This window comes from Idiomarina xiamenensis 10-D-4 (genome assembly GCF_000299895.1).
Classification (GTDB): domain Bacteria; phylum Pseudomonadota; class Gammaproteobacteria; order Enterobacterales; family Alteromonadaceae; genus Idiomarina; species Idiomarina xiamenensis.
Genome location: NZ_AMRG01000008.1, coordinates 56,092 through 113,762 on the forward strand (window position 1 = coordinate 56,092; position 57,671 = coordinate 113,762).

Genomic DNA, 57,671 nt, shown 5'->3' on the forward strand with positions numbered 1-57,671 from the left:
AACAACGGTTAAAGAGCTGTTGATTTGTAACAAAAAAAGAAAATCTAACACTGCCCTTGTTAAACATTAACGATCAATCGGAGCAATTGATGACAAAAAATAATTTCATCACGCTTACCGTTATGCTGCTTGTCACCATAGTGGCATCACCGCTAGTCGGCATGGCAACGCCCAATCCACCAGCGACGTTATTTTGTGCTAGCGCCAGCTCCCAATACCACGCTATCAAAGCCGCTACATCGACCAAACTAATGAGTCATTTACGAAAAAAAATTTACCCGAATATGGCTTCTTTTGACGGGACACCCACCGAGTTTTTCAACGGGTTTGACTTTGACGAGTTAAACTTTAACTTACAAGAGGTTGGATTCGACCCCACGTTAAGCTGGCGTCATCTGCATTCGGTAAAAAACCTAACGCTCAGCTTTTCATTACCCGAACGCTTAGCTATCACAAACAACAAGGTCATTTCAGAAGTTACTTTCACTCTAATACCAACACCATCTCACATTGATATAACACTCAATCACAGTCTCACTCATATTGGTGGAAAATATTGGTCGATATTAATGAACCCGGCAATTAGCGTAGTAGAACTTTCGCCCTGTGCTGCAGTAGCATTAACCGAAGCATTTGGTAAACCGCAAAGTTACCCAGCAGGCCAATCGTTGAAAAGCACTTATATCGCATTACCAGACAGTGGCTACGATGCCACAAGCTTAAAAGAGAGTAACAGTAACGATTATCAGCTCTGTGAGAAACACTATTAAGACCGCAACGGTGAGCCATTGATTACAATCAAGGTGCGCTGCTAAAGAAGCTTGGTGCCGAGGGGGGGACTTGAACCCCCACGCTGTTACCAGCGGCGGATTTTGAATCCGCTGCGTCTACCAATTCCGCCACCTCGGCATGTGTGGGAAGTGCGTTAAAGCGAGTCGCATTATACTCAGCCCATGAGTGCGATCAATAGCTGAAAGACAAATTTCTGCAAAAAAAGGTGCGTTTGCTGCTTATTTCAACAATTTGTTACGGATTAACCCTGCAGTTCCCCCCAATGAGCATAGCCAGCACATAAAAATGCCGCTATGCTGATTATCTATTCTGTAAAAACTGATAATAAAATAAGGATATAGCTATGCGTCGATCACTCATTACTCTGTCGTTACTGGCTGCATTAGCCGCTTGTTCTGAGCCCGCGAACGATACCAACAACACTCAGGCCAATAGCGATAAAGCCCCTGCTTCGGTGAACGAACAGAACACCCAAACCGATAAAGCAGAAAGCGAGTCGGAACGCCTGAATCAGTGGTTCGCTGAAAAGTACGAAGAGCAGCTGCAGCAAAGTCCATTGCAAATGACGTTCTTAGGTCGCAAAGATCGTTACGGCGAAATCGACGATATGTCGGAACAAGCGCAACAAGAGCAGTTACAATGGATGGATGCCACTACTAAAGAACTGCAATCGCAATTCGATTACGATAAGTTAAACGACACTGCAAAAACATCTTATGATATTTGGGTTTACAGCAACAAAATCCAACAAGAGGGTAAGCAGTTCTGGCACGACAATTACATCTTTAATCAGATGCATGGCGCACATTCATTCTTACCACAAGTGCTGATCAGCTTTCATAAAGTCGATACCGTTAGCGATATGGAAGCCTTTAATCAACGTGTTAGCGAAACCGGTCGGGCGATGAATCAGCTACTTGAGCGAGCCCAGCAATACGCCGAGCAAGGTACCCGCCCACCACGCTTCGCCTACGAAAAAGTCATCGACGAAATTAATAACTTGCTGAGCGGGCAGCCGTTTGACGACAGCGAGGATGATTCACCCGTATGGGCTGCAGCGAAGAGCAAGACTGATGCCTTAGTTGAAGCCGGTGAAGCCACCGCAGAACAAGCTCAAAAGCTAAAAGATAGCGCTAAACAAGCGTTGCTAAACGAGTTTAAACCGGCATACGTCGCTGTTCGCGACTGGCTGCAATCAGATATCGACAATACGTTAGTCAACCCGGCCGGTGTTGGGACTACCCTAGAAGACGGCAAGGCTTACTATGCTCATCAGTTAAAAGCCTCGACCACCACCGACTTGACTGCCGATGAGATCCATCAAATCGGTTTAGACGAGGTTGCCCGTCTAACGAAAGAAATGGAAGCCATAAAAGACCAAGTCGGCTTTGACGGCGACTTACAGGAATTTTTCAAATTCATTCGTACCGACCAACAGTTTTTCTATCCAAACACCGATGAAGGCCGTGAAGCCTATTTGACTGACGCACGCGATTACCTAGGCTTTATCCACGATCAGTTGCCTGATTACTTTGGCGTGTTACCAAAAGCTGACCTTGTCGTAAAACGTGTCGAACCCTTCCGCGAACAAGACGGTGCCGCACAACATTACTTCCCGGGTACGCCTGATGGCTCACGTCCAGGTGTTTATTATGCGCACTTATCGGATATGACATCGATGCCCAAAAATGAAATGGAAGCCATCGCTTATCATGAGGGTAATCCGGGTCACCATATGCAGATCTCGATTGCGCAAGAGCTAGAATCCGTTCCAGAATTCCGTAAACAGTCTCGCTTTACCGCCTATGTCGAGGGCTGGGCCTTATATTCAGAACTACTGGCTAAAGAAATGGGTGCTTATGAAAATCCTTATTCAGACTTTGGACGTCTGATCACCGAAATGTGGCGCGCAGTGCGCTTAGTGGTGGACACCGGCATGCACGCGAAAGGCTGGACCGAAGAGCAAGCGGTTAAATACTTTAAGGATCATACGCCGGTTGCCGAGGGTGCGGTTAAGTCGGAAATCCAACGTTATTTAGTGATGCCAGGACAAGCAACATCATACAAAATCGGTATGCTGAAGATCATCGAACTGCGTAAAAAAGCCGAAGCGGCATTGGGCGATAAGTTCGATATCCGTGGCTTCCACGATACCGTGTTAGGCGGTGGTGCGTTGCCATTAAACCTACTCGAACGCCGTATCGACCAATGGATCGCTGAACAGCAGTAAGTGCTTTATACCCAGCCTGTATACATTGATGCAGGCTGGGTTTTCTGTTTCACCGTGCTATACTCGTGGCGTTTTCAGCGGTCGAGATAATACAGTGACTACCACCAGCCATAGCTCAGATTCTGTTACCCCTACTCTCCACTTACACGCCAGTTTTCCTAGCGCCAGCTTATTACGCCGTGCCGCGGCATGGCTTTATGACGCACTGGTCGCTATCGCGATTGTTATGGTAGCCGCCGGGGTCGCCTTGGGCGCGACTGCAGTAGCCACAAAATTTGGCTGGTTAACGCTGGCTAGCGGACAAGATCACGCGCAGTGGTTAGATGACAGCTATTGGTATCCGCTTTATTTAGTAACGGTATTAGCCATTTTCTTTGGATGGTTTTGGCACCGCAGCGGGCAAACGTTGGGCATGCGCGCTTGGCGCTTAAAAGTACAACAGCGAGATGGCAGCTTGCTGACTAAAAAACAAACGTTGATCCGCTTATTAACTTGCGCCTTCGGATTAGGCTCGCTGTGGCTCTTGGTCGATCGTAAACATCGCCGCGCTTGGCAAGACTATGCTGCTGGCACCGAGCTAGTTACCTTATCCAAAGAAGCCAATCAATATTACTATTGGCGCGAGTTGTAGGCTCAGCCTTTACGCTGCATAAAGTAGATAGCCAAAGTCGCGAATACCACGCTAGGTAATAACGCGCCTAATATCGGCGGTAATGCGTAGACTTGCGCTAACGGCCCAAAAATTTCGTTACTGACGTGAAAACCAAAACCGGTGATCACCCCGAGTAAAATACGGGCACCCATGGTGGTCGAACGGAGCGGACCAAAAATAAACGATAACGCCACCAGCAACATCACCGCCACCGTGACCGGCGCTAATAATTTCCGCCATAATGCTAATTCATAGCGTTGCGCAGCCTGCTGGTTGACATTCAAATAGTCTAAATAGCCCAATAGGCCACGAATCGACAACGACTCCGGTTTAACCGTCACCACGCCCAGTTTATCGGGCGTCAAGGTCGACTGCCAGCGATAGTCATCAAGCTGCTGCTCGTCAATTTCGGTGGCACCAATAGTGACCTCGCGCACCTGTTGCAATTGCCAGCTATCGTCTTGATACACACCCCGCTGAGCCAGTAGTACCGATTCCAGTTCACGTTGCTGATTAAATCGATAAATCGTCAAGTCGTTAATACGGCCGGTATCTTCAACCTCACCAATATTAACGAAGTTCATACCGTCTTTTGCCCACACCCCTTGCTGCGCCGAAATCAGGCTACCACCTGAAATCTCCTGAGCTCGCAGCTCGCGTCCTTGGGCTTCTAACGTTGGTGCCAACCACTCGCCAATAGCCATGACCGCTAACATCATGACCACCGCCGCCTTCATCACCGACTGTATGATGTTCAAGCGTGACCGACCAGCAGCCATCATCACCACCAGCTCAGAGTTACTGGCCAACATACCCATGCCGATCAAACCACCGAGCAATGCCGCCATCGGAAAAAACACTTCAATATCGCGAGGCATGCTGTAGAGCACAAAAATGCCGGCGTCGACCACTCCATAGCTGCCGCGACCAACCGATTTTAATTGTTCTACAAAGCGAATGAGTGCCGACAAACCACTCAATACCGCCAGCGCCAGCAAGGACGTTTTTAGCACCGTGCGCCCAATATAGGCATCTAAAATCGAGATCACTGATTGCTCCCCCGCTGCCGACGGCTCATACGCGCCAAGACGCGTAGCCCTAACGGACGCCCCTTACCTAATAACGCCATGCCAAACACCAACAATAAAATATGAATCCACCAAAGACCGATTTGTTTGGGTAATACGCCGTCGTTTAACGCTGACTTAGCGGCCATTAGCAGCAAGAAATAGCCCAAGTAGATCAGTAGCGCCGGTGCCATTCGCGCGAATTTACCCTGGCGTGGGTTAACCCGGCTTAACGGCACAGCAATTAAGGTTAATAATGGCATCGCTAACGGAATAGCCAAGCGCCATTGCAACTCAGCTTGTGCGGCGGTACTGGTTTCATGCCACAGTTCCAGCGTCGAATAGGCTTCCAACTTACGCAACTGCTCTTCGGCTTCTTGCTCTTTGATCAGTAATTCGTAGCTATCAAAACTCATCACCTGATAGTCGTCGCTGGGCTCACCCGCCGCATATCGACGACCATTTTCTAACACCAACGTTTGCGCACCGCTCTCACTGGCAATCACTCGACCCAAATCAGCCATTACCACACTGCCGCCACGCTCACCCGCTTCGTTACTGTATTCTTGCGCAACAAAAACTTCGTCCAACTCACCATTGTCGGTCTGGCCCTGCACAAATATCACCGCTTTGCGGTTGCTGGCCTGCTGAAAGCGGCCCGGCATGATCACGCTTAAACCGGTTTCGGAACGAGCGCGGTCTTCTACGCGTTGTTCCTGCTCTAGCGACCAAGGCACCAACCACAGCGTTAAAGTTGCGGTGAGTAAGGCCAACACCACCGCCAAAATCAATGTCACCCGGGTAACGTACCACTCGCTCACACCGCAAGCATGCAACACCGTCATTTCGTTGTCGGCGTATATCCGGCCATGGGCGAGCAGAATGCCTAAAAATAAGCTCAACGGCAGAATCAATGCGGATAGCGCAGGCAGATTTAAAGATAAGAGTTGAATAACAACGCTGCTAGGAATATCGCCATCTGATGCGTCAGCCAATACCCGAACAAACTTCTGGCTGACAAATATGGTCATCAACACCGCGAATACCGCGAGTTGCGACTTAAAAGTTTCCCTGGTCAGATATCGGAAAATAAGCACAAGTGACCACTCTTAACGTTGCTTTTTGCTGGAATAACTGCGATTTTTCAGTAAACTTGCTATTTTAACAAGAATTATCTGAAAAGCTTTACCGCTGCAGCACAGTATACATGGGATTGCGTGGCTAGCCCAAGTTTGATTATTGCCTCGCGCTCCAATTCAACGGCAGCGGTTACAACAGCGAGGAGAACTTATGGAGTTCAGCGTCAAAAGCGGTAGCCCCGAAAAACAACGTTCAGCATGTATTGTTGTCGGTATTTTCGAACCTCGCCGGCTGTCCGGCGTGGCCGAGCAATTAGACCGTGTCAGCGATGGCTACATCAGTAACTTGCTGCGTCGCGGCGACCTCGAGGGTAAAGCCGGGCAAGTACTATTGTTGCATCATGTACCCAATATTTTAGCCGAGCGCGTGCTTCTCGTCGGCTGTGGCAAAGAACGTGAATTAGACGAGCGCCAATACCGTCAAATCATCACCAAAACCATCAGTACGCTTAACGAAACCGGTTCCATGGAAGCCGTCTGCTTTTTGAGCGAGCTACATGTAAAAGGTCGCGACACCTACTGGAAAGTACGTCAGGCAGTCGAAGCCGGTGAAGCTGGCTTATATAGCTTCAACCAGCTTAAAACGAAAAAAGAAGAACCCCGCCGACCGCTGCGTAAACTAGTCTTTAACGTGCCAACCCGGCGCGAATTACCGGTGGGCGAGCGCGCTATCCAACATGCTTTAGCCGTCGCCAAGGGTATGAATGTTTGTCGCGATGTGGCTAATATGCCGCCGAATATTTGTACCCCCCGCTATTTGGCCGAACAAGCTCAGCAATTGGCCGCCAACTATGACAACGTCAGCGTCGAATTAGTCGACGAGAAGCAAATGGCGGAATTGGGTATGAACGCCTATCTCGCGGTTGGCCGTGGCTCAGAAAATGAATCGGTGTTAAGTCTGATCCATTACCGTGGTGCCAGCGACGAACAGGCACCGTTGGTGCTAGTTGGTAAAGGCTTAACCTTCGACAGCGGCGGCATTTCGATTAAGCCGTCAGCGAATATGGACGAAATGAAATACGATATGGGCGGCGCCGCCGGTGTTCTAGGCGCCATGCAAGCGCTGGCTGAGCTGCAATTACCCATTAACGTGATTGGTGCTGTTGCCGGTTGTGAAAACATGCCCGACGGCAAAGCCTATCGTCCCGGTGATATTCTGACCACCATGAGTGGACAGACCGTTGAGGTGTTAAACACCGATGCCGAAGGACGTTTAGTGCTATGTGATACGCTCACTTATGTCGAGCGCTTTGAACCAGAACTGGTCATCGATATGGCAACTCTAACTGGCGCTTGCGTTATCGCCTTAGGTGCCCACGCAAGCGGTTTAATGAGCGCACATAACCCGTTAGCTCATGAAATTCTAAATGCTTCAGAACAAAGCGGCGACCGCGCTTGGCGTTTGCCACTGTGGGACGAGTACCAAGAACAGTTGGAAAGTCCATTTGCTGACATGGCTAATATTGGTGGTCGTGAAGCTGGCACCATCACCGCCGCGTGTTTCTTGTCACGGTTTACCCGTAAGTACACGTGGGCGCATTTAGATATCGCAGGAACCGCTTGGCGTGGCGGTAAAAATAAAGGCTCAACCGGACGTCCGGTGCCGTTATTGACGCAATTTTTGTTAAACCGCGCCAACGCCGAGCAAAGCGAGTAATATGGCCAACGCGACCTTTTACTTGCTGCAAGGCTTACTCGGCGATAAACAGGACGGCGCCAGTGCCGACGATAGCGGATTAGCCGCTAAAGCACAGCGCTTTTACTGTGAGCAAATTGCTGAGTTGTATCGACAGTATCGGCAAATTAACGTCTGGACCGCTTCACAACAAGCGGCCGAGGCGCTAGACGAGGCGCTGTGGAAATTGCCAGTAGATGCTTTCATCCCGCATAATTTACAGGGTGAGGGTCCGGCCAACGGCGCCCCCGTTGAGATCCAGTGGCCACAAAGCGATAATAGGTCACCGCGCCGTAGCCGTGTGTTGGTTAACCTTAGTGAACAGGTGCCACCACACGCACAGCAAACACAAGTTATCGTAGACTTTGTACCGCTTGCCGACAGCGGCAAACAACAAGCACGTGAACGCTATAAACAATACCGAGCCTGGGGCATGCAAATGCAATCGACCCCAGCCTCACTGATCGAGAATTGAAGGCTGCTATGGACAAGACGTACTCGCCCGACGCGATTGAGCAACAACTATATCAAGACTGGGAAAAAGCCGGTTATTTTAAACCCAGCGGTAAGGGTGATGCCTATGCCATCATGATCCCGCCTCCCAACGTGACCGGTAGCTTGCACATGGGCCACGCGTTCCAACACACGATTATGGATACGCTGACCCGCTACAAACGCATGGACGGTTACAACACGCTTTGGCAGGTCGGCAGCGACCACGCCGGTATCGCGACACAAATGGTAGTCGAGCGCCAATTAGCCCAAGCCGGTAGTAGCCGCACCGAATTAGGCCGCGATGCCTTTATTGACAAAATCTGGCAATGGAAAGCGCAGTCGGGTGGCACCATTACCCAGCAAATGCGTCGCTTAGGTGATTCTGTCGACTGGGATCGCGAACGTTTCACCATGGATGAAGGGCTTTCTAACGCGGTCAAAGAAGTATTTGTGCAATTGCATGAAGAAGGCTTAATTTATCGTGGTAAGCGTTTGGTCAATTGGGACCCGAAGCTACAAACCGCGATTTCTGACTTGGAAGTCGAGAATAAAGAGCAAAACGGCCATATCTGGCACCTGCGCTACCCGCTTGCCGACGGCGCCAAAACCGCCGCTGGTGACGATTATTTAGTGGTCGCTACCACCCGTCCTGAGACTATGCTAGGCGATGTCTGCGTAGCGGTTCATCCTGACGACGAGCGCTATCAAGATTTAATCGGTAAATACATCGATTTACCGCTGGTTCAACGGCGTATTCCAATCATTGCCGACGACTACGTTGACCGTGAGTTCGGTACCGGTTGTGTAAAAATCACTCCAGCTCATGACTTTAACGATTATGAGATTGGCAAACGTCATCAAATGGCAATGATCGCGGTGTTAAGCGATACCGCACACGTGCTCGAGCAAGCCGGCTTATACACCGCTACCGGCGAAGCCTTAACCGATATTGATGGCTTTGACGGGCAACTGCCCGCCGCCTATCACGGCTTAGAGCGCTTCGCCGCGCGTAAAGCGATTATTGCCGATTTTGATGCGGCGGGTTTACTCGATAAAGTCGAAGCCCATGTCAACAAGGTCCCTTATGGCGACCGTGGTGGCGTTCCTATCGAACCGCACCTAACCGATCAATGGTATGTACGCGTAGCTCCATTGGCCGAGGTGGCAACCCAAGCGGTCGAAGATGGCGAGATTGAGTTCGTTCCGAAACAGTACGAAAACATGTACTTTAGCTGGATGCGCGATATTCAGGACTGGTGTATTTCGCGTCAATTATGGTGGGGGCACCGTATTCCCGCTTGGTACGATAATCAGGGCAATGTCTACGTCGGTCGCGACGAAGACGAAGTGCGCCAGCGTCATCAGTTAGCCGCTGATGTTGAATTGAAGCAAGATGAAGACGTACTCGATACGTGGTTCTCATCGGCCTTATGGACCTTCTCAACACTGGGCTGGCCAGAGCCCACCGACGACTTAAAAACCTTTCATCCGACCGATGTATTGGTGACTGGTTTTGACATCATTTTCTTTTGGGTAGCGCGTATGATCATGATGACCATGCACTTCCTGAAAGATAAAAACGGCAAGCCACAAGTGCCGTTCAAAACCGTTTATGTTACCGGTTTGATCCGCGACGAAGAAGGCAACAAGATGTCTAAGTCGAAGGGTAACGTGCTCGATCCGTTGGACATGATCGACGGTATCGATATCGATACGCTGGTCGACAAGCGCACCGCTAATATGATGCAACCGCAGTTGGCGGAAAAAATTGCTAAGCGCACCCGTAAGCAATTCCCGGAGGGTATTACCGCACATGGCACTGATGCCTTACGCTTTACCCTAACCGCACTGGCTTCAACCGGTCGCGATATCAACTGGGATATGAAACGCTTAGAAGGCTATCGTAACTTCTGTAATAAGCTTTGGAACGCCAGCCGTTATGTGTTGATGAATACCGAAACGCATGACTGTGGGCAAGAGGATGGCGAACTGAGCCTAAGCCTGGCCGATCAATGGATCATCGAGCGCTTTAACGACACCGTTAAACAGTTCCGTCAAGCTCTAGACAACTATCGCTTTGACCAAGCTGCCGCAATCGCCTACGAGTTTACTTGGAATCAGTTCTGTGACTGGTATCTGGAGTTAACCAAGCCGGTGTTATTTAACGGCAACGAAGCGCAATTACGCGGAACACGGCATACATTGGTCACAATTTTGGAGCAATTGCTGCGCTTATTGCATCCAATCACGCCATTTATTACCGAAGCCATCTGGCAACGCGTCGCCCCGCTGGTCGGTAACAACGGCGAGACCATCATGCTGCAACCCTATCCGCAAGTCGCCGCCGTGGAGTATGGCAATGCGTTGGCCGACATGGAGTGGCTGAAGCAAGTTATCGTCGGTATTCGTAACATTCGCGGTGAGATGGATCTATCGCCGAGTAAGCCGTTACCATTACTGGTCGTCAACGCCGACGATACCGCGAAACAACGCCTGCAAGATAATCAGAACTTCCTCAGCGCGCTGGCCAAGCTGGAGTCGATTGACTTTTTAGCGGACTCCGCCGATGCACCAGCCAGTGCGACCGCCCTAGTTGGCCGTATGGAATTGCATATTCCGATGGCGGGTTTAATCGATACTGCTGCCGAGCTGGCACGTTTAGATAAAGCCATCGACAAAGCCAGCAAAGAACAACAGCGCGTGGCAGGCAAACTGAGTAACGATAACTTTGTCAGTAAAGCGCCAGCGGCGGTTATTGATAAAGAAAAGGCGAAGTTGGCTGAAGCTGAAGAAACCTTGGCGCAGTTACAAGCGCAACGAGCCAAAATCGCAGCGCTGTAACGAGCAGCCGCTAACCACAAAAGGCCCCAGCGCGGCTCTCGCGCTGGGGCTTTTTTTGCCCTAAAAACTGGAGCCAGGTTGTGCTAAAAAGCGCTCTTCAGCCGCCGTTGACGTTCGCCCTAACAACGCATTGCGGTGAGGATAACGACCAAAGCGGTCGATAATGTCTTTATGTTTAAGTTCGAATGCGTAGTTATTTTCTAACCCCGGCTGTGCGAATAACGCTAACGCTTGCTGGTGTATAACAGCCGACTCGCTGTGCATGTAGGGCATATATAAAAAAGCACGTTGCTCTGGTGGTAATAACTTATCTTGCTGTAAAGCGACCGCCTCTTGCGCTAGCACTAATGCCATCGCATCCTGAGCAAAAGCTTGCGCGCTATCGCGATAGATATTACGCGAGAACTGATCGAGTACGATGATTTCCGCTAGCCGTCCCGGCGCCGACTGCCGCCACTGCCAACATTCACCCTGACTCACCTGCGTTAATAACGTGCTAAAGCGCGATTGGATCTGTTGATCCAGTTCAGTATCTTTGGCAAACCATTGTTTTGCCGTCAGCTCGGTAAACCAAAAATCGATGACTTGCTGCGCCGCTGCTGTCGTTACCGCTTGTATCATGCTTGCACCCTCTGTCTATATTTATGATGACTTATTGAGCCCGCTGTTAGCGCGCACTGAAGCCGGGCGAGCCATCGAGCAGTTTGATCAACCAGTCACTCAATTGCCGTAAACGACTGGATAAGTGTCGACGATGTGGATAAATCAAATACATCGGCATCGGTGGCGGCGGATATTGCGCTAACACGGCAACTAACTCGCCACTGTCTATAAATTGTTGTACACCCAACTTGGCGGTCTGAATTAAACCTAAACCCTGTAAGCATGCGGCGGTATAAGCATCGCTATTATTCACGGTCACGCGACTCGGCATCGCCACTTCGTGCACTTCGCCTGCGCTAACATAATCGAAACCGCAGGCTTGACCGAACGCTGCAACGTAGGCAACCAACTGATGATCAGCGAGTTGGTCTAACTGTGTCGGTTCACCGTAACGCTCAATATAACTCGGCGCAACTAGATTAATCTGCTGCATATCGCCTAAGTGCCTTGCCACCACCCCCTCTTGCTGCAAACTGCCAACACGTAGCACCGCATCAAAGCCTTCAGCGACGACATCCACTTTGCGGTCAGTACTGCTTATCTCTAATTGTAATTCTGGGTGTTCATCCAGTAACGGCTGTAACGCCGGTAACAACGCTAAACGGGCGAAGCCGAGTGGCATATCAATACGCAAACGCCCCGTCAAACTCTGTTGGCGCTGGGCAAAACTCTCGCTCAAATCGTCGTAGTCCGCTAATAAGGTAAGCGCTCGCTGATAACAAGCCTGCCCATCTATGGTTAAGCTAACGCTGCGTGTGGTGCGGTGTAATAAGCGACAACCAAACTCGCGCTCTAGCTGCTGCACCATGGTCGATACCTGAGTTCGAGCAATGCCTAAGCTCGCTGCCGCTTGGGTAAAACTTTTTAGTTCGGCTACGCGCACAAAAGTCCGTAAGGTCTGCAAGCTATCGTGCATCAATTGTCCTTATTTAAGGAATTATCTATTCCCAATAACCCTGTTTATACATAAATATTAAAACAATAGACTGATCCTCCCTGCTACTGCAAGTCGATGTTTAACGACCAGCAGAGCATTATCACCACCAAGGAGCTAATGATGAGTCAACCAATAACCCTGATCACCGGCGGTAGCCGCGCTGCATCTTGCCGCTAGCGGTCATGATCTGATCATCACTTATCAACGTCAGGCTGAAGCTGCACAAGCGGTAGTGGAGGCGGTTCAAGAACAAGGTCGACAAGCCATTGCTTTACCCTTAGATGTTGGCGATAGCGAAGGTTTTGCCGAGTTTGCTAGCCACCTCAAACAGCAGTTAAACAACCATTGGCCGGGTCAAATGCTGACGCATTTAGTCAATAATGCGGGTATGGCTGCCGATGCTCAGCTCAGTGAGTGCGACGCAGCAACGCTAGATAGCCTCTACAGCGTGCACTTAAAAGGCAGCATTTTGCTGACACAGCAATTATTACCGTTACTGCAAGATGGTGGCTCGATACTGAACGTCTCCAGCGGTTTAGCACGCTTTTCGTTGCCCGGTTATGGTCCCTACGCGGCCATGAAAGGTGCGGTGGAAACGGTCACCAAATATTGGGCAAAAGAACTGGGTGAACGCGGTATTCGCGTTAATGTGCTAGCGCCGGGCGCTATCGAAACCGATTTTGGCGGAGGCCGGGTACGTGACAACGCCGAACTGAATAAAATCATTGCCTCACAAACCGCTCTGGGTCGAGTAGGTTTACCCGAAGATATCGGCGCGGTGGTTAGCTTGCTGTTATCACCAGCGGCGCATTGGATAACGGGCCAGCGCATTGAGGCCTCGGGCGGCATGTTTTTGTAATAGCGACAGCAACAACGCCGAGCGAACAAAAAGGGCTGCATGTGCAGCCCTTTTTTTAATTATTCATCTTCGTCGTCGTCATCGTCGCCAAAGTCGGTACCCCAACCGTCGTATTCGACGTCACATTGCTCCGCAATGTCGGCAACTTCACGAGTTTGCTGCGCCAACACTTGTTCATTTAACGTCGCTTCGGTGATTGCCGCGAAGCAGAACCAGCGCGAGCCATCTTCTAAATCAAATTCATCAGCCTCATCAACATGATAGCCTAGTTTAACTAACTCAACGGCAGCTTTTTCTAATTTAGAAAAATCTGGTGAAGCAAGGTGGTGCTCAATCGCTAGCTCCATATCAGTATCAATACCATCGGCTAGCATCGCCTTGACGGTGTCATGGCTTTGTTGCAATAACTCGCCTAATTCAAATGCACTCATACCTCGTCCTTATCTCCACTCACCACATCATCGGCCGTCAACTGACGCCCTTCGCGCTGCGCAACCTCTTCGTTTAGATGGCTGATTTTAGCATGCATCAACTCATGACAGCGAGCCATTAACTCGCGAATATTCTCGCGACGGTAATTTTGAATCGGTATCGGTTTAAGCATTTCAATAATGACGACACCGTTATTCCAACGGTTCAGCTTAATTTTATCATGCAGGTTCGATACACAAACGGGAACAATATCGACACCGGCGCGCATTGCGGTATGAAAGGCACCTTTTTTAAACGGTAATAAGCCACGGCCATAACTGCGCGTCCCCTCGGGGAATAGCCAAATAGAAATATCTCGCTGCTTGATAGCGGTCGATGCTTGAGTAATGGTGCCGTGCGCGCGACCTTTGTTCTTACGATCGATAAGAATGTTACCGGCTAACCAATAAAGTTGACCAAAGAAGGGAATAAACACCAAACTTTTCTTACCGATGGTCACGGTATTTTTAGGTAGTGCCCCACTTAAGGTAAAAATATCCCAGCTGTTTTGGTGATTACAGGCATAAACAAAAGGTCCACCATCACGCACTTGTTGCGGCACTCGGATCTCAAGGCGTAAACCCAAAATACGGTGCATATAGCCAAAAATATGAGCGAACAAGCGGGTATTATCTCGGTGGAATGGGCGCATTAAACAAAACAGGCACCCGATGATCCCCATCACCACAATAAATACGCCCAGTGCGAGGATTCGAACAACAGCTAACATGACATCTCCTTTTCTGCGGCGCCCAGTATACTCGCTTTCAACAAGCAATTGCTCCGATCAGTCCGTATTTATAATGGTTACTCACTGGCAAGTATAAAACACAAAAGGCAAAGCGACGCTTGTCACCAAGGCGTCGCTTTGCGGGTAACTCATGAGCAAATCGCTAAGCCGGACTATTCGTCAGCTGCGTCTTTAGCCACATCGATAGCAGTGTCGGCAATAGCGCTGTTATCAGCGATGAGCGCATCAACTCGCTGCAAGCCGCGTGGTAATTTATTCCCCCGACGTCCACGCTCACCACGATAATGCGCTAAATCATCGGGTTTTAAGGTCAGTTTGCGCTTACCTGCATGGACCGTCAACGCGGCATTTTCTTGCACTGTGGTCATTGCGGTGACATATTCTTCGCGACTTTGCGCGCGTAAAGTCGGAATGCTGATCATTTTGTTACCTTTGCCTTTACTCAATTGCGGCAAATCAGCAGCAGGGAACACCAGCATACGCCCTTCATTAGACACCACCACCACCAAATCTTGGTTGGCATTATCAACACTCACCGGCGGTAAAATACGTGCGCCTGTGGGCAAATTCAAAATGGCCTTACCATTTTTGTTGCGGCTGATTAAGTCATCAAACTGACAAATGAAACCATAGCCCGCGTCCGAGGCTAACAGTAACTTTTTATCACCGTTAGCCATCAGTACATGCTCCATGTTCTCGCCAGCCACCAAACTAAAGCGACCACTCAGCGGCTCACCCTGGGTACGAGCTGACGGCAGACTATGCGCCTCGCACGAGAAGCTACGTCCGGAACTGTCAATAAACACCACCGGCTGATTGCTTTTACCCTGCGCTGAGGCTAAATACTGGTCGCCGGCCTTATAGCTCAAACCCGGCCCATCAATATCATGCCCTTTGGCACAACGCGCCCAACCCTTTTCCGATAACACCACGGTTACCGCTTCGGCTGGGGTCAGGTCGCGCTCGCTTAACGCACGGGCTTCTTGACGTTCGACCAAAGGCGCACGTCTATCGTCACCATACTTTTCCGCATCGGCCAGTAGTTCTTTTTTGACTAGGGTTTTTAAGCGTCGCTCGGAGCCTAAAACTAACTCTAATTTGTCGCGCTCTTTATTCAACTCGTCTTGCTCGGCTCTAAGCTTAACTTCTTCGAGTTTTGCTAAGTGCCGTAACTTTAATTCTAAAATGGCTTCAGCTTGAGTATCACTCAAAGCAAAGCGCTTCATCAATTCCTGTTTAGGCTCATCTTCATAACGAATGATCTCGATCACTTCGTCAATGTTCAGATAAGCAATCAACAACCCTTCTAAGATATGTAGCCTTGCCAGCACTTTATCTAAGCGGAACTGCAAGCGACGGGTGACCGTTTGTAAACGGAACTGCAACCATTCCGATAGAATAGTCACCATCGGCTTAACCTGCGGGCGACCATCTAGGCCCAACATATTGAGGTTAACCCGATACTGTTTTTCTAGGTCGGTAGTGGCAAACAGGTGTTGCATCAATTGTTCGATATCGACTCGATTCGAGCGCGGCACAATGACTAATCGAGTTGGATTTTCGTGATCCGATTCATCACGTAAATCCGTCACCATCGGTAGCTTTTTAGCCTGCATTTGTTGTGCTATCTGCTCTAGAATGCGAGCCCCAGAAGCTTGATGCGGCAGCGACATGATCACCACTTCACCATCTTCCATATGGTACTTCGCACGCATCTTGATACTGCCGCGACCACTTTCGTACAACTTGCGAATATCGCTCTGCGGGGTGATGATTTCAGCGTCAGTAGGATAGTCAGGACCACGTAAGTGAGCCATGACGTCATCAAGATCGGCACTCGGTTTATCCAGCAACAACGCACAGGCATTGGCGACTTCACGGACATTGTGCGGCGGAATATCGGTCGCCATGCCCACCGCAATACCGGTCACGCCATTGAGTAGAATATGCGGCAGCCGCGCCGGTAACATGCGCGGCTCCTTCATCGTACCATCGAAGTTTGGTGCCCAATCAACCGTACCCTGGCCTAATTCGCTAAGCAGTACTTCCGCAAACTTAGACAAGCGAGCTTCGGTATAACGCATGGCAGCGAACGACTTAGGATCATCCGCCGAGCCCCAGTTACCTTGCCCATCGACCAACGGATAACGATAGGAGAAAGGCTGCGCCATCAACACCATCGCTTCGTAACAGGCACTATCGCCGTGGGGGTGGAATTTACCCAACACGTCACCCACCGTCCGTGCCGATTTTTTATGCTTAGACAGAGACGATAAGCCCAGCTCTGACATGGCATAAATAATACGACGCTGCACCGGTTTTAAGCCATCACCGATATGCGGTAATGCCCGGTCCATGATGACGTACATGGAATAGTTTAAATAGGCATCTTCGGTAAAGCGCCCTATGGGTAATTGTTCCACCACATCCATCGACATGTGAGTGTTACTCCGCTCCGTTATAGCTCACGCGATAAACCACGCCAGCATAATCATCTGATATTAATAAACTGCCGTCTGCTAGCTCTAGTAACGCCACAGGACGACCCCAAACCTCTTCACCGGGTTGTAACCAGCCTTCAATAAAAGGTTTGTAAGCGGTCACTTTGCCATCTTCAACTTGAGCCATCTTGACGCGATAACCGATCTTCTCAGAACGGTTCCATGAGCCATGCTCGGCGATAAAGGCACCACGATATTGCTCTGGGAAGCTATCCCCGTCATAAAAATGCATACCTAAAGGCGCCACATGCGGGCCTAACTTCGCCACCGGCGGCTCATAATCGCTCGCTTGTTTGCCTTTACCGAACTCAGGATCGGCAACGTCACCCTCGTGAAAATAAGGGTAACCAAAGTGCATACCCTCTTCAGGCGCGCGGTTTAGTTCGCAATAAGGTGTATTATCACCCATCATATCGCGACCGTTGTCGGTGAAGTAAAACACCCCGGTTTGCGGGTGCCAATCAAAACCAACGCTATTACGTACACCTTTAGCGTAGACTTCATAGCCGCTGCCATCTTTTGCCACTTTCAAAATGCTGGCGTAGGGTTCATCTTCGTCACAAATATTACAAGGCGCGCCTACCGGTACGTAAAGGTGCCCGTCTGGACCGAAATCAATGTACTTCCAACCGTGATGGCGATCATCCGGAAGCTGGTCGAAGAAAATGCTGTAAGCCAACTCGTCGCCGCCTTGCAGTTGCTGCTCGATGTTTTCATAGCGGCGAATTTGATTGACCTCAGCCACATACAAATCGCCGTCATGGTAAGTCAATCCCGATGGCATATATAGTTCACTGCCGATCACGCGTTTACGATCAGGCTTGCCATCGCCATCAGTATCTAATACCGCGTACACATCGCCTTTATCGCGAGTACCAATAAACAAGGTACCGTTATTACCCAACGCCATTTGCCGCGCATTCTCGACATCGTCGACATAAACTTCGATGGCAAAGCCATCAGGCAGGGTTAACTTGTCTAGCGGCAACTCGCTCGTTTGCGCCTGAGCCGTCGCTGAAGTCAGCGCCGTAAAGGCCATCAATGGTAAGCAACGCATGTTATATCTCCTCAATTGATTTATCTTGAATACGTCATTGGTAACACTTAACTAAGGTAACCAACGTAGCGAGCTTGTCTAAAGATCAGCCAAATCAACCAAGTTACCCTTGCTTTCTAACCAGTCTTTACGATCCGACGAACGCTTTTTCGCTAACAACATATCAAGTAACTCATCGGCCACCGCCGGATCGTCCAGGGTCAACTGGACTAACCGTCGGGTGTTTGGATCCATGGTCGTTTCACGCAATTGAATGGGGTTCATTTCACCCAGACCTTTAAAGCGTTGTACGCTAACTTTACCTTTGCGCTTCTCGGCCTGAATACGGTCTAAAATACCGTTTTTCTCGGCTTCGTCGAGGGCATAAAACACTTCTTTGCCGACATCGACCCGGTACAGCGGTGGCATCGCCACATACACATGCCCCCCCTCAACCAGCGAACGGAAGTGACGCATAAACAAGGCGCACAATAAGGTCGCAATGTGCAAACCATCGGAATCGGCATCGGCCAAGATACAAATTTTGTGATAACGCAGTTTTTCCAGATCCATCGAACTGGGATCAACGCCAATGGCTACCGAAATGTCATGAATTTCTTGTGAACTAAAAATCTGATCGGTATCCACTTCCCAAGTATTGAGAATTTTACCTCGTAACGGCATCACCGCCTGATAATCTCGATCACGTGCTTGTTTGGCTGAGCCGCCAGCCGAGTCCCCCTCAACCAAGAACAATTCGCCACGCTCCGGTTCTTGGCTGGCACAATCGGCCAATTTACCGGGTAGTGCCGGCCCCTGCGTGACCTTCTTACGCACTACCTTTTTACTCGCACGTAAGCGCCGTTGGGCGTTGGAAATACACAGTTCCGCCAATTGCTCAGCCAGATCGGTATGCTCGTTTAACCACAGACTGAAGGCGTCTTTTACCACACCGGACACGAACGCCGAGCATTGCCGCGATGACAAGCGCTCTTTGGTTTGTCCAGCGAACTGTGGATCTTGCATTTTTACCGAGAGAATATAGTTACAGCGTTCCCAAATATCCTCGGGAGTTAGGCGCACACCGCGCGGCAGCAAATTACGAAATTCACAAAAATCACGCATGGCTTCCAACAAGCCTTGGCGTAATCCATTGACGTGGGTACCACCCTGTGCGGTCGGAATCAGGTTAACGTAGCTTTCCGCAATACCGTCCCCACCTTCGGGCAGCCAAGTTAGCGCCCACTCCGCCGCTTCATCTTTACCGCTCAACTGTCCGATAAACGGATTTTCCGGCAAGGTGGTATAGCCATCAACCGCCTCTAATAGATAATCTTTGAGGCCATCTTGGTAGCACCAAAGTTGCTGCTCTTGGTCAACACGGTTATCAAACTCGATTTTCAGTCCGGGGCATAATACCGCTTTGGCGCGCAGTAGGTGGGTGAGTTTTAAAACTGAAAATTTACCTGAATCAAAAAAGCTCACGTCAGGCCAAAAATGTACGCGGGTACCAGTATTACGTTTACCACAGCTACCCGTGACCGTTAGTTCGGAGACTTTGTCGCCGTTCTCAAACGCCATCTCGTAGACTTGTCCGTCACGCCGCACCGTCAACTCGACCCGTTTTGACAGCGCATTCACCACCGAAATACCCACCCCGTGCAAACCACCAGAGAACTGATAATTCTTATTAGAGAACTTACCACCGGCATGCAGCTTGGTCATGATCAGCTCCACACCTGGAATGCCCTCTTCGGGATGCACATCAACCGGCATACCGCGCCCATCATCGATGACCTCCAGCGATTGGTCGGCGTGTAAAATCACTTGGATTTGCCGCGCATGACCCGCCATCGCCTCATCGACGCTGTTATCAATGACTTCTTGCCCCAAATGGTTTGGTCGGGTGGTATCCGTATACATGCCGGGACGACGCCGCACCGGCTCTAGCCCGTTAAGAACTTCTATCGCATCCGCTTTATAATCTGTCATCGTTGTTCTTATGGTTGTGGTTGTCGTTGCCAGTGAATTTGCAACGGCTAGCTAACGAATTCAGCGCCGCACAAAGCAAGCGCTGGAAATTACTGCCAATGTACAATTAAGTGCTGCCGTTTTGAAGTCGTATCGGGTGACTTTTTGTCACCTTTAGGGAGCACTGAAAAAACGCTGTAGCGCCGGTAAATAACGAGAGAACCCAGCAAACCGGTGATTGCCGCCGGCTTCGATAGTCAATCGCTGGTGCCGGTAAAAACTGGCAGCCAGTCGATAATCTAGGGTTTCGTCGCCGCGCTGCAATAGCACCCATAATTCAGCGTCATCACGTAATTCTGTCTGCATCTGCCGTAAGCCGTCAAGGTCGGCTTGTTGCAAATGATAACGTTCACCACTATACGGATGAATACGCTCGCCCGCATAGTGTTGCAATAGTTGTGCGGGATACACGGCGGGATTGATCAAAAGTGCTCGACAAGCCAGTTGCGATGCTAGCCAGTGCGCCCAAAAGCCGCCCAGCGAACTCCCCACAATACCGCTAATCGGTGTTTGTCGGTGTTGTTCAACCAATCCCATAAGTAATTCGCGAGTCGCCGTGACCGTAGCGGGTATTGCGGGTACTTGATAACAGCGCGCCAGACTTTGCTCACTCGTCAGTTGTTGACGCAGAAAGTCACCAACCAACACGGCCTTTTCTGACGCCGGTGAACTCTCAAAACCGTGTAAATATAACCACATATTAATTAAAGGCGAGTGCCACGTTACTGCGTCCCATACGCTGGCAAAGCGTCAGCCAGTCGCGCAAAAAGCGATTAACCTGATGTTTCTCGTCGGCTTGGTGCATGGCCGGATTGGGTTGTTGGTATCTCGCTTGTAAGCGCCGAATTCCTTGATTACCAATTACTTCAGCCATGCGCACATCATGATATAAGCGCACCTCGATAGTGGCCGACAGCCAACCCGCTTCTGGCTTCACCTGACGTATTTTGACATCGGTAGTGAAACGCGCGCTATCGGTCACCTGCAATTGATAACTTAACTGCTCACCGACATGAATTTGTTGGCCATCACCGACATTTAAGGTAGCCGGCAACAAACCCAGCATCGCTGCGTAATTACGCTCGGCGAGCTGCTGTAAGGCAGATAAATCGACGCTATACGACTTGCGCAAATCAATTCTCCTCGTTACCTTTTGCTTCAGGTTTCACTCAGGACGCTCAGTTGCTGGCGGTGTAATTGCAACCATTGTAGCGCAATCACACTGGCAGCGTTGTCTATTTTCCCATCAGCCAGCAAAGATTCAACCTCACGGCGCGCTAGCACATGCACGCGAATATCCTCGTTTTCATCGTCCAGACCGGCAAAATCAGCAGCTTGCGAGGTGTCGACAATACCGACATAGACATGCACGCGCTCGCTCATTCCGCCTGGACTGGATAGATAACTCAACGCCGGCACTAATCGCTGCGCGGTCAAACCGGCCTCCTCATGCAGTTCACGATGGGCAACCGCCTCGATGCTGTCATCTTTATCCTCAACCATGCCCGCCACAAACTCTAATAGCCAAGGGGTATCGCTGGTACGCAAAGCACCGACACGGAACTGTTCCAACAGCACAATTTCATCGCGCTTAGGATCATACGGCAATACCACCACAGCATTACCGCGCTCCATCAATTCACGGTCAATCGGCTGAGTCCAGCCGCCGGCAAACAGCCGGTGCCGTAAACGATAGCTATATGTCGACAAGAATCCTTGGTAGCGTGGCGTAACGGCTTCGATATCGACGTCTTTTTTTGTAAATTTTTGCACCTAATTCCTCACTTTGTCGTAGAGTAGGCGTTAACTGACGCATTAACGTTTACCCAGCGGCTGTCAGCAACATATATTCTGTTACACTCTGGTGTAAATTCTTACTAACTTTACCTTACGACATGACGTCTAAATAGGTAAACTCAAGGTTAAGCTGGTAATCATTCAGCCGTGTATGTAAAATACAGGCTCAGATTTTGAACAGTCCACGATTCGAATATTGCAATAAAAGGGATACGGTTGACGATGAAAAAGCATTTCTTATCCGTAGTAATTGGCCTCGCGGTCAGCGCAGGAAGCTTCAGCGCAAGCGCGGACAACTTAGCAGACATTTATCAATTAGCACTTAAACACGATCCCCAGTTGTTGCAAGCTGAAGCCCAGCGTCGCGCAGCTCAGAAGAACGTGGACATCGCCAACGCGAGTTTCTGGCCACAAATTCAGGGTCAAGCCGGTTACGCGCGCAGCAAGCAAGAAAGTGCTCAGGCTAACGATCAAGGTAACCTGTTCGTGTTTGAACGCGAAAGTGACGGCTGGGACGCGCAGATTCAATTAAGCCAAACCTTATTTAATATGGGTGTTTGGGAGCAGTCTGACATCGCTGAAAAACAAGCCTATCAAGCCGAAGTCAGTTACTACAATGCTAAGCAACAGCTGATGTTACGTGTGGTAAATGCTTACTTTACCGTACTACAACGTAAAGATGACTTGTCTTTCGCCACCGCCGAAAAACGTGCCATCGAACGTCAGTTAGAACAAACCAAGCAACGTTTCTCGGTCGGCTTGACCGCTATCACCGATGTGCATGAAGCGCAGGCACAGTTCGATAGCGCAGTCGCTGCCGAAATTCAGGCGCAGAACGCCGTCGAAGTTGCACGTGAGAGCCTACGCGAGATCACCGGTCAATATCACCGTTCGTTGGCATCACTAGACACCGATAAGTTCTCTCCGGTATCGCCAAGCCCGGCAACCGTTGACTCTTGGATCAAGTTAGCCGAAGAAAAAAGCTTAACCTTGATGGTCGAGCGCGTCACCCTAGATATCGCTGAGCAGCAAATCGATTTAGCTAAGTCAGGCCATTACCCAACGGTCAGCTTGGACGCCAGTTATGGCACATCGGATATGACCAGCACCATCAGTTCTGAGGGTGTGGAGAACGAGACTAACTTGCCACGTTTGGATTCTCAGTCGATTGGTATCAACTTAAACGTGCCAATTTTCAGTGGTTTCCGTACCACCGCAGAAACCGAACAAGCACGTGAAAATTACGTCGCCGCTAGCGAAGAACTCGAGCGTGTGCGTCGTAGCGTTGAGCGTGAAGTCCGTACCGCGTTTTATGATGTGGTCGCGTCGATGTCGAGCATCAAAGCACTGGAACAAGCTGTGGTCTCGGCTGAAAGCGCGTTAAAAGCTACACAAGCCGGTTTCGAAGTCGGTACACGTACCATTGTCGACGTGTTACAAAGCACTCGTAACTTGTTTAACGCACGTCGTAATTTATCCGAAGCGCGTTATGGCTACATTCGTCAAATCCTGACGCTGAAACAGCAATCAGGCAACATTGAAGAACGTGACTTAATTGCCATTAGTCAAAGCTTAAGCGAAAACGCCCAAGGCACAGCGGCTGAATAAGCTTAGATATGCTTAACAAGGCGCCTATCGGCGCCTTTTTTAATACTGCCATCACCGATAGCAACTGGAGCCTAGGGCCTGGATCGGCTACCATACAGGCAGTTAACAAGATGTAGGTTATCCGCTGTGATCAATAAACCACGCTTCAGCATCAACTTATTAGCGCCCAAATACTGGCTGACTTGGCTTGGCGTTATTATTCTATATGTCATTTCATGGCTACCCTACCGCTTACAAATCGGCTTAGGCAAAGGTTTAGGTTTGCTGTTTTATAAACTGGTACCCAAACGTGCCGACATAGCTCGCCGTAACCTTAGCCTGTCATTTCCCGACAAGTCTCACAGCGACATCGAGACCATGACCCGCGAGAACATGATCAATACCGGTATCGCCTTTTTTGAGACCGGTATGGCGTGGTGGTGGCCGACTTGGCGCGTAAAGCGCAAAATGCATGTGCACAACTTGCATTATGTCGAGCAAGCCCAAGCTGAAGGCAAAGGCATTTTAATGCTGTTATTCCACTTCCTCAGCTTAGAAATGCAAGCGCGTATTCAAGGTTACATTTGCCCCGGTGTCGGTTTATACCGGCCACACAACAATGCCGTTATGGAATTTCTACAAACCCGTGGCCGCGCTCGCGCCAACAAATATATGGTGAAACGCACCGATGTTCGTGGCATGCTAAAAGCCTTACGCGGTGGTGATATTTGCGGTTACTTACCCGATCAGGATTATGGTCGTAAGCGCTCGGTGTTTGTGCCCTTTTTCGCTGTCCCCGACGCTAGCACCACTACCGGTACAGCGATGTTTGCGGGCGCCGCCAATTGCGCCGTGATACCGACCTCGTGTAAACGACGCGAAGACTACAGCGGCTACGATCTGGTTTATTATCCACCGTTAAGCGAGTTTCCAAGCGGTGATGATGAGCTCGATGCGCGACAGGTCAATCAAGCGGTAGAGACCGCGATCATGCACGCGCCAACGCAGTATTTATGGGTACACCGACGTTTTAAAACACGGCCGCAAGAAGATATGGACGATTATTACCGCTGATAAAGCGTTGTAGATGGGTAATAATTCTGCAAAGTACTTTGTTCAGGAGTTAGCCCAATGCCACGGTCACGTTCGACTAAACGACAGCAGCCGCCTAAGAAAGCGCTCAACGGCACACACTGGTTTTTAATACTATTTATCGTGCTGATAGGCGGCTTATTATTGTTCTTCCGTGAGCAGTTGTTCACCGGTTACAACACCGGCAATACCGTCACTGGCTCCGGCTTTGCCAAACGCAGCGCCTTTCAGCAAACCTCCATCGATAACATGCAAAATAATATCTCACGGTTTTTTGCAGGTATCACCAGTAGCCTATTTCCCGGTGACCACGAAGATAGTATTTACGTAATTGAATTGACCCGCTCAAACAAGTCTCTCGGCCAAGTCTTGGCTAACCTCACCAGTGATAACCCATTAGTCGGCGACTGGCGTGGTGAGCGCGACCAATTTTGGTTTATGGAAAATGATACCGTCAAGCAACGCTTAGAGAGCATCGCGCGTCAACGCGACATTAACTTCATTTGGTGGTTGGACAGAGATTACGTGGTGAAATCGGCGTTCCAAATCGACGACACCTTTACCGGTGCCATCGACCGCGTGGCGCGTACCGTCAATCATGATTTTATGGATAACATCAACGCCTATTTATGTTCTACACAGCGGGCGCTAGTGATCAGCGACGAACAAGCTGCCGAGCAATTACCCAGCAACTGTTATGCCGTAGGTCAAGCAGCCAACGCCAACACAGACACCGACGTCGATGAGCAAACCGATGAACAACCATTGCCAAACCTACGACAACAGCAATGACTGCCAAATACGCTCTACCGCACGCCGTTCGGCGTTAAAGTCGTTAGTGGTTAACGCCGGCTGTTCTTGCAACGCCAACTGATGGGCTTCAGCACGTAAACTCTGGTAGGCGGTGATCAAGTCCTGCGCTTGTTGTAGCGTTAATAATCCCACTTCTTGTGCCGCAGTCAGTACCCGAATATTATCGGTGTAAGTGGTTAACGACGGCTGCTCGTGGCTATGCGCCAACACCAAGTATTGGGCAATAAATTCAATATCGGTAATGCCACCCGCGTCTTGTTTTAGATCAAACTGTTCGGTCGCGGTCTGGCCGTGAGTTGCCAGCGGTCGCCGCTGCTGGTTAGGCCGTAAGTGTTCGCGCATTTTCTCGCGCATGTCGAGGATCTCTTGCCGCAACACCTTGAGTTGTCGCGGTTGTTGTAGCATCGCCGCACGAATGACTTTAAGCCGCTCGGCTAATTGTCGGCAACCAAATACCGTACGTACCCGTACCAGTGCTTGCTGCTCCCAAGTCCAGGCGTCCTCTTTCAAATAGCGGGCATAACTGTCTAGCTGGGTTACCAATAAACCGGCTTGTCCCGATGGCCGTAACCGTAAATCAACCTCGTACAGTACGCCACTCATGGTACGAGTGGTGAATAAGTGCAGAATGCGTTGTGCTAAGCGCAAATAAAACTGTTGTACTTCCAGCGGTCGCGCGCCGTCGGTTTGCTGCTGATAATCGGCGTCACACACAAAAACCAGATCCAAATCCGAACCATAACCAAGCTCAATACCACCTAGTTTGCCGTATGCCAGCACCGCGAAACCGGTGTCTTCAAGGTTACGTCCCGGCGGCACGCCGTGCTTTTGCTGTAACTGCTGCCATGCTAGCTGCACAACCAGGGCGATGACAGCCTCGGCAAGCGCACTTAAGTGATCGCTAACCTTCATTAACGGCACCGCACCACTGATGTCAGCCGCCGCAATTTTTAGCTGTAACGCCTGCTTAGCTTGACGCAGTACATCCATTTGCACTTCTAAATCTTGCTCAGGAATACGCACTAAATAATCGTTCAACAGGCGCTCGTAATCATCTAATGCGGGCAACTGATACAGGTGCTGCGGGTCGATTAACTCGTCCAACAGGATCGGAAAATGTGCTAATTGATGAGCAATCCATGAGCTAGCGGCACAGAGTTTAACCAGTTGTTCACGGGCGCCGGGATTTTCCACCAAGAGTTCTACATATGCGGTACGGCTCATGATCGCCTTGAGTACGGCAAATACTCGTTGTAACAACTCCGGCGCCTGCTGTTGTAGTAAAATTCGGTCCAGCAGTAACGGCACTAAAGTGGCCATAGCTTTGCGTCCGCGCGGACCTGAGCCACGTCGACGTGCCTCTTCACGGAGCACACTGACCTGCTTCCAAATGGCTTCGCCATCCTGCACGCCCTGACCGCTCAAGATGTCTAGTGCCGCTTCCTCTTCCAGCATGTCTTGCCAAAGCACTTGCCATTGGCTGTCTTGTTCTTCGCTGGTATCGGGAGCGTCGCCAATCACCTGTTGAAAAGTGCCATGTACACGCGCCATGTGCGCGTCGATACAGCTCATTAACTGTGACCATTGCGAGCACTGATAAAGCACTAATAAGCGCTGCCGGTTGTCATCGTCTGCCGGTAGTGTCTGCGTCTGCTGATCATCGATTTGCTGCAAATGATGCTCTAATTTACGCAAAAATTCATAACTTTCACGTAAATTAGCAACAGTTTCAGGCTCTAGTAAATTCAGTTCAGCGATTTCAGTTAACGCTTGATAAAGCGAGCGTGTTTGTAATCGTCGCTCACGGCCACCTCGGATCAGCTGAAATGATTGGGCGATAAATTCAATTTCGCGGATCCCACCTTGACCGAGCTTTATGTTGTCGCGTAAACCCTGCCGGCGCGCTTCTTGACTGATCAATACCTTCATTTTGCGCAGCGCTTCAATCGCACTGAAATCGATGTAGCGTCGATAAACGAAGGGACGAAGCAAGTCATCAAGCTGCTGCTGATAATCACCACAGGGATTAATTAGCCGCGCTTTGACCATCGCATAACGCTCCCAATCGCGGCCCTGCTCTTGATAATAGTGTTCAATGGCAGCCATGCTTGCCACCAGCGGACCTGACTGGCCAAACGGCCGCAAACGCATATCAACGCGAAACACTTGACCGTCGCCGGTTTGCTGATCTAGCGCGGCTATCAACGCTTGCGCCAAGCGCGTAAAAAATACGCTGTGCTCGGTGCGCTTACCGCGTTCGCTGGTGACTTCACCCTGCTCTGGATAGACAAAGATAAGGTCAATATCGGATGAGAAGTTAAGTTCGCGCCCACCCAGTTTGCCCATGCCGAGTACCAACAGCGGCTGCGCCTCGCCGGTACTCAAACTAGGGCTGCCGTAGCGTTGGCAAAAACGGCGATAGTGCCAGTCTAAGGCTTGTTGGATCATGGCATCGGCTATCGCGGTATAATGTGCCAATGAGTCAGCTAAGGCTAATTCCCCCGCCATGTCGAGAGCGGCCAAATAGCCCATCCAGCGCTGGCGATACTGACGTAATAGGCGCTGTAGGCTCTTCTCGTCGTGACACTCTGCCAGTTCGCGCTGTAAAGTCGTTGCATAGCGGTCAGGCGAGTTCAGCTGCGGCCAGCATTGTTCGACTAATTCAGCAAAAGGCTGCGCCTGTTGCTCGGTCACTCGCGCCAAAAAGGGACTGAGGGATAACAGTTGTTGCCACTGCTGCTGGCGTGCCTGTGGCCAGCTTGCCACAGTATCCGCTTGCTCGCACCAGCGTTGCCAAGCAAGTTGCGCAGCTTGCTGCTGATGTTCTGACATGGGTGATGGTGCTGCCGTTACCATAATATTAATTAAACCAGTACGCTTCACGCTTTAACGCCGCTCGCCGCGAGCGCTCCAACGCGTACATCAGCGACTCCAGTTGCTCTTCTTGCCAGTTCAGTAGCTTATCGATTTGCTCACTGTCGTTTTGATGGTGTTCAGCCTGCGCTTTAATCTCATCTCGAAGTATATTTAACGCGCTGATTTCGCGGATACCTCGCACCATATCCAACCAAGGGGCGCGAAACTCATCGCGTAGCTCGCTATCGAACAACTGGCCAAAGCACACGCCCAGTTGCAAGCTGTGCTGTAACGTCGGCAGGAGTTTCAAATAATGCTCGGCACGCAATTCTTCATCACGTTCGACCAACGTTAGTACGCGCTGCCAGTCGTCGCGCAGTAAATTAGTCGCCCAGCCGCTAAGAGCTTCTTGCATAGCCTCTGTTTGCGGCTGTTGCTGCAGTAACCAGGCCAAATTTAATAACACCAATTGATAGTCGGCCTGACGTCGTACTTGATTGACCTGAGTCAGTTGTAACTCATGTTGCTGCGCTTGTTGTAAACTTTCAAATAACTCGCTTTGTCGCTTTAACGAGCGGTGATAGGCGCCATCTTCGGCAATTAACTCAGCTAAACCGTCGTATCGCTTTAACCAGCTAAAATGATTCTGAACCCGCTCCAGTTTTAAAAGCAGATCGCTAACGTCAATGTCTAAATTGGCTAACTGTTGCAGCACCACTTTGCATAGCCGCATGCCATCAGCAACGCCACTGGCGGCGCGCACCGTACTGTGCTCTTGTAAACAAGCATCGTTGTGTTGCCAATGCTTCAGTGCATACTCAAGCGCACGGTACAAGCCGCTGGCAACGTTGTCGTCAGTTTTTACAGCAACAAAATGCGCTTGCGTGAACGGCTCTAAAATTGACTTTTGTGCCAACAAATAGCCACGCGCCGCTTTCGACAACACGCCAATACGCGCCCCCACCTTTTTGATCAGTTGACGCGCTAGTTGAAACGCCTGTTCGAGTGAGCCACCTTGCAGTTCCAATTCGATTTCGCACAACGGCTGACGCTGCTCACCGGCAATGACCTCACCCTCATCGAATACTAATTCGATTTGCCCGTCAGCGCTGGGCAGCTGCCAACAATGACGCGTAAAATCCGTGGTGAAAATGGCGTTGAGTTGGCGCTGTACGTCGAATAACGGGAAGTCTGGTGGCCAAATATCTTCTTTGAATAGCGTTAAATCGGGCTTATTTTCAACCATCGGCAGGTTGTACTCAGGTCGGCTGTGCATACCACCGATGACACGCCCAGCAAGTTTAACCGTTTGTTCCAACTGATCGTTATCGCGCCGAATACGTAACCCTATATCGAACTGTCTTAAACGCAGATCGTCGGTGTCGTAATAAGTATTAGCCAATTGGCTGACTACAGGGATTCGACCCGATGCAATAGTTTGGCATAGCTGTAACGCAGCTTCACGTTGTTGAGGCTCGATCAGTAACTTCAACTCAAGCTCTTGAGACATGGTCTGAATCCCTGGCGCAAAGCGCCGACATATGGCCTGAAAATCGGCCCAAAAAGATGATTTGCAGATAAGGTACTGACTCGTTTACCGCGGGTCAACAGACGGTTGTCGGAAAGCGTATTGACACCGTCGCACAAAAAATGCACCGTGGGCGCGTTGATAGGCTTCACAAGGGAAAAAATAAGTCTATACTGGCGCCCGATCTATCATCGGGAAATACTTACCAGATTCGGTAGGGCCTTACAGGAGATGCTATGTTTAAAGCAAGTGAGGTACTGACCCAATCACATCAAGGTTCCGATTTAGAGCTCTTACAAAAAGCCATTACCGATAATTACATTGTCGATGAAAATGCTTATATGGAAGAGCTCATGTCGTTGGTGCCAGATGATGATGATACCGTCAGTGCAGTAACCGAGCGGGCAACAAAACTGGTTGAGCAAGTTCGTGGGTCGACAGACGACAATATGGTCGACGCCTTCTTGCAGGAGTACAGCCTAGATACCAAGGAAGGCATTATGTTGATGTGCCTTGCCGAGGCTTTGCTGCGCATTCCTGATGCAACCACCGCAGATGCTCTGATTCAGGACCGTCTGTCGGCAGGCGACTGGCAAAAACACATGGGCAAAAGTGCCTCATGGCTAGTCAATTCCGGCACTTGGGCGTTGGCATTGACCAACAATGTCATCAACCCCACCGGCACTGCGATGGAAACACCACGTAACAGTTTCCGTCGTATGCTGCGCCGCTTAGGCAGCCCCATTGTGCGCAAAGCAACTTATACCGCCATGCGTATTATGGGTAAGCAATTCGTGCTGGGTCGAAACATTCACGAAGCGCTAAAAGAGAGCCGCGATAACCGCGATAAGGGCTATACCCACGCCTACGATATGCTCGGTGAAGCCGCCCTAACCATGCGCGACGCCGACCGTTATTTTGACGATTACGTCAATTCGATTAAAACCGTCGCCAAAGAAGATTTTAACAATCCAGACGCACCGCGCCCGACGATTTCGATCAAGTTGTCGGCATTGCATCCGCGTTACGACGCCGCCAATCATGAGCGTGTGCTGACCGAATTAGCCAGCCGCTTAACCGAATTAGTGAAGTTGGCGAAAGAGGCCGATGTGGGCGTGACTATTGATGCCGAAGAGGCCGATCGTCATGAACTGTCGATGGAGCTGTTCGAGAAGGTTTATCGTAGCGGCGTCTGTAAGGGCTGGCCACGTTTTGGTTTGGTGGTACAGGCTTATTCTAAACGAGCACTGCCGACACTGTGCTGGATAACCGCATTAGCACGCGAGTGTGGCGATGAAATTCCTGTACGCTTGGTAAAAGGCGCCTACTGGGATACCGAAATTAAGTTGTGCCAACAAAACGGCCTCAGCGGTTACCCCGTATTTACTCGCAAAGCGGGCACCGATGTGTCTTATCTGGCTTGTGCACGCTACTTGCTAAGCGATGATACCGATGGCGCTATTTATCCGCAGTTTGCGACTCATAACGCGCAAACCGTGGTGTCGATTCAACACATGAATCAGGTGCATAAACGTCGTATTGAGTTTCAACGCTTACACGGTATGGGTCAGGCTCTCTATGACACGCTATTAGAGCAGCAAAGCGATCTGACCGTGCGTATTTACGCACCGGTCGGTCAGCATAAAGACCTATTGCCCTACTTGGTTCGTCGTTTATTAGAAAACGGTGCGAACTCGTCATTTGTACACAAGTTGCTGGATCCGCAAACGCCGGTGAAAGAGCTGGTAGTCCACCCAATGACGACTCTCGCACAACGTCCTTCGTTAGCGAACCACAAAATTCCGCTGCCAGCCGACATTTACGGCGAGCGCAAAAACTCGGCAGGATTGAATATGAACATTCACTCACAAGCAGATGACTTTTTGGCCGCGGTACAGCAGTACCGTGATAAGCAATGGCAAGCCGGTCCTATCGTGAACGGCGAAACCGTGGACACCGAACACAGTGTCTCGATCACTAGCCCACAGAACTTGCAACAGCAAGTCGGTCGAATTTATTGGGGCGATAAAAAGCTTTCTGAAAAAGCTTTAACGGCCGCTAACAAAGCTTATAAACGCTGGCGTGACACTAGCGCAGACGAGCGCGCTACGGCTCTCGAAAAGTGGGCCGACTTATTAGAGGCGAACTTTAACGAACTGATCGCACTATGTAGTTTAGAAGCCGGCAAAGGCTTGCAAGACGGTATTGATGAAGTACGTGAGGCGGTCGACTTCTGTCGTTATTATGCCACACAAGCGCGTGAGCTGATGGGTGGCCCCATCAAATTGCCGGGGCCAACCGGTGAAACCAACGAACTGATGGTTGAGGGTCGTGGTACGTTCATTTGTATTAGCCCTTGGAACTTCCCGCTGGCTATCTTTACCGGCCAAGTCGCCGCCGCTTTAGTGACCGGTAACTGCGTTATCGCTAAGCCCGCCGAACAAACCGGCTTAATCGCCTACCGTGCGGTGCAATTAGCGCTAGAAGCCGGGATCCCGGGTGATGTATTACACTATATGCCGGGCAGCGGCGCCGAAGTCGGTTCTTACCTGACCAGTCAAGAAGAAATCGGCGGTGTTTGCTTTACCGGTTCGACCTATACCGCGCAAGCCATCAACCGTGCGCTAGCGGCGCGTACCGGCGCTATCGTACCGTTAATTGCCGAAACCGGCGGTCAGAACTGCATGATGGTCGATTCTACCGCACTACCTGAGCAGGTTGTTACCGATGTCGTTGGCAGTGCCTTTAAGAGTGCCGGTCAACGTTGTTCGGCGCTACGCGTACTGTATGTACAGGACGATATTGCCGACCGCGTGATTGATCTGTTGAAAGGCGCCATGGCTGAACTAAAAGTGGGCGACCCAATGCTGCACGAAACCGATGTTGGCCCTGTTATCGACGGTGTGGCCAAGTCGAACCTAGAACAGCATATATCGGACATTCAACAAGCAGGCCGCTTGATTGCGCGTGCGCCGATGCCAGATGAAACCCAACAGGGAACTTATGTGGCACCTACCGCCATCGAAATCGACAGCATCAGCCAACTGGTAAAAGAGAATTTTGGTCCGATCCTGCACGTTATCCGCTATAAAACCTCAGAGTTGGATAAAGTGGTGGACAGCATCAACGGTACTGGTTTTGGCTTAACCTTTGGTATCCACAGCCGTAACGAAACCTTCTCATACGACATCGCGAGTCGTATCGATGTCGGTAACGTCTATATCAACCGTAACCAAATTGGTGCAGTTGTTGGTGTGCAGCCGTTCGGTGGCCGTGGCATGTCGGGTACGGGTCCGAAAGCCGGTGGTCCACACTACTTACACCGCTTTATTACCGAAAAAACTCGTACCGACAACATTACCGCGGTTGGCGGCAACGCAACGCTGTTGTCATTGGGCGACTAAGCATCGGTTTTAGCTGAAAATAACAAGCGGCTCTGCGGAGCCGCTTTTTTTTGCTTTATCAAATAAAGCTCGTTTACAGTAAGGCATTATTGATAACTATAACGAGTGATAATGAAACGGACCTCTATCACGCTATTACTATTAATACAGCCATTGTTATTGATCGCGTTGGCTGTTTCCGACAACTGGTTTTATGCTTGGCACTTCAGCGACAACCATTTCGTTTACGATGCCCTTATCAGTAGTGCGAGCTTTCTGCTTTTTTGCATAGGGTTTGCTAGATGGGTGCAACGGCAGTCGGTACGCGAAGCGTTATTGGTGCTATTTTTGGTTTTTTTTGTTGGCTATCGTTTGCTGGCTTGGGGCGTTGCTCAGCCTCGCCCGAGTTTGACACAACGGACGCTGACGAATGGCTATCAATTGCAGTTGGTGAATTTTGATCCCGGTGCTATGGGCACGGCTCACGTCGAACTTTGGCTGGTCAGATCTTACCTAGGGTTACGCAAACGAGTGGCGAAACTTGCTGACTATAACAATATTCGCACCGCAGAAATTAGCTTAAGTGGCGCTGAGATACGTCTTGAAATGCTAGATTTTAGCGGTCAAAGTCGCGTTGAACGCGTTGCTTTATCCGCAGATTTACCTCCCCTTTTAAACCGATAAATGCGATGTAGTCAAAAATTTAAAGCGAGAAAGATATGGACTTCTTTGACCCTAAAATCATTTTAACGGCGGTATCAATTATCTTCATTAGCGTACCAACCGTCATCTATCAATATCTCAGCCATTACTCTCGGCTTAATCGTAACCGCCTCAGCCTGCTTTCTCGCGCGGCACAAAATACCGAATTATCAGAACAATGGCGTTTACATTTCCGTGATCAAGTATTGGATGAAGCGTTTTTTCAAGCGCACCGAGTACGCGCCAATAATGGCAAAAAGCATTATCTGCTAACACTGTATAGCTACGTGCAACAACGCTGCTCATTTCGGCAGCTTATCCTAACTTTTGACCGTATTAAATTTATTAATGGTCGTTATCGATTCAACATCGATATATTTGCCGCACTCTGGTTCAGTTATTCACTGATTGTCACCATCGCAAACTTTGCCATGGCTTTACTACTCATTGTACTGCTTATAGGCACACTTCAATCTCAGCAGGACTTACCATGGCAATGGGGCTTTTTAACTATTCCGCTGTTCGCAGTTTTAGCGCTCTACTCGTTGCGGGAATCTATGAAGTTTATCCTCGCCTGTCACATCAGAAGGATACTCAAACAACTTCCTGCCGATGCCCGCGCCGAGTTGGGCGTCTAGCTGCATATGTAATAGCGGATAAGGCATGCCCTCAGCATCCATTGACGAACGGCCGTGTACACGGTTGTAAGTCATCTTCCTTTAAAAAGTCGTGGGTCGCTCTGACTGACGCTTCCCAGATTTCTATAAGACTCATGTAATCCGTGTTATTCGCCACTCTCAAAAACATGCTAAGCTTCCTAAAATCGATTAAAACAATGCGCTGAACAAACTACGCGCCCCCAGTCCGATACTGAGCAATAAAACCGCCCCACCCAACAGGTTTTGCCAGCGTGAATTGACGTGTTCACCAAGCCGCGGATGATTCACCGCGCGTAGCAAAAATGCGCAAATAACCGGTAGTAATAAACCGTTGGCGACTTGCGCAAACAGGATCAAACTCACCGGCTCTAAGCCCAACGAAGCAACCAGCATGCCGACCGCCAGAATCACCATCCAAGTGGCTTTAAAAGCCGGATGGCGTAAGTCGGCAGGATAGCCCAAAATACCGCTTAAGGCGTAAGCAGAGGCTAACGGTGCGGTTAACGCTGAGGTAATACCCGCCGCAAATAGTCCTAACGACATCATCAGCGTCGCGGTATCGCCAAACAACGGTTGTAGCGACAAGGCCAAATCGGCGGCGCCATGAATGCTAGCAGCATGACCAAAATAGGCGGATGCGGCCGTGGCCAATACCGCCATCGAAATCAGTCCACCCAAAGGAATACTGATATATAAGTCGCGCCGCGCTTGCGCTAACTGTGCAGGTCGGCGCCACTTGGTGGCGGCCGTCGAGGCATGTAAAAACAAATTGTAAGGCACCACCGTGGTGCCGATTAGCGCGACCACCGTTAACGCCGCACCAGTCGGTATTGTCGGTAGCGACAAACCGGTTAATAACGCCTGCCAATCCGGTTCGGTCAAAACAAAGGTGACGATAAAAGCCGCGCTCATCGCTACCACCAAGACGATTAACACCCGCTCAACCACGCGATAGCTACCGCTGACTAGCAGCAAAAACGCAATACCGCCAATCACCAAAGCCAACGGATTCGAAAGCGTGTCATTAGGCGCCAACCACGGCCAGTGTTGAGTCCAGTAAGCGGCACCTAAGCTGGCGCCGGTTAAATTACCGCCCTGATAAGCGCCGTTACCGACCACCACCGCAGCCAACACCAAACTTAAGCAGCCGAACCGCAACCAACGGTTGCTCACCATACTGCGGATATTCTCGCCCAGCCCTTGTTGCGTGACGACTCCTAAACGGGCGGCCATTTCTTGCAAAATGAGGGTTGCCAGCAACGAAAATAGCAATGCCCAAAGTAACGCATAACCATAGTTAGCCCCCGCTAACGAGGCGGTGACGACCGTTCCCGGGCCGATGAAAGCCGCCGCCACTAAGGCACCGGGGCCGATGTTATTCGCCAACCGACTTAGGCGGCCACGGATGTGTAAGCCGTCATCTGACTCAGCCATCATCGACTCTCCTTTATTGTTGTTATTACTGAACCATAGCGACGCTTAACATGCCACGGACATGGACATAAGTCACGGTTGGCTTTTGTCGGCATTTATTCTACTATGCCCGACAGAAGAGGTGCGATGCACAGGTAACTAACGCTAGGTAGCCGTTCTACCGCTAAGCGTTAACTAGGGGTGCATCGCCGAGATAATCAACTGGTACGGCGAGCTGATTATCGGCTAGGCAGGCTGAATCCTGTCGGCTGTCATCCAAACTTTGGGTGGAGCGCTTCAAGCTAACGGATATGCTCAATGGATATCAGGCCTGGCAGTTCTCTCCCTTAATATGTTGTCGAATATCATGGAGAACTCATGGCATCTACTCGCGCCCAGTTACACACCCAGACCGCAGCGGATCACTCCTCAGCAGCTCATTATGTGCTGAAATTTGGTGGTAGTAGTTTGGCCGACCCGGTCGCCATGCAACGCTGTATTGTTATTATTCAACAAACGCCCGCCGCACGCTGGGTGGTCGTCAGCGCCCCAGCTGGTGTCACCAATGCTTTACTGGCTATTGCCGATAGCGGTAAAGATGGAGCCGTTGACGAACAGCTATTGCTACGGCAGCGTGAACAAATACAGCAACGTCTAACGGCGTTTGCTGATTGGCTTAAACTGGAGCCAACACAACCCGATTGGCAGAGTATCCAACAGCAACTCAGCAGTGCTACAGCGTGTCAGGGCGCCAGCCGAGATCAGTTGCTGAGCTTGGGTGAACGTTGCTCGGCCTTGCTGCTAACCTTAGCACTGCAACAGCAAGGGATTGCCGCACAACACGTGCCTGCGCAGCATTGGTTACGCACTGACAGTTGCTATGGTGATGCCGAGGCCGACCCGCAAGCGAGTCGGCAACAACTCGCAGCACTCGACGTTAGTCATGGCATCCAGATTACCGAAGGTTTTACCGGCGCCGACCAACATGGCAACACCACCACCTTGGGTCGCGGCGGTTCCGATTATTCCGCGGCATTGTTAGCCGAAGCTAGCGCTGCCCGACAATTACAAATCTGGACCGACGTTGCCGGGCTCTATAGCTGTGACCCAAGACTGGTGCCTGAGGCTCACCCTATTGCTGAGCTAGCCTTTGCAGAAGCGGCTGAACTGGCGACCTTTGGCGCCAACGTACTGCACCCGAAAACGCTATGGCCAGCCATGCGCGCTGACATTCCGGTGTTTATTGGCTCCACCCTAAACATCGAACAAGATAAGCTATCCCGTGGCACCTTGATCCGACGCCAGGTATCACAGCAAAGCGAATTCACAGCACTGGCTTTACGCCGGCGGCAAACGCTACTCAAAATCAGCAGCCCGGATATGCTTTACCGCTATGGCTTTCTAGCCAAAGTGTTCGCCATCTTGGCCGACCAGCAGGTATCGGTCGATTTGGTCACCACCTCAGAAATCAGCGTTGCCTTAACACTGGATGAACGAGGTTCACGGCAGGCATTATCCACACAGGCGCTGCAAGCATTGCAGCAACTAGGACAAGTGAGCGTTGAGCATGATCTGGCGCTAGTGGCGGTGGTCGGCAGTAATTTGAGTCAAGCACCGCAACTCGCGGCACGCTTATTTACCGCATTGGCAGGTATCAATGTGCGTTTGATTAACCATGGCGCGAGCCGCCATAACTTGTGTTTACTGGTGGCTGAGGCCGATGCCGAGGCCAGTGTCAGACAATTACATCAAGCCCTGTTAAGCAAAAATGCGACCAGATAGCAGCGCTACCTAACTTTGAATACGGCGGATAACCACTTTGCCCTGCTGCTCTGCAGGCAATAAGTTATCGGTAAATACCACCACCGTCTGCCGCTGCTGGTCGCCGTCGGGATATTGCAACAGCCACTCACCATCACCGTAATACACCACTTGCGGCGGTTCGTTAAGCGCAGTCACGCGCTTCGGTAGCCAAAAACGTTGCTCGGTAAGTTGACCGTTGTGCAACCAGGCGATGGCCTGTAATGGGCGAAACTTAAGAATATAGACGGTGACCACCAACATGGTCAGCAAGGCGCCGCTGACCACGATCCATAATGGCAGCGCTTGGCCAATATAAATCGCCATCCATAGCGCCAGCAAAAAGCCGCCCCAACCCTGCGGGCGACGGCTGTCACGATAAAAAATCAACGCCCCCTCAGGTGCTGCAGGCACCTGACGTTGGGGCGTCGGCAATGCTTTAGAACTCGTCGTACTCATAGGCAAATAAGGCTTCGCTGCCAGCTTGAATGGCCGGTATTAAAGCATGAATACGCGGCAAAATGCGAGCAAAGTAAAAGCGTGCGGTTTTCACTTTCGCGTGCGTTAACGCGGTTTGCTCGCTTTGCTGCTCGGCCACCGTAGCCATGCGTAGCCACAAATAGGCGTAGCACACATAGCCCAGCAGGTGCAGGTACTCGACCGCAACACTGTTGACCACGTTCGCATCAGATTCAGCGGCAGCGATGATCGCTTCGCTAACGCCAGCGAGACTATTGAGCGCATTTTCTAGCACCAAGTATTGCGTTTGCCAGCCGCTGACCGGGGCCGCGATAAACTCACGGATATCATCGAACAACGGTCGTAACAGTTCGCCACCCGAGCCAACCACTTTGCGACCTAGCAAATCTAACGCTTGAATGCCGTTAGTGCCCTCATAGATTTGCGCGATACGGGTATCGCGTACTAATTGCTCTTGGCCCCACTCGCGAACATAGCCGTGACCGCCAAAGAGCTGCTGACCATGGATGGTTGCCTCTAGCCCGGTGTCGGTTAAAAATGCTTTAGCGACCGGCGTCAGTAGCGCCACTAATTGTTCAGCACGTTCGCGTTGAGCTTGGTCTGCCGCATATTTCGCGCGGTCAAGCTGCTGCCCAACATAGGTCGAAAACGCGCGCCCACCCTCGATGAGCGATTTCATGGTGAGCAACATGCGGCGCACGTCGCCGTGCACCAGCAGCGGATCGGCGGCGTTCTCGGTACGCTGCTGTGGTGTACCCGCGCGCCCTTGCAAACGTTCTCGGGCATACGCTAAGGCATTTTGATAGGACCGTTCAGCGGCGCCTAAACCTTGAATACCGACGCCCAAACGTTCATAGTTCATCATCGTGAACATCGCCGCTAAGCCACGGTGTGGTTCACCTAATAACCAACCTTTCGCGCCATCAAAGTTAAGCACGCAAGTGGCCGAGCCGTGGATACCCATTTTGTGTTCAATCGAGCCACAACTAACGGCATTGCGTTCGGCTAAGCTACCATCGTCGTTAACCAAAAACTTCGGCACGACAAACAGCGAGATGCCTTTGGTACCGGCAGGCGCATCGGGTAATTTGGCCAACACTAAATGAACAATGTTCTCGGCCAAATCGTGTTCGCCGCCGGTGATAAAGATTTTACTGCCGTGTAAGGCAAAACTACCATCACTAGCCGGTTCGGCTTTTGTACGAATAATACCTAAATCGGTACCCGCATGAGCTTCGGTTAGGCACATGGTACCGGTCCAACGGCCTTCGATGAGCGCTGGCAAGAAGGTGTTTTTTAAGCTTTCACTGCCGTGCAAGTCGAGCGTCATGATAGCGCCAGCAGTCAAACCGGGGTATAGCGAAAAGGCGATATCGGCTGAGCAAAGCATTTCTTCGTATTGTGCCGATAGCACTTTCGGCAAACCCATACCGCCGAATTCAGGGTTAGCGGTGACACCGACCCAACCGCCTTCAGCGAGTTGTTGAAAAGCCTCTTTATAACCCGCAGGTGTGGTGACCACACCGTTGTCAAAACTGACACCTTGTTCATCCGCGGCGCGCGACATCGGCGCAATTAACCCCTCGGCTAACTTGCCCGCTTCGTCTAACACCGCCGCGGCGGTGTCGGCGTCCATCATATCAACCAACTGCGGCATCTGTTGCCAGTCGGCAGGCACTTGAAAAACGTCGTTTAAAAGAAACCGCATGTCTTCGCGTGGTACTCGATAATCCGCCATGTTATTCACCCTATAGCTAACAGCGATGACAACGCGCGCGTCGCAAGCCAACAACGCACGACAATCAAGCTGTCGTTTCAACAGAATCAAACTCTAGTTTCAAACAGGTGTTTTAATAGCAGAAAAGGACCCACTTTGGCAAGCTCGGCGAATGCCTTACTGCGGCAGCTATTATTGCCAGTCGGTTAATGCCTCAACGCTAAACAGCTCGCCATTTAAATCAAGTACGGTGCGTTGTGGCTCGATCGACACGACCTCAATGCCTTGCCAACGGTCGCCCTCGCGCAACACGCGATCGTTCAGTTTTATCCAACGCTGCTGACCTAACGAGGAATACATATGTGAGTTATAAGCAAATTTAGGCACACGCTGCTGAAATGACGCCGACAACTCCGTTAAGTTCGGGATCACGCTATCAGGCTGACGTCGGTTATCCGCGCTCGTAGTAGCGGCAACCGCTTGCTCAAAACGCGCTAATAACTCCGGGGAGACGGCATCGCGGTTGAGCGTCTGCAATGCGGGTTGTGACGATGCTGAGGGCGCTGAAGACGGCTCAGTCTGCGCTGGCTCAACGCTAACGGTATCAACATTGCGCCAATTCAACTGCACCTCGGGGATAGCAGTGGCTTCGCCCCAATTTAGCGGTACTGAATGGTTCGCGGACAGTGGTGCTGCTTGGCCCTCTGCGGCCGGCCGTTTGTTTTCAGTCAGCATCACACTATCGGCCCCGCGCAGATATTGCAGCGTGAAGCCAAGCGCAGCACCGACAACCAATGCCGTCACTACCAACAATGAGCGTTTCAGCGTTGCCTGGCCCTCAGCAGAACCGTGCCGATTTGACAGCAGTCCTGCCGCAATCGGATGACGTTCTTGCAGGAGCGGAGATTGTTGCTTGCGTAATGCTTTTAAGATCGCCGACATAATTATTTACTGACCTCGTGATTCACTGCTAAGGGTCGTTTGTAAGCGCGGTCCGCCCTTACTCGCACGCGCGGCTAACCACGCCATCGTTGCACCATCCAGTTCGCCACTCACCGGCAGTCCTGCCTGTTGTTGTAACTGTCGGTAAGCATCTGCAGGACTATCCGGTACGCGGTCGATGTGGCGCTGTAATTGGCGCTTGACCCAATCGCCTAAGCGACCAGCGTCATTATTAAAATCAGGCGGTAATTGCCATAGTAATAAAAACTCACCGGTCCACTGCTGACTGATGCTTTCGGTCAGCGCCGAGGGATTTGCCACGAGCTGATAGCGGCCCGAACTCAGCTTTAGTAAAAAGGGGTAATTAATCGCCTGCAACTGGTCGATACGCAGTTGGCCGCGTAAGCAACCCAGCTGGTATTGCTGTAACCAATCGCATAACGCCGTCTGCTCAGGAGGTTGCGGTAATTGCCAGGCGGCCAGTAATTGCTCACTACCATCCGCCGCAGGCTGGCTTTTAGCAACGACAGTTTGGTTCTCCACAACATCAGAGGCGGTAGCGCCAGACACCTGCGTTAACCAAGCGTAACTAGCGGCTGCACTCAACACCAACAACAACGCCAGCAACCAGCCCCAACGCCAATTTGTATGAGAACGCCGCTGAGGAGCCTGCCCGACTTCTGCTTGCGCGGCTTTGACATGGCGCGGTAAAACTTGGCTTTCATTGGCATTATAGGCCGCCAACAAGGCGCGGTCACAAAGCAAATTCAACAACCGCGGTACACCCTCGCTAAGCTTATGTAGCCACTGCACCGCTGGACGACTAAATAACGCTCGTTGAGCGCCCGCCACCTGTGTGCGGTAGGCAATATAACGTTCGGTATCGGCAGCTGTCAGTGGTAGCAGATGGTAGCGTGCCGTTATGCGTTGCGCGAGTTGCCGTAACTCTCGCCGTCTGAGCAGATCTTGCAGTTCTGGCTGGCCGATTAAAATGACTCGTAACAGCTTACGCTCGTCGGTTTCTAAATTAGTTAATAAGCGCAGTTGTTCTAACACCTGCGGTTGTAAATGCTGCGCCTCGTCGATCAGCACCACACACTGGCCACCCTCACTGTGTACTTTCAGCACAAAACGACTGATACGATCGGTAAGCTCTTTGCTGGTCGCGGTCTTTTTGGCATAACGTAAGCCAAATTCGTCGCATAACGAGGCTAATAACTCGTGCTCATTCAGCATCGGATTTAAAATGAAGGCGGTACGCGTCGATTCTGGCAAGCGCTCTAACAACGCGCGCGATACCGTGGTTTTGCCGGTGCCGACCTCGCCGGTCAGCAAAATAAAGCCACCACTGCCCTCCAAACCATAACTTAAGTGCGCCAGCGCCTCTTGGTGACGGTCACTCAAGTACAAATAATGCGGATTTGGCGCAATCGAGAACGGCGCTTCAGTTAGCCCAAAATAGTTATAATACATGGTCGCCTGACGATACCCTGTGAGCAAAAATCACTTTAGTGTAACGAGTCACTTGCTTAGCGGCTAGTGATTCGCGATCATTGTTAACAAATCCCTACTCGGAATGCCTGTGCAACATGTCTAAAACTCAGGATTGGCAAGTCTACTTAGTCGGCGGTGCTGTGCGCGATGAGCTACTACAAAAGCCTGTGGCCGATCGTGACTGGGTGGTAGTTGGCGCCACCCCCGAAGATATGCTGAAAGCGGGTTATCAGCAAGTGGGCAAAGACTTTCCGGTATTCTTACATCCACAGTCTAAAGAAGAATATGCACTGGCTCGTACCGAACGCAAGCAAGGCCAAGGCTATACCGGCTTTCAAGTCGATAGCTCAAGTTCGGTCACGCTGACGGAAGACTTATTACGCCGCGACTTGACCGTGAACGCGATGGCGCGCGCCGAGGATGGTCGTCTCATCGACCCCTATGGCGGCTATCAAGATTTGCAAGCACGCCTGTTGCGACACGTATCGCCGGCATTTGTCGAAGATCCGTTACGGGTGTTACGGGTGGCAAGGTTTGCGGCGCGCTATGCGGAAGACGGCTTTCGCGTCGCCGACGAAACCTTAGCCTTGATGCGTGAACTAGCCGATAGCGGCGAATTACTGCAGTTAAGCCCTGAACGGGTTTGGCGCGAGACCGAGAACGCGTTGCGCAGTTCGCAGCCTGAGGTCTACTTTGAGGTGTTACGTCGCTGTGGCGCGCTAGCGATATTAATGCCGGAACTAGACCGCTTGTGGGGTGTGCCTAATCCGCCCCAGTGGCATCCAGAAATCGATACTGGTGTACACACCATGATGGTATTGCAGCAAGCCGCACGGCTGAGTGACGATACCCGGGTACGCTTAGCGGCGTTATTGCACGACGTTGGTAAAGGGCTCACCCCAGCAGCCGAGTGGCCCAGTCATCGTGGTCACGAAAAAGCGGGCGTAGCGGTTATCGACAACATGGCCGCGCGGCTGGCCATGCCTAACGACTATAAACAATTGGCTAAATTGGTGAGCGAATGGCATTTGCACTGCCATAAAGCGCTGGAATTACGTCCAGCAACCATCATCAAGTTGCTGAACGCGGTCGACGTCTGGCGTAAGCCGGAACGCTTTGAACAGTTTCTACTCGCCTGTCAGGCCGACCACCTAGGCCGGTTGGGCTATACCGATAAGCCCTACCCGCAAGCGGATTTTCTGCGTCGCTGTCAGGTCGCTACGGCAGCGGTCAACGTCGCCGACATCGTCGCTTCTGGCCTAACCGGCGCCGCTATCGGGCAAGCGCTGCACAAAGCGCGCTTGCAAGCGATAGCTAAGCTGCCTCGATAAAAAGCATACGGCTATGCCGTGGCGGCTTTAAAGGTAACCATTAGTCGCTGACTTTTTGGTAGTTAATGCTACCGTTGCGAAAGGTAAGTACAGACTGTTGCTGAGAGGGAATGGTTATTGTTCGGCGGATAGGTCCAAACGCCGCAACATAACTCCCTTGCTGATGCGGTAGTCGGTATAATGGACCAGACAATAGCCCCCAACGCGCCCAAACATGGTCGGATTTGACAAAAAATTCCATTGTTGGCCATCCCTGTTCAGCCTGATAGATCCCCATCATAGGCTGCCAATCTTGGCTGAATACAATTTGATTGGCAGCATCTAAGGCTTGTTGCTGTTGCTTCGCAAAACTACGTTTAAATAGTTGATATTCTTCTTCATAACGCTCTTGTGCACGATCGGGTGACAATGCCAGATTGTAAATATAATTAGCGGCTAAGTGGGGCAATACAAAGCCCCGTTCATCATTGAAATAAGCGACAACCGCGATTCCCTGTTTTGGCATGAACGACGCATGCAGACTGATACCACCATAGCCACCAAAACGGGTTAATAGTTCATTATCGTGATAATCGGCAATATCCCAAGCTAAACTGTAGCCTGTGCGGTCATAGGTAAAATAGCGTTTATGCTGTATCGCGGTCGCATGATGTAGGGGCTTAAAAAAGCTACCAGAGGACGATAGTTCTTTCCCATCCCTAAGATTAAAGCTCAGCCACTTACTCATATCAGCTAAAGTGGACACGACTCCACCGGAAGCATGTAATGTTTTATCGGTCTTGTAAAGGCCAGTTCGAATAACCTCACCGTCTTTTCCGACTTCAATACTCGGCAACACCGTGCCTGCTTCATAATCACTCAGCGAAGCGCTACTATCATGCATCGCTAACGGCTTAAAAATTTCTTTTTTCAGTAGTTGTTGCCAATCAGTAGCTGTTGCTTTCTGCATTGCGTGAGCGGCTAATATGGGGCCGGTATTCGAATACCGGAACTGGCCTGGACTGATGACAAGGGTGTCGGTGTTTAACGCGTTAATCAGATCATTGTCATCTCGATAGCCAAGAAAAGCCGACTTAAAGGTATGTAAAACACTGGTGAAGCCAGCAGTGTGATTAAGTAGCTGAGTCATCGTGATCTGCTTTTTCGCGATTTCATCGTTGCGAACTTCGTCATCTAGATAGACATCAAGTGAGGCATCAAGATCAAAGCGATTGGTGGACGCTAATCGTTGTGCCAAAGTGCCAATAAATGCTTTTGTATGTGAAGCGACGAGAAAAGGCCGATGCAGTGATAGACCATTGGTTGCAGGCGTTGTGCCTTGTTCGTTGATGGTATACCAGTAGCGTAGCCCCTGGTTATCCACCACAGCAATAAGAAAATCCCCCTTGAGTTTATGCTCAGCGTAGAGCGTTTTAATGGTGTTTGGAAAGTGTTGTTCGATACGCGCTATGGCCGCATCGCTAAACGTCATAGCTTGACCTGTGGTTAATTTGAAACAAGCGCAGGCGGCTAACGCTATGGCAATTGTCGTGGCTTTCATTAGATGTCCTTGATGTTCTATTGTCATAACAGTTATGACACATCAACGGACCCGTTTAGATGCGATTAGGTCTCTCCAGACACAATACGACACTCATTATTGTCACCATCATCGAGCAGCTTATCAGCACTGGGAACTGCATGATGAAATCGCTGAGCGGTTGCCAAATAGTTAGTGGAGCAAGACAAGTCATCAGCAACACCACAATTGCCGCAGCAACCCACGCTATCGTCAGAAGCCGTCTGCGAATTCTATTTCTACGCTGAATCACGTCAAGCACTGTCGTCACAAAATTATCTTGCTGATACAGCCCGTCGTTGTAACTCAAAATATCGTTAAAGTCTGGTTTAGATAATAATGTCATTGTCGCCCTCCTTGTGGCGTAGTTAATCTTTTTTTAACCACTGAGTTAACTTTTGCTTTGCACGATTGATATGAGACTTCACCGTTCCCAATGGTAGCTGAACAACATCTACGACTTCTTGATGACTCATACCAGCGCTGTAAGCTAACGTCATACAGGTACGTTCAGGTATGCTCAATTTTTGCATCAACCGCTCGATCAGAAGTTCATTCTCAGTCGTATCCAGCGTTGATAAGGTATGCAGTGTAGTGACTAACTCGGTTTCTCTCTGATAATGAGGTTTACGTTTTTCATTCAGAAAAAGACGGTAAGCAATGCTATGCAGCCAAGTATTGAAAGTCGCTTCGGCACGGTAGCTCGATAGTTTATTGTAGCTAGCGATAAATACGTCTTGTGCGAGATCATCAGCGAGAGCGTGATCGCCAGCGGTCAACCGTCTTAAAAATAAACGAATTGGACGCTGATACTTACGTACTAACGTCGCAAAAGCATGGTGATCATCATTAACAATGACGCGGGTAATGAGCGCCTGATCATTCATTTTTGTCGATAAGAACTAAAATACATAGCGCACTGCCGACGAAAAGCGGAAAAACCCCGAAAACAGCCCCTACAATTAAATTGTTACTAATCAATCCAGCGGTAAAACAGGCAAGCCCTAAGGCTACTAGAATAATACCTCTACGACGGTCGACTCGATGAGTGCTGACATTAGTACCCAGTTGTCGTAATAAGTCTGGAGACAGTTCACCACCGTTATCCATATGTTTTTGTAGTGTTTTCTGTAGCCGTTTTTTATCGCTCCCAGAAAGCCACAAATTGGCAAGCACGATTAACGCAATACATACGATTCCCAGAATCGGTATCCATAACTCTGACATAGACCACCTCGAAAATTTCACTAATGTCTCTTGTTCAAGAATAAGACACTCGTTAAAGGTCGGTTAGATGCAAAGCATCGAAATTTTTTGGAATACCGGCGCAGCCAACTGTTGATGATACTTTTTATCTAAAAAAAGCAATCCCCACCAACACGCGGTGGTGTCGACGATCAAGCTACATGAGAATAAATAAAAATAACCCAATGCCCAGCAACAACCGGTAAATCACAAACGGTAGCATGCCCATACGCTCGATGATGCGTAAAAAGAAGTGAATGCAGAGGTAAGCGCTGATCGCCGATACGACAACGCCGGTGAGCAGTGGCAACCACTCGACGGTTTGTGGCTGCTGCGCTAATTTTAGCCCTTGATAACCACCGGCCATGACGATGATCGGAATCGACAGCAAGAAAGAAAACTTAGCCGCTTGTTCACGCGCCATTCCCAGCATGAGTCCTGCGGTCATGGTTATTCCCGAGCGCGAAGTACCAGGGATCAAGGCGATAGCCTGGGCCACACCGATGAACAACGCTTGTGCTAAGGACAGTTCGGTCATCTGCAGACCTTGGTTGCTGGCGCGACGGTCAGCCCACCACAACAGCAGACCAAAGACAATGGTGGTGGTCGCAATAACCGCTATCGAACGCGCCCAGTGCTCGACTAAATCACTGCCGAATAAGCCAGCTAAACCAGCCGGTATCGTCGCCCAAATAATCAACCAAGCTTGCCGTGAGGCGACGCTATGACGCCCGCCAAGCGAGGCAAACCAGCCGCTAAGTAATGCCCAGACTTGCTGTCGGAAATAGCTTACCACGGCGATTAGCGTGCCTAAGTGCACAGCGACATCGAACGCTAAGCCTTGATCCTGCCAACCCAACACATGTGAGGGTAAAATCAGATGGGCTGAACTTGAAATCGGTAGAAATTCAGTAAGGCCTTGAATGATTGCAAGATAAATAGCATCAATTACGCTCATTAACGAGTATTCCTTGTAGTCATGCTGTTCATAGTAGAGCCGCTAAGCGCTGCGCTAACCAGTCATCGGGTAACGCCTTTAACTCACCACCCTGAGCAAATTGTGGGTGTTGTGACCACAGGCTGGCTAAATCGAGCGCTAACGTAGGATGCTGACGAGTCGGTTCGAGTTCGGCTAATGGCCTCAGTACAAAGGCGTTTTCACAAATTTCAGCGCGCGGCACGTCAAGCGCGCCGTGGCTGACCCAATCATCATAGAGCAGTAAATCAATATCTAAGTTCCGCGAGCTAAATTTCGGCGCATCGTTGGCTTTGCCAAACTGCGCTTCAATGGCTTTGCAATGCGCGACTACCGCTTGCGGGCTTTGCTCGGTCTGTGCACGCAGCACTAAATTATAAAAATCAGCGCCGTCGAAGCCCACCGCCGGGCTTTGGTATACCCGTGACCAAGCTACCTGCGCGAACACGCCTTGCAGTGCCAACACACCAGCAGGAATGTGCTGTTGAGGCTGAATATTCGAACCGATACCTAATAGTATGGTAGCCACTGGCGTTACTGATACTCGTTAGCCTGACGGCTAATACGCACCGCCACCTGTTGCGCGGCGGCAACCGCGGCGGGTTTTGCCACTTTGACCTGCACTTGGCGCACGGCAAATTGTTGTAACACCAGCTTGGCAATATCTTCGGCAACAGTCTCGATCAATTGCCGCGGTTGCGCTTGCAGTAATTCGGTTATAGCGTCACTCACGCGGGCATAATCAACAGCCAAGTCAATATTGTCCTGCTCTGCCGCTGGACGGTTGTCGCAGTCCATCACGACATCGATCACTAACGTTTGCTGAATGGTTTTCTCCCACTCATAAACGCCGATGACGGTATCGACGCGTAATGCCTCTATCAGAACCTGATCTGTCACGATTATTCTCTTATCTTGCCTTTCGAACGTGGAAATTCACAGATATACTACTTATGCTGATGATATCAGTGAGAATGAGCCTATTTTTTACTATCGGCACGCAAATTTCTATGCTGTTGCGATAAAGGCTTTTATTTACGGCAACGAATACTAACGTAAGTTATCGACGAAACGAACCCCGATGAGCGCATTGACTCTATTAATGATCATTATTGCCTACCTGTTCGGCTCTATCAGCAGCGCGGTACTGATCTGTCGTGTCATGGGATTACCCGATCCCCGCCAATCCGGTTCGCAAAATCCCGGCGCGACTAACGTTTATCGAATCGGAGGCCGCTGGCCAGCTATTTTGACGCTGGTGTTTGATGTGCTTAAAGGTATGCTGCCGGTATGGAGTTCTTATTACTTAGGTATTGAACCGTTCTTTTTAGGTATCATCGCGGTGGCCGCCTGCTTGGGCCATATCTTTCCGTTATACTTTCACTTTCGCGGTGGCAAAGCCGTTGCTACAGCCTTAGGCGCTATGTTCCCGGTAGCTTGGGAAATGGCATTATTACTCATCGCGACCTGGGTTATCGTGTTCCGTATCAGCCGCGTTTCCTCGTTAGCAGCCCTGATCACGGTCAGTTTGGCACCATTTTATGCCTACTGGATAAAACCCAAATACACCGTACCCGTGATCATGATATCGCTACTGATACTTTGGCGCCATCAAGCCAACATCTTACGTTTGGCTAAGGGTCAAGAAGGTTCATTTAAGCGGCGCTAAGTCGGCTAACGGCCAGCGTGGATAGGTTTTAATGGCGGTATCAGCACGCTCACCTGCTAACAATCGTTGGCACCCGGCATAAGCGATCATAGCACCGTTATCGGTACAGAATTCTGGCCGCGGATAAAACACCTCCCCTGACAACTTATTCATGGTTTGCTGTAAGGTCTCGCGCAGGTACTGATTAGCACTAACACCGCCAGCAACCACCAGCCGCTTTAATCCAGTTTGTTTCAGTGCTCGACGGCATTTAATGACCAAGGTATCGACTACCGCCTCTTGAAAAGCACGAGCAATGTCGGCGCGTGCTTGTTCTCTATCATCGGCGGCAGCAATAGTATTCGCTGCAAAGGTTTTTAAACCACTAAAGGAAAAGTCTAAACCCGGGCGGTCGGTCATCGGTCGGGGAAATTGATAAATACCGCTACGGCCTTGCTCGGCTAGTTTGGCCAGGCGCGGTCCTCCGGGATAATCCAGCCCCATTAATTTTGCCGTTTTATCAAAGGCTTCACCGGCGGCATCATCCACCGATTCGCCTAATAATTGATAGCTGCCAATACCGTCGACACGCACTAGCTGCGTATGTCCACCGGAGACTAGCAGAGCAACAAAGGGAAACTGCGGACGAGGGCTTTCTAACATAGGTGCCAGTAAATGGCCTTCCATATGATGCACCGCGACGGCTGGTTTATCCCAACCATAAGCAAGGCTGCGCCCAATACAGGCGCCAACCAACAACGCGCCAACCAGCCCGGGTCCAGCGGTATAAGCTACGCCATCAATATCTTCGGCGCTTAATTGGGCTTGCTGTAACGCCGCTTCAATTAACGGCAGTGTTTTACGAATGTGGTCGCGCGATGCCAGTTCAGGTACCACACCACCGTAATCGGCGTGCAGTTTAACCTGACTATAAAGCTGATGAGCCAATAAACCTTGCTCGCTTTGGTAAATAGCAATACCGGTTTCATCACAAGAACTTTCGATACCTAATACGCGCATAAACCTGCCGCTAACTGCTAATGAAAATCGCCGCTTAGTTTACCTGAATGCGGCTTTTTTGGCATTAATCAGTCGCATTTTAATTATCAGCGGTTAAGGTTTGCAACGCCAACTGCTGTTGTTGCAGAACGCGTCCGTCGATATCACGCACACTGAGTAGCAACTGCGGTTGCTGGTTAGCCCACTGTATTTCAATACGACCATAATGCGCTTCAGGGTAGGCCTTGCCTTGACGATAACGGTTTGCACTGACAGCGCCACCGCCTCGATTGATGCTGCCGGAACTGATTTGCCATAACGGATAATCAACGGCACCTTGATGCACCGATAAGTCGCCATAACGCTTTGAGCCAGCCACTAACACCACCCCATTTGCACGGCTGTCTCGCAGTGTTCGAAAAAGCCGCTGCTGAGCGGCGGGATAAGCTGACCAATTATCATGACCGTCAAAATCACTTAAGAATGCTTCGCTACTGCCAACAATGCGCACCTCAGCGGGCACTTGCAACTGTTCATTTAACCATTGCCACTGGCTCTCACCGAGCAACTCATCGCTGTTATTCTGCTGCCAGCGCCCCTGATCATTAAACCAAGCCTGCAACCGCTGCCACCAAGATCGCGTAGTGAGCGACTGTCGATTCCAACGGCTATCTAACAAAATAATCTGCACGCGTTGCGGCGCCTGCCCTACCACTACGCTCTTATAAATGCCCTGCTGTTGATAATGACGACCACTCGCTAGCGGCTCACGCCAGTAATCTAAAAATAAATTGCGCACCGCAAAACGTTCACCATTAGTACGTCCATCGGCATCAGCAATGGCATAATCCTGAGCGCCCCATATACTCATTAACAACGAATTTAAGCGGGTTTGCCGTAAACCACGATAACGGTCCAATACGTCATAAGCGGAACGCATATCATCGATATCGTCGGCGTCAATATTGAGCGCGTTCCCCAGCAGCAGAAAAACATCGGGATCAGAGCGGCTAATGGCCTGCCAGACCGGCTGTGACCGGTCATGAGCTAAACAACAGCTAAATTCGATACGAGTATATTGCGCTTGCTTGGCGGCGATACTGGGCACCTGCCCCTGCGCCCATGTCACCACTGGCAACCCGCAGCCCAACAGCAACCATAAAACGCCGCAACGCATGGTTTGTGTTAAACCGGGCCAGCAAGCGCGCTTGCTCATGGCGCAAAACTCTCGCGACTGACCGCTTTAGCTTGGGCATCATCACGGCTGATCTCGCCCGCGGCTAACAGTTTTTGTAAGCTTTGATCGAGCGTTTGCATGCCGGCATTGGCACCGGTCTGAATAGCTGAGTACATTTGTGCCACTTTATCTTCGCGGATCAAGTTTTTAATCGCCGCGGTGCCCATCATGATCTCATGGGCAGCAATACGCCCGCCCTGTTGTCGCTTCAACAGCGTCTGCGAAATAACGGCACGTAGCGATTCCGATAACATTGAGCGCGCCATCGGTTTATCATCGCCGGGGAAAACGTCAATAATACGATCGATGGTTTTAGCGGCCGAAGTGGTGTGCAGCGTACCCAACACCAAATGCCCCGTCTCCGCCGCCGTCAGTGCCAGACGAATGGTTTCTAAATCGCGCATCTCGCCCACCAAGATAACGTCCGGATCTTCCCGCAACGCCGAGCGTAACGCCGCCGCGAAACTGAGTGTGTCACGATGCACTTCGCGTTGATTAATCAAACAACGCTGGGGTTGATGCACAAATTCAATCGGATCTTCAATTGTCAAAATGTGCTGCGAGGTTTCACGATTAATATAATCCACCATCGCCGCTAACGTGGTCGACTTACCCGAGCCAGTCGGGCCAGTTACTAGCACGAGACCTCGTGGTAAACGTGCGATTTGTTGAAAAATAGCAGGCGCTTGTAATTGCTCTAGACTCAACACCTCAGCAGGAATGGTACGAAAAGCCGCGGCGATACCGTGTTGCTGAGTAAACACGTTAACGCGGAAGCGTGCGACGTTGTCGACCGCGATGGAAAAGTCGCACTCTAGCTCTTGTTCATATTGCTGTTGCTGACGCTTATTCATGATGCCGTACATCATATCGGTGACAGTCGCGTGATCAAGCTCAGGTAATTGCAGCGGTCTAATATCGCCATCGATACGTAAACGAGGAGGTGAGCCAGCGGCTAGGTGCAAGTCAGAGGCGTTTTGTTTGACACTTAATGACAGTAATTGGTTAAGATCCATGTATTGTTCCGATAATCAGTTTACAGCAGGACGCAGCATGTCTAATAAGATAGCAGATAACCTGACTCAGGTGCGCGCAGAAATTCGCCAAGCGGCGGCCGCGGCTCAGCGCGACGCTGCCGACATCAACTTGGTGGCGGTCAGTAAAACCAAGCCCGCCGACGCTATCGAACAAGCCTATGCCGCCGGACAGCGTGCTTTCGGCGAGAATTATGTGCAAGAAGGCGTCGCTAAAGTGCAGCAATTGCAGACAGTCTGTAGCGATATTGTCTGGCATTTCATTGGTCCCATACAGTCCAATAAAAGCCGCGACGTGGCTGAACATTTTGACTGGGTGCAAAGCATCGACCGCGACAAGATCGCCAAGCGCTTAAATCAGCAACGTCCGTCTCATTTACCGCCTCTACAGGTATTGATTCAAGTCAACATCGATGACGAAAGTAGTAAATCCGGCGTGCAGCCAGAGCAACTAATCGGGCTCGCGCAGTTTATTGTGGAGCATTGCGATAGGCTGTGCTTGCGCGGCATTATGGCGATACCCAGTAAACACGCCGACGAACACAGCTACAGCGCCATGCGCACCTTGTTTTCTGCGCTAGCGACCCAATATGATCAAGTAGATACCTTATCGATGGGCATGTCACAGGATCTCCAGCAAGCGATTGCTGGGGGTGCTACTATGGTACGCATCGGTAGCGCTATTTTTGGTGCAAGATAAATGAATACAGCGACGCTGTTAACAAGGGGAGAATTATGACAGATATTCGTAAGATTGCCTTTATTGGTGCTGGCAACATGACACAAAGCATTGTTGGAGGAATGGTCAGCAGTGGTTATCCCGCCGAGCAGATTTTTGTCAGTAATCCTAGCTCCGCCAAGTTAGAAAAAATGCAATCGACGTTGTCCGTCAACACCAGCCAAGATAACGCCGAAATTGCTCAACAAGCCGATGTGATTGTACTCGCGGTCAAACCGCAGTTAATGAAAGACGTGTGCGCAGCACTCCAAGCAAGTGTTGATAACTTATCGGAAAAACTCATTATTACGATTGCCGCCGGTATTCGTATGCCGAAATATCGACAGTATTTGAACGATGATATTCGTATTATCCGCGTTATGCCAAATACCCCATCGTTAGTCAGCAAAGGGATGTCAGGTTTAGTCGCCGATGAACGCGTAGACGACGCTGATAAAGCTTATATTACCGAGGTTTTTGACGGCGTTGGCGAAACCCTTTGGGTTAGCGACGAAGACCAACTCGACATTTTGGGCGCGGTTGCCGGTAGCGGTCCGGCCTACTTTTTTGAATTCATGGCAGGCTTGCAAAAAGCCGCTGTCAGTTTAGGTTTTGATACCGCCAAAGCGCGCGAAATGGTACAACAAACTTGCTTAGGCGCCGCCGAAATGGCAAAGGCCAGCGAGCTGGAATTGGCTGAGTTACGCGCTCAAGTCACCAGTAAAGGTGGCTCCACTGCTAAAGGCGTGGAAGCCTACCAAAATGCCGATCTTGATGGTATTTCAGAGACTGCGGTCAAGGCAGCGGTAAAACGCAACCAAGAGATGGCCGAATTATTTTAAGGACCGGTTATGAATAATGCGCTGCATTTTTTAGTAGAAACACTGATTGGGCTGTATTTAATGGTGGTCATTTTACGGCTTTGGTTACAAGCCGTGCAGGCCGATTATTACAACCCACTCAGTCAATTTGTGGTGAAAGCCACGAACCCGCTGGTGAAACCGTTACGCACGATTTTACCGGTGCTCGGCAGGCTGGATTTAGCGGCATTAGTGGTCGCGTTACTGGTGGCGGCGTTAAAAGTGGCCGCTATATTGATGATTAATTATGGTGGTATATCGATTCCAGCCATATTACTTAACGCACCGATTGTGCTGCTAGCAGCATTTTTAAGCTTGCTGTTTTGGGTACTGATTATTCGGGCGATTTTGAGCTGGTTTTCGCAGGGTTATAACCCCATGGAGATGCTGCTAGCACAGCTAACCGAGCCATTGTTAGCACCCATCCGGCGTATTATTCCGACCGCTGGCGGCTTAGATTTTTCGGTGTTGATATTGATCATTATCGTGCAATTCTTGCGCATATTGATTACTGGCTAAAAGCTTTTAAAGCCGTTAACAAGCTTTTATAATGAGGGTTCGATACTTGTTCGGACCCTTTTTTATGCGCGTAATATCTACCCTCATGCTACTGACAACACTGCTATTAAGCCCACTAAGTCAGGCTCAAAATATGAAGTCGTTAGGTGCTTGGGATGTTCATTACATTGCTTTCGCGGCAACCTTTTTAACCCCGGAAATCGCTAACCAATATGGTATACAGCGTAGCGCTTATAAAGGCGTAGTGAATATCTCGCTGTTAGATAGCAGCAGTCAGGCAGCACAAGCTGCAGGCGTATCTGGCTATGCTTTAAATAGCCTGGGCCAGCGTCAAGAATTGGCCTTTAAAGAAGTTAAAGAGGGTGATGCCATTTATTATTTAGCGCAGGTTAATTATACCAATGCAGAAACCCTGCGCTTTATCATTGATTTAACGGATGGCCGTCAATCGCATCAACTGCGCTTTTCGCAAATCTTCTATAGCGATTTAGACAATTAAACGCTTTTAGCTTGCCGCCGACTTGATACCCACGGTGACAATTTCACCCTGTTCGCTGACCTCGCGCACGGTTAAATAGAAGTTACCCAATTTAACCTTATCACCGACCACCACACGACGGTGGAACGCTTGCTTGAAATAATCGGCGATGGTGGTACTCATTAACTCTGCGCCTTGCTCAGCAACCGGATAAATGGCCGCTAGCTCGGCGATGGTGAGATCCGCCCGCAAGGTAAAGTCACCAAAGAACTCGGTCTCGTTGAGCTTACGTTGCTCACCATGCGCCGACAACACGCGGCTGATGGCATCAACATCGATAACTCGAGCAACGACTAATAGCGCGTCACCCTCCCGGATAACGGGGTTCATCGCTGGTTGCAGCCACTCGCCGTCGCGCAGTACACCAACAAAGGTTACCGGCGCGGTAAACTTCAACTGCTCCCAAGTATGGTCACAGGCCGGTGTTTTACTGTGAATATCAAACTCCCAAACTTCTAGGGCATCATTGCTAGGTACTGCATCCAGCGGCATGCGCTGCTGTGGCTGCGGTGATGGTGGCACCTCAAGCCCTAACCAACGTGCAAGCGGTACGATGGTCCAGCCCTGCACCAACAACGATAGTAAGACAACGAAGAACGCCACATCAAAATAGACAGCTTCATCGGGAACACCGCTTAACCACGGATACAATGCCAAGATGATCGGAACCGCCCCGCGCAACCCCACCCAACTGATGAAGACTTGCTCGCGCCAGGGAAAACTAAACGGGAGCAAACATAAGAACACCGCTAATGGACGTGCGACAAAAATCAGAACTAAGGCGACGCCCAGCGCTAACGGTGCGTGCGCAATCAACTGCGACGGCGTAACCAATAACCCCAGGATCAAAAACATCATGATTTGACTTAGCCACGCCAGACCATCTTGTACTTGTAGAATATGCACCAATTGCGACAAGCGGCTCTTACCAATGATAAAGCCCATCAAATAAACCGCTAAAAAGCCACTACCGTGAAACTTGCTCGTCAGCGCAAAAATCACCACCGCCGAAGCGATTGCTAACAGTGGAAAAAAGGTGAAACTAAGCGGTAGTTTGCGTGCCGCCAGCACAAACGCGTGACCACCGAGCCAGCCGCCCAGTAAACCGACAATCAACTGAATCGCGACATCACCGATCAATGTCAATGGCGCCATGTCGGTATTGGTGGCAACCGCCATGGTCATGGTCATGGTCAAAATCACCGCCATCGGATCGTTGGTACCCGATTCAACTTCCAAGGTAGACGCCACACGGTCTTTAATGCGTAAACCGCGCGACTGAAAAATACTGAAGACCGCAGCCGCATCGGTAGAACTTAATAAGGCGCCCAACAGCAAACCAGCGGTCCAAGGTAAGTCAAACCAGAATACCACTGCTGTAGCGATGCCTGCACAAGTTAGCGCCACGCCAATGGTAGCCAGACTTATAGCGGGCCATAGCGCCACCCGGAAACGGTCAGGACTAGTACGCATACCGCCGTCAAAAAGAATAATGACCAACGCCACTGAGCCTAATAAAAAAGTTAACTGAGGATTATCGAACTTAAGCCCTAACAAACCCTCTTCGCCAGCCAGCATGCCAATACATAAAAACACCAACAATAATGGTGCGCCTAAGCGGCTTGAAATCACCGTGGCTAAAATGCTGAATAAAAACAAGCAGCCGACAATGAGAATGACTGTACTGGTATAATCCATAACTTACCGAAAACGTCCTAGTTGATGCTGAAACTCTTGCATAATCATGATAGTACCACGTTGGCATGGTTTTCCCGTATAATTGCTGCTGATTTTATCGTCGTTTTTTATTTCGTAGACCGTCAGAGGTAGTCATGTCAGAGAAACCGTTCGAAGTTGTGCTTGCCACCAGTAACCCCGGTAAAGTACGCGAATTACAAGCCATGCTCGAACCGCTAAACTGGCAAGTCTCACCACAATCCAACTGGAGCTTTGATGACGCCGAAGAAACCGCTGTCACTTTTGTTGAGAATGCGCTGATCAAAGCACGTCACGCCGCCTTACAAACCGGCTTAGCGGCAATCGCCGACGACTCTGGCTTAGCGGTTGATGCACTAGCCGGTGCTCCTGGCGTTTATTCTGCCCGCTACGCCGGTGTCAACGCTAGCGATAGTGACAATGTACAAAAATTACTAAACGCGATGCGCGACGTACCTGCGGCAGAACGCCAAGCACAGTTCCATTGCGTGCTGGTATTTGTTCGTCACGCTAACGACCCGACACCGATCATTTGTCACGGTCGCTGGCAGGGGCTGGTTCACCATCAAGTACAAGGTACTCAAGGGTTTGGTTATGACCCGATATTTTGGTTAGCAGAGCAGCAGTGTACCGCAGCGGAGCTGAGGCGTGAACAAAAGCAGCAACTCAGTCATCGTGGTCAAGCGCTGGCACAACTGTTAACGCAATTGACGGCACGCTAATGCTGAGCTTACCGCCACTGTCGCTGTACGTGCACTTTCCTTGGTGTGTACAAAAATGCCCTTATTGCGACTTCAACTCGCATAGTCTCAAAGGCCAGATACCGGAAGCGGCCTACATTAGCCGCTTGTTAGATGACCTACAGGCAGATTTATCTTGGGTGCAAGGG

The 57,671-nt window shown here is 50.4% G+C and carries 52 protein-coding genes, 1 tRNA gene and 1 riboswitch (1 of these 54 running past the window's edge); of the genes, 22 read left to right on the forward strand and 31 right to left on the reverse strand.

Translation table 11 applies throughout. From position 1 onward, the window contains the following. Positions 1-89 precede the first annotated feature (89 nt). Positions 90-770: a hypothetical protein gene (locus A10D4_RS07415; RefSeq protein ID WP_156812100.1), complete on the forward strand. Its 681-nt coding sequence runs from the start codon at positions 90-92 to the stop codon at positions 768-770. A 52-nt stretch (positions 771-822) separates the two neighbouring features. Here A10D4_RS07415 and A10D4_RS07420 read toward each other — a convergent pair. After that, positions 823-909 (reverse strand) — tRNA-Leu (locus A10D4_RS07420). 226 nt (positions 910-1,135) lie between these two features. Between A10D4_RS07420 and A10D4_RS07425 the strand changes: the two genes are divergently transcribed. Then, positions 1,136-3,022, forward strand: a complete 1,887-nt coding sequence (locus tag A10D4_RS07425) for a DUF885 domain-containing protein (RefSeq protein WP_008488718.1) — start codon at positions 1,136-1,138, stop codon at positions 3,020-3,022. Between the two features lie 94 nt (positions 3,023-3,116). After that, a complete protein-coding gene (locus A10D4_RS07430) occupies positions 3,117-3,653 on the forward strand; it encodes an RDD family protein (RefSeq protein ID WP_008488719.1) in 537 nt (178 codons plus the stop codon). Positions 3,654-3,655: 2 nt separating this feature from the next. Here A10D4_RS07430 and lptG read toward each other — a convergent pair whose 3' ends face one another. Both lptG and lptF read right to left on the reverse strand, forming a co-directional pair. Further along, positions 3,656-4,720, reverse strand: coding sequence for an LPS export ABC transporter permease LptG (gene lptG / locus A10D4_RS07435; RefSeq protein WP_192811521.1), 1,065 nt, complete (start codon positions 4,718-4,720; stop codon positions 3,656-3,658). Then, positions 4,720-5,838, reverse strand: a complete 1,119-nt coding sequence (gene lptF / locus A10D4_RS07440; protein WP_040502746.1) for an LPS export ABC transporter permease LptF — start codon at positions 5,836-5,838, stop codon at positions 4,720-4,722. Before lptF ends, lptG begins: the two co-directional genes overlap by 1 nt. 193 nt (positions 5,839-6,031) lie before the next feature. Between lptF and pepA the strand changes: the two genes are divergently transcribed. Genes pepA through A10D4_RS07455 form a run of 3 tightly spaced genes read left to right on the forward strand, consistent with a single transcriptional unit; the run spans position 6,032 to position 10,891 of the window. Next, positions 6,032-7,537, forward strand: coding sequence for a leucyl aminopeptidase (pepA, locus tag A10D4_RS07445; RefSeq protein WP_008488722.1), 1,506 nt, complete (start codon positions 6,032-6,034; stop codon positions 7,535-7,537). 1 nt (position 7,538) lies between these two features. Beyond that, positions 7,539-8,030, forward strand: coding sequence for a DNA polymerase III subunit chi (locus tag A10D4_RS07450; protein ID WP_008488723.1), 492 nt, complete (start codon positions 7,539-7,541; stop codon positions 8,028-8,030). Positions 8,031-8,038: 8 nt separating this feature from the next. After that, a complete protein-coding gene (locus A10D4_RS07455) occupies positions 8,039-10,891 on the forward strand; it encodes a valine--tRNA ligase (protein WP_008488724.1) in 2,853 nt (950 codons plus the stop codon). Between the two features lie 60 nt (positions 10,892-10,951). On the opposite strand, the gene A10D4_RS07460 is transcribed toward A10D4_RS07455, so the two are convergent. Next, the gene (locus A10D4_RS07460; RefSeq protein ID WP_008488725.1) at positions 10,952-11,512 is read right to left on the reverse strand and encodes a DUF924 family protein; all 561 of its coding nucleotides are present in this window, start codon (positions 11,510-11,512) and stop codon (positions 10,952-10,954) included. Positions 11,513-11,558: 46 nt separating this feature from the next. Then, positions 11,559-12,470: a LysR family transcriptional regulator gene (locus A10D4_RS07465; protein WP_008488726.1), complete on the reverse strand. Its 912-nt coding sequence runs from the start codon at positions 12,468-12,470 to the stop codon at positions 11,559-11,561. A gap of 181 nt (positions 12,471-12,651) precedes the next feature. Between A10D4_RS07465 and A10D4_RS07470 the strand changes: the two genes are divergently transcribed. Next, positions 12,652-13,350 carry an SDR family NAD(P)-dependent oxidoreductase gene (locus A10D4_RS07470; protein WP_156812101.1) on the forward strand — a complete coding sequence of 233 codons (699 nt, stop codon included), beginning with the start codon at positions 12,652-12,654 and terminating at the stop codon, positions 13,348-13,350. A gap of 59 nt (positions 13,351-13,409) precedes the next feature. On the opposite strand, the gene rraB is transcribed toward A10D4_RS07470, so the two are convergent. The 8 genes from rraB to nudF all read right to left on the reverse strand — a co-directional run bounded on the left by rraB (position 13,410) and on the right by nudF (position 21,913). After that, on the reverse strand, positions 13,410-13,781 hold the full coding sequence (rraB, locus tag A10D4_RS07475) for a ribonuclease E inhibitor RraB (protein WP_008488729.1): 372 nt from the start codon (positions 13,779-13,781) through the stop codon (positions 13,410-13,412). Then, the gene (locus A10D4_RS07480) at positions 13,778-14,551 is read right to left on the reverse strand and encodes a 1-acylglycerol-3-phosphate O-acyltransferase (RefSeq protein WP_008488730.1); all 774 of its coding nucleotides are present in this window, start codon (positions 14,549-14,551) and stop codon (positions 13,778-13,780) included. The genes rraB and A10D4_RS07480 overlap by 4 nt, the downstream gene beginning before the upstream one ends. A gap of 173 nt (positions 14,552-14,724) precedes the next feature. Beyond that, positions 14,725-17,010 carry a DNA topoisomerase IV subunit A gene (parC, locus tag A10D4_RS07485; protein WP_008488732.1) on the reverse strand — a complete coding sequence of 762 codons (2,286 nt, stop codon included), beginning with the start codon at positions 17,008-17,010 and terminating at the stop codon, positions 14,725-14,727. 7 nt (positions 17,011-17,017) lie between these two features. After that, positions 17,018-18,130, reverse strand: coding sequence for a PQQ-dependent sugar dehydrogenase (locus A10D4_RS07490; protein ID WP_008488733.1), 1,113 nt, complete (start codon positions 18,128-18,130; stop codon positions 17,018-17,020). A gap of 78 nt (positions 18,131-18,208) precedes the next feature. Next, positions 18,209-20,101 (reverse strand): DNA topoisomerase IV subunit B, encoded by a 1,893-nt coding sequence (gene parE / locus A10D4_RS07495; RefSeq protein WP_008488734.1) that lies wholly within the window; start codon positions 20,099-20,101, stop codon positions 18,209-18,211. Between the two features lie 153 nt (positions 20,102-20,254). Further along, positions 20,255-20,839, reverse strand: a complete 585-nt coding sequence (locus A10D4_RS07500; RefSeq protein ID WP_008488735.1) for a YqiA/YcfP family alpha/beta fold hydrolase — start codon at positions 20,837-20,839, stop codon at positions 20,255-20,257. Position 20,840: 1 nt separating this feature from the next. Continuing rightward, complete coding sequence (locus tag A10D4_RS07505; protein ID WP_008488736.1) at positions 20,841-21,272, reverse strand: DUF1249 domain-containing protein; 432 nt, start codon at positions 21,270-21,272, stop codon at positions 20,841-20,843. A gap of 26 nt (positions 21,273-21,298) precedes the next feature. After that, entirely contained in the window at positions 21,299-21,913 is a 615-nt protein-coding gene (gene nudF / locus A10D4_RS07510; RefSeq protein ID WP_008488737.1) for an ADP-ribose diphosphatase, read from the reverse strand. Positions 21,914-22,159: 246 nt separating this feature from the next. Between nudF and tolC the strand changes: the two genes are divergently transcribed. The 3 genes from tolC to A10D4_RS13645 all read left to right on the forward strand — a co-directional run bounded on the left by tolC (position 22,160) and on the right by A10D4_RS13645 (position 25,408). Next, positions 22,160-23,545 carry an outer membrane channel protein TolC gene (tolC, locus tag A10D4_RS07515; RefSeq protein WP_008488738.1) on the forward strand — a complete coding sequence of 462 codons (1,386 nt, stop codon included), beginning with the start codon at positions 22,160-22,162 and terminating at the stop codon, positions 23,543-23,545. Positions 23,546-23,671: 126 nt separating this feature from the next. Then, the gene (gene lpxL / locus A10D4_RS07520) at positions 23,672-24,598 is read left to right on the forward strand and encodes an LpxL/LpxP family Kdo(2)-lipid IV(A) lauroyl/palmitoleoyl acyltransferase (RefSeq protein ID WP_008488739.1); all 927 of its coding nucleotides are present in this window, start codon (positions 23,672-23,674) and stop codon (positions 24,596-24,598) included. A gap of 57 nt (positions 24,599-24,655) precedes the next feature. Beyond that, positions 24,656-25,408, forward strand: coding sequence for a TcpQ domain-containing protein (locus A10D4_RS13645; RefSeq protein ID WP_008488740.1), 753 nt, complete (start codon positions 24,656-24,658; stop codon positions 25,406-25,408). Here A10D4_RS13645 and glnE read toward each other — a convergent pair. Next, positions 25,391-28,261 carry a bifunctional [glutamate--ammonia ligase]-adenylyl-L-tyrosine phosphorylase/[glutamate--ammonia-ligase] adenylyltransferase gene (glnE, locus tag A10D4_RS07530; RefSeq protein ID WP_156812102.1) on the reverse strand — a complete coding sequence of 957 codons (2,871 nt, stop codon included), beginning with the start codon at positions 28,259-28,261 and terminating at the stop codon, positions 25,391-25,393. The two genes, A10D4_RS13645 and glnE, sit on opposite strands and share 18 nt — an antisense overlap. 28 nt (positions 28,262-28,289) lie before the next feature. Beyond that, positions 28,290-29,795 (reverse strand): CYTH domain-containing protein, encoded by a 1,506-nt coding sequence (locus tag A10D4_RS07535; RefSeq protein ID WP_008488743.1) that lies wholly within the window; start codon positions 29,793-29,795, stop codon positions 28,290-28,292. A gap of 254 nt (positions 29,796-30,049) precedes the next feature. Here A10D4_RS07535 and putA point away from each other — a divergent pair, with 254 nt between their 5' ends. From putA to A10D4_RS07550, 3 genes are all read left to right on the forward strand, one after another. Continuing rightward, the gene (putA, locus tag A10D4_RS07540; RefSeq protein WP_008488744.1) at positions 30,050-33,217 is read left to right on the forward strand and encodes a bifunctional proline dehydrogenase/L-glutamate gamma-semialdehyde dehydrogenase PutA; all 3,168 of its coding nucleotides are present in this window, start codon (positions 30,050-30,052) and stop codon (positions 33,215-33,217) included. Positions 33,218-33,328: 111 nt separating this feature from the next. After that, positions 33,329-33,880, forward strand: a complete 552-nt coding sequence (locus tag A10D4_RS07545; RefSeq protein WP_008488745.1) for a hypothetical protein — start codon at positions 33,329-33,331, stop codon at positions 33,878-33,880. Positions 33,881-33,915: 35 nt separating this feature from the next. After that, positions 33,916-34,536: a hypothetical protein gene (locus A10D4_RS07550; protein ID WP_008488746.1), complete on the forward strand. Its 621-nt coding sequence runs from the start codon at positions 33,916-33,918 to the stop codon at positions 34,534-34,536. A gap of 189 nt (positions 34,537-34,725) precedes the next feature. Here the strand turns inward: A10D4_RS07550 and A10D4_RS07555 are convergent, their stop codons facing one another. Further along, the gene (locus A10D4_RS07555) at positions 34,726-35,994 is read right to left on the reverse strand and encodes an Nramp family divalent metal transporter (RefSeq protein ID WP_237738535.1); all 1,269 of its coding nucleotides are present in this window, start codon (positions 35,992-35,994) and stop codon (positions 34,726-34,728) included. Positions 35,995-36,099: 105 nt separating this feature from the next. Continuing rightward, positions 36,100-36,276: riboswitch (Lysine riboswitch) on the forward strand. 72 nt (positions 36,277-36,348) lie between these two features. Between A10D4_RS07555 and lysC the strand changes: the two genes are divergently transcribed. After that, on the forward strand, positions 36,349-37,752 hold the full coding sequence (gene lysC / locus A10D4_RS07560) for a lysine-sensitive aspartokinase 3 (RefSeq protein WP_008488748.1): 1,404 nt from the start codon (positions 36,349-36,351) through the stop codon (positions 37,750-37,752). A 9-nt stretch (positions 37,753-37,761) separates the two neighbouring features. On the opposite strand, the gene A10D4_RS07565 is transcribed toward lysC, so the two are convergent. The 4 genes from A10D4_RS07565 to A10D4_RS07580 form a co-directional block, all read right to left on the reverse strand. Beyond that, complete coding sequence (locus A10D4_RS07565; protein ID WP_008488749.1) at positions 37,762-38,229, reverse strand: hypothetical protein; 468 nt, start codon at positions 38,227-38,229, stop codon at positions 37,762-37,764. After that, positions 38,210-39,988, reverse strand: coding sequence for an acyl-CoA dehydrogenase C-terminal domain-containing protein (locus A10D4_RS07570; protein WP_008488751.1), 1,779 nt, complete (start codon positions 39,986-39,988; stop codon positions 38,210-38,212). The genes A10D4_RS07565 and A10D4_RS07570 overlap by 20 nt, the downstream gene beginning before the upstream one ends. Positions 39,989-40,159: 171 nt before the next feature. Then, a complete protein-coding gene (locus A10D4_RS13650) occupies positions 40,160-40,909 on the reverse strand; it encodes a general secretion pathway protein GspB (protein WP_008488753.1) in 750 nt (249 codons plus the stop codon). Between the two features lie 6 nt (positions 40,910-40,915). Next, positions 40,916-42,382, reverse strand: a complete 1,467-nt coding sequence (locus A10D4_RS07580; protein ID WP_008488755.1) for an ExeA family protein — start codon at positions 42,380-42,382, stop codon at positions 40,916-40,918. A gap of 116 nt (positions 42,383-42,498) precedes the next feature. On the opposite strand from A10D4_RS07580, the gene A10D4_RS07585 reads away from it, so the two are divergent. Next, the gene (locus A10D4_RS07585; protein ID WP_008488756.1) at positions 42,499-43,734 is read left to right on the forward strand and encodes a multifunctional CCA addition/repair protein; all 1,236 of its coding nucleotides are present in this window, start codon (positions 42,499-42,501) and stop codon (positions 43,732-43,734) included. A gap of 40 nt (positions 43,735-43,774) precedes the next feature. On the opposite strand, the gene A10D4_RS07590 is transcribed toward A10D4_RS07585, so the two are convergent. From A10D4_RS07590 to folB, 7 genes are all read right to left on the reverse strand, one after another. After that, positions 43,775-45,274 carry a serine hydrolase domain-containing protein gene (locus tag A10D4_RS07590; RefSeq protein ID WP_008488757.1) on the reverse strand — a complete coding sequence of 500 codons (1,500 nt, stop codon included), beginning with the start codon at positions 45,272-45,274 and terminating at the stop codon, positions 43,775-43,777. 55 nt (positions 45,275-45,329) lie between these two features. After that, the gene (locus A10D4_RS07595; protein WP_008488758.1) at positions 45,330-45,638 is read right to left on the reverse strand and encodes a hypothetical protein; all 309 of its coding nucleotides are present in this window, start codon (positions 45,636-45,638) and stop codon (positions 45,330-45,332) included. A gap of 22 nt (positions 45,639-45,660) precedes the next feature. Continuing rightward, on the reverse strand, positions 45,661-46,179 hold the full coding sequence (locus tag A10D4_RS07600) for an RNA polymerase sigma factor (RefSeq protein ID WP_008488759.1): 519 nt from the start codon (positions 46,177-46,179) through the stop codon (positions 45,661-45,663). Continuing rightward, complete coding sequence (locus tag A10D4_RS07605; RefSeq protein ID WP_008488760.1) at positions 46,172-46,519, reverse strand: DUF6249 domain-containing protein; 348 nt, start codon at positions 46,517-46,519, stop codon at positions 46,172-46,174. Before A10D4_RS07605 ends, A10D4_RS07600 begins: the two co-directional genes overlap by 8 nt. Positions 46,520-46,694: 175 nt before the next feature. Next, positions 46,695-47,495, reverse strand: coding sequence for an undecaprenyl-diphosphate phosphatase (locus A10D4_RS07610; RefSeq protein ID WP_008488762.1), 801 nt, complete (start codon positions 47,493-47,495; stop codon positions 46,695-46,697). A gap of 28 nt (positions 47,496-47,523) precedes the next feature. Beyond that, entirely contained in the window at positions 47,524-48,042 is a 519-nt protein-coding gene (folK, locus tag A10D4_RS07615) for a 2-amino-4-hydroxy-6-hydroxymethyldihydropteridine diphosphokinase (RefSeq protein ID WP_008488763.1), read from the reverse strand. Between the two features lie 5 nt (positions 48,043-48,047). Continuing rightward, complete coding sequence (gene folB / locus A10D4_RS07620) at positions 48,048-48,413, reverse strand: dihydroneopterin aldolase (protein WP_008488764.1); 366 nt, start codon at positions 48,411-48,413, stop codon at positions 48,048-48,050. A 181-nt stretch (positions 48,414-48,594) separates the two neighbouring features. On the opposite strand from folB, the gene plsY reads away from it, so the two are divergent. After that, positions 48,595-49,182, forward strand: coding sequence for a glycerol-3-phosphate 1-O-acyltransferase PlsY (gene plsY, locus A10D4_RS07625; RefSeq protein ID WP_008488765.1), 588 nt, complete (start codon positions 48,595-48,597; stop codon positions 49,180-49,182). On the opposite strand, the gene tsaD is transcribed toward plsY, so the two are convergent. The 3 genes from tsaD to A10D4_RS07640 form a co-directional block, all read right to left on the reverse strand. Continuing rightward, positions 49,165-50,181 (reverse strand): tRNA (adenosine(37)-N6)-threonylcarbamoyltransferase complex transferase subunit TsaD, encoded by a 1,017-nt coding sequence (gene tsaD / locus A10D4_RS07630; RefSeq protein ID WP_008488766.1) that lies wholly within the window; start codon positions 50,179-50,181, stop codon positions 49,165-49,167. The genes plsY and tsaD overlap by 18 nt on opposite strands. 79 nt (positions 50,182-50,260) lie before the next feature. Continuing rightward, positions 50,261-51,376 carry an alkaline phosphatase D family protein gene (locus A10D4_RS07635; RefSeq protein ID WP_008488767.1) on the reverse strand — a complete coding sequence of 372 codons (1,116 nt, stop codon included), beginning with the start codon at positions 51,374-51,376 and terminating at the stop codon, positions 50,261-50,263. Continuing rightward, a complete protein-coding gene (locus A10D4_RS07640) occupies positions 51,373-52,413 on the reverse strand; it encodes a type IV pilus twitching motility protein PilT (protein ID WP_008488768.1) in 1,041 nt (346 codons plus the stop codon). Before A10D4_RS07640 ends, A10D4_RS07635 begins: the two co-directional genes overlap by 4 nt. Before the next feature lie 37 nt (positions 52,414-52,450). Between A10D4_RS07640 and A10D4_RS07645 the strand changes: the two genes are divergently transcribed. The 4 genes from A10D4_RS07645 to A10D4_RS07660 all read left to right on the forward strand — a co-directional run bounded on the left by A10D4_RS07645 (position 52,451) and on the right by A10D4_RS07660 (position 55,027). After that, complete coding sequence (locus A10D4_RS07645; RefSeq protein ID WP_008488769.1) at positions 52,451-53,131, forward strand: YggS family pyridoxal phosphate-dependent enzyme; 681 nt, start codon at positions 52,451-52,453, stop codon at positions 53,129-53,131. Positions 53,132-53,166: 35 nt separating this feature from the next. Continuing rightward, positions 53,167-53,991: a pyrroline-5-carboxylate reductase gene (gene proC / locus A10D4_RS07650; RefSeq protein ID WP_008488770.1), complete on the forward strand. Its 825-nt coding sequence runs from the start codon at positions 53,167-53,169 to the stop codon at positions 53,989-53,991. Between the two features lie 9 nt (positions 53,992-54,000). Further along, the gene (locus A10D4_RS07655; protein ID WP_008488771.1) at positions 54,001-54,528 is read left to right on the forward strand and encodes a YggT family protein; all 528 of its coding nucleotides are present in this window, start codon (positions 54,001-54,003) and stop codon (positions 54,526-54,528) included. A gap of 133 nt (positions 54,529-54,661) precedes the next feature. Then, positions 54,662-55,027: a DUF4426 domain-containing protein gene (locus A10D4_RS07660; protein ID WP_008488773.1), complete on the forward strand. Its 366-nt coding sequence runs from the start codon at positions 54,662-54,664 to the stop codon at positions 55,025-55,027. 6 nt (positions 55,028-55,033) lie between these two features. Here A10D4_RS07660 and A10D4_RS07665 read toward each other — a convergent pair whose 3' ends face one another. Beyond that, positions 55,034-56,764 (reverse strand): potassium/proton antiporter, encoded by a 1,731-nt coding sequence (locus A10D4_RS07665; RefSeq protein WP_008488774.1) that lies wholly within the window; start codon positions 56,762-56,764, stop codon positions 55,034-55,036. Positions 56,765-56,898: 134 nt separating this feature from the next. On the opposite strand from A10D4_RS07665, the gene rdgB reads away from it, so the two are divergent. Together rdgB and hemW are read left to right on the forward strand one after the other, a co-directional pair. Continuing rightward, positions 56,899-57,504, forward strand: coding sequence for an RdgB/HAM1 family non-canonical purine NTP pyrophosphatase (gene rdgB / locus A10D4_RS07670; protein WP_008488775.1), 606 nt, complete (start codon positions 56,899-56,901; stop codon positions 57,502-57,504). 2 nt (positions 57,505-57,506) lie between these two features. Next, on the forward strand, positions 57,507-57,671 hold the 5' end (the start) of the coding sequence (gene hemW / locus A10D4_RS07675) for a radical SAM family heme chaperone HemW (protein WP_202801435.1). Its footprint extends 975 nt past the window's final position; only the first 165 of its 1,140 coding nucleotides appear in the window; the start codon lies at positions 57,507-57,509; its stop codon lies beyond the right edge, outside the window.

Bases quoted from the DNA above. Each gene is read 5' to 3' on its own strand.
- A10D4_RS07415 (WP_156812100.1), top strand. From the start codon at position 90: ATGACAAAAAATAATTTCATCACGCTTACCGTTATGCTGCTTGTCACC.
- A10D4_RS07425 (WP_008488718.1), top strand. From the start codon at position 1,136: ATGCGTCGATCACTCATTACTCTGTCGTTACTGGCTGCATTAGCCGCT.
- pepA (WP_008488722.1), top strand. From the start codon at position 6,032: ATGGAGTTCAGCGTCAAAAGCGGTAGCCCCGAAAAACAACGTTCAGCA.
- A10D4_RS07450 (WP_008488723.1), top strand. From the start codon at position 7,539: ATGGCCAACGCGACCTTTTACTTGCTGCAAGGCTTACTCGGCGATAAA.
- A10D4_RS07455 (WP_008488724.1), top strand. From the start codon at position 8,039: ATGGACAAGACGTACTCGCCCGACGCGATTGAGCAACAACTATATCAA.
- A10D4_RS07460 (WP_008488725.1), bottom strand. From the start codon at position 11,512: ATGATACAAGCGGTAACGACAGCAGCGGCGCAGCAAGTCATCGATTTT.
- A10D4_RS07465 (WP_008488726.1), bottom strand. From the start codon at position 12,470: ATGCACGATAGCTTGCAGACCTTACGGACTTTTGTGCGCGTAGCCGAA.
- rraB (WP_008488729.1), bottom strand. From the start codon at position 13,781: ATGAGTGCATTTGAATTAGGCGAGTTATTGCAACAAAGCCATGACACC.
- A10D4_RS07480 (WP_008488730.1), bottom strand. From the start codon at position 14,551: ATGTTAGCTGTTGTTCGAATCCTCGCACTGGGCGTATTTATTGTGGTG.
- parC (WP_008488732.1), bottom strand. From the start codon at position 17,010: ATGTCGATGGATGTGGTGGAACAATTACCCATAGGGCGCTTTACCGAA.
- A10D4_RS07490 (WP_008488733.1), bottom strand. From the start codon at position 18,130: ATGCGTTGCTTACCATTGATGGCCTTTACGGCGCTGACTTCAGCGACG.
- parE (WP_008488734.1), bottom strand. From the start codon at position 20,101: ATGACAGATTATAAAGCGGATGCGATAGAAGTTCTTAACGGGCTAGAG.
- A10D4_RS07500 (WP_008488735.1), bottom strand. From the start codon at position 20,839: ATGTGGTTATATTTACACGGTTTTGAGAGTTCACCGGCGTCAGAAAAG.
- tolC (WP_008488738.1), top strand. From the start codon at position 22,160: ATGAAAAAGCATTTCTTATCCGTAGTAATTGGCCTCGCGGTCAGCGCA.
- A10D4_RS13645 (WP_008488740.1), top strand. From the start codon at position 24,656: ATGCCACGGTCACGTTCGACTAAACGACAGCAGCCGCCTAAGAAAGCG.
- glnE (WP_156812102.1), bottom strand. From the start codon at position 28,261: ATGTCAGAACATCAGCAGCAAGCTGCGCAACTTGCTTGGCAACGCTGG.
- A10D4_RS07535 (WP_008488743.1), bottom strand. From the start codon at position 29,795: ATGTCTCAAGAGCTTGAGTTGAAGTTACTGATCGAGCCTCAACAACGT.
- putA (WP_008488744.1), top strand. From the start codon at position 30,050: ATGTTTAAAGCAAGTGAGGTACTGACCCAATCACATCAAGGTTCCGAT.
- A10D4_RS07545 (WP_008488745.1), top strand. From the start codon at position 33,329: ATGAAACGGACCTCTATCACGCTATTACTATTAATACAGCCATTGTTA.
- A10D4_RS07550 (WP_008488746.1), top strand. From the start codon at position 33,916: ATGGACTTCTTTGACCCTAAAATCATTTTAACGGCGGTATCAATTATC.
- A10D4_RS07555 (WP_237738535.1), bottom strand. From the start codon at position 35,994: ATGATGGCTGAGTCAGATGACGGCTTACACATCCGTGGCCGCCTAAGT.
- lysC (WP_008488748.1), top strand. From the start codon at position 36,349: ATGGCATCTACTCGCGCCCAGTTACACACCCAGACCGCAGCGGATCAC.
- A10D4_RS07565 (WP_008488749.1), bottom strand. From the start codon at position 38,229: ATGAGTACGACGAGTTCTAAAGCATTGCCGACGCCCCAACGTCAGGTG.
- A10D4_RS07570 (WP_008488751.1), bottom strand. From the start codon at position 39,988: ATGGCGGATTATCGAGTACCACGCGAAGACATGCGGTTTCTTTTAAAC.
- A10D4_RS13650 (WP_008488753.1), bottom strand. From the start codon at position 40,909: ATGTCGGCGATCTTAAAAGCATTACGCAAGCAACAATCTCCGCTCCTG.
- A10D4_RS07580 (WP_008488755.1), bottom strand. From the start codon at position 42,382: ATGTATTATAACTATTTTGGGCTAACTGAAGCGCCGTTCTCGATTGCG.
- A10D4_RS07585 (WP_008488756.1), top strand. From the start codon at position 42,499: ATGTCTAAAACTCAGGATTGGCAAGTCTACTTAGTCGGCGGTGCTGTG.
- A10D4_RS07590 (WP_008488757.1), bottom strand. From the start codon at position 45,274: ATGAAAGCCACGACAATTGCCATAGCGTTAGCCGCCTGCGCTTGTTTC.
- A10D4_RS07595 (WP_008488758.1), bottom strand. From the start codon at position 45,638: ATGACATTATTATCTAAACCAGACTTTAACGATATTTTGAGTTACAAC.
- A10D4_RS07600 (WP_008488759.1), bottom strand. From the start codon at position 46,179: ATGAATGATCAGGCGCTCATTACCCGCGTCATTGTTAATGATGATCAC.
- A10D4_RS07605 (WP_008488760.1), bottom strand. From the start codon at position 46,519: ATGTCAGAGTTATGGATACCGATTCTGGGAATCGTATGTATTGCGTTA.
- A10D4_RS07610 (WP_008488762.1), bottom strand. From the start codon at position 47,495: ATGAGCGTAATTGATGCTATTTATCTTGCAATCATTCAAGGCCTTACT.
- plsY (WP_008488765.1), top strand. From the start codon at position 48,595: ATGAGCGCATTGACTCTATTAATGATCATTATTGCCTACCTGTTCGGC.
- tsaD (WP_008488766.1), bottom strand. From the start codon at position 50,181: ATGCGCGTATTAGGTATCGAAAGTTCTTGTGATGAAACCGGTATTGCT.
- A10D4_RS07635 (WP_008488767.1), bottom strand. From the start codon at position 51,376: ATGAGCAAGCGCGCTTGCTGGCCCGGTTTAACACAAACCATGCGTTGC.
- A10D4_RS07640 (WP_008488768.1), bottom strand. From the start codon at position 52,413: ATGGATCTTAACCAATTACTGTCATTAAGTGTCAAACAAAACGCCTCT.
- A10D4_RS07645 (WP_008488769.1), top strand. From the start codon at position 52,451: ATGTCTAATAAGATAGCAGATAACCTGACTCAGGTGCGCGCAGAAATT.
- proC (WP_008488770.1), top strand. From the start codon at position 53,167: ATGACAGATATTCGTAAGATTGCCTTTATTGGTGCTGGCAACATGACA.
- A10D4_RS07655 (WP_008488771.1), top strand. From the start codon at position 54,001: ATGAATAATGCGCTGCATTTTTTAGTAGAAACACTGATTGGGCTGTAT.
- A10D4_RS07660 (WP_008488773.1), top strand. From the start codon at position 54,662: ATGAAGTCGTTAGGTGCTTGGGATGTTCATTACATTGCTTTCGCGGCA.
- A10D4_RS07665 (WP_008488774.1), bottom strand. From the start codon at position 56,764: ATGGATTATACCAGTACAGTCATTCTCATTGTCGGCTGCTTGTTTTTA.
- rdgB (WP_008488775.1), top strand. From the start codon at position 56,899: ATGTCAGAGAAACCGTTCGAAGTTGTGCTTGCCACCAGTAACCCCGGT.